Origin of the sequence: Acinetobacter sp. NIPH1876, assembly GCF_022808535.1 — a bacterium.
Classification (GTDB): domain Bacteria; phylum Pseudomonadota; class Gammaproteobacteria; order Pseudomonadales; family Moraxellaceae; genus Acinetobacter; species Acinetobacter higginsii.
This window is the reverse complement of record NZ_JALGBR010000002.1, coordinates 230,687-288,357: the sequence shown is the minus strand read 5'-3', so window position 1 is coordinate 288,357 and position 57,671 is coordinate 230,687. Positions and strand designations below refer to the sequence as shown.

Genomic DNA, 57,671 nt, shown 5'->3' with positions numbered 1-57,671 from the left:
GAAGCTCTTGGATTTGGGGCAAAATTAAATAAAACTGAAGCTTATGAAAATAAAGAACAAGCACAAGAAGCTAGTACTTTTCTGATTCCGAAGATGGATTGTTCGGCAGAAGAGCAAATGGTAAGAATGGCACTTTCTCCCTTGCATGAAGTTAAAGGTTTATCTTTTGATTTGGCGCAAAGACAGTTAGTTGTTTTCCATACCAATGGGATTAATGAAATTACCACAAAACTTGAAGCCCTAGGTTTTGGTGCAAAGCTCGTGGAAACAGTAAAAGCCACTGGGGAATTGCCTGAAACACCAGATCCGACTAAGCAGGCGAAAGTCCTTAAATTATTACTAGCGATTAATGGTGTTCTTTTTTTTATTGAGTTCATAAGTGGAATTATTGCCGCATCGACGGGGCTCATTGCGGACTCTCTTGATATGTTTGCTGATGCGGCCGTTTACGGTATAGCACTTTACGCGGTAGGGAAAGCGGCTAAATACCAATTAAAAGCAGCTCATTTTGCAGGATGGATTCAACTTTTATTAGCTTTGATCGTTATTATTGATGTTGTCAGACGTTTCATGTTCGGTAGTGAACCAGAGTCAGATTTGATGATCATTATTGGCTTCTTAGCACTTATTGCCAATGTGACGTGCTTGTATCTCATTTCTGGGCATAGAGATGGCGGAGCCCATATGAAAGCGAGTTGGATCTTTTCAGCTAATGACGTAATAGTAAATATGGGGGTTATTTTAGCAGGTGTACTTGTTGCATGGACTGGTTCAGCTTACCCAGATTTGATTATTGGTATTCTTGTTTCACTGTTTGTACTGAATGGCGCTCGAAAAATTTTGGCGTTGAAGTAGGGTGCTGACAATGAATTTATTTCAAGTAAAGCAAGACCAGACTGTAAAAATCATTGATCTTAAAAAGGGTGAACAGTATCAAGATAAAAATGATCCTGTTCTGGAGCGTTTAGAACTGCTGGGCTTTAGAGTAGGTGAATCCTTACAAGTGCTTGCGAAAGGGCTTTTTGGTGGTGATCCTGTGTTGGTTCAAATCGAAACCTCACGTTTCGCCTTAAGAAAAAATGAAGCAGAACGAATTTTTGTAGAGATTACCAATGGACACTAAAAATATTGCACTTGTTGGTAATCCTAATTGCGGTAAAACATCACTTTTTAACACCCTCACAGGGACTCGTCAAAAAGTTGCAAATTATGCTGGGGTAACGGTAGAACGGAAAGAGGGATTTTTTAAACTGCCATCTGGTGATACCGTTCGAGTATTGGATTTGCCTGGGACTTATAGTTTAAAACCGAGCAGTTTAGATGAGGAGGTAACTAGAGCAGTATGCTTTGGTGAATTAAAAGGCGAAGTTATACCTGATATTTTTGTATGTGTTGTCGATGCTACGAATCTTCATCTTCATTTAAGTCTTGTACTTGAAGTCAGGGCTTTAAACAGACCAATGTTACTTGTTCTTAACATGATGGATGAGGTTAGAAAGCGTGGGATTTCAATTGATACAACGAAGCTATCTCAGCTTTTAGGTATTCCTGTTGTTGAGTCAGTAGCTGTAAAAACAAAAGGCATTCAGGGGCTATTGACCCAATTGGATCAAAAGAATTTGTTTGTTGCCCCTTATCATTCTGATCTGAGTCACTTTGACCAAATCAAATATATTACAAAACAAGTCATCTTGAAAAATGATAATGGTGATAAACGAACGGCTTTCTTGGACAAAATATTCTTACATCCAGTTTTTGGATTATTAATATTGACCTTTACCATGTTTGTAATGTTTCAGGCTGTCTTTATTTGGGCTCAACCGTTAATTTCCTTTGTTGAGGATTCGATTTCATGGTTTGGTGGGGCGATAGGACCTCTGATTACTCATCCACTTTTAAGAAGTTTGGTCGTTGATGGTGTAATTGCAGGTGCTGGTAGTGTACTCGCGTACATGCCTCAAATTCTGATCTTATTTTTCTTTATTTTAATTTTAGAAGAATCGGGATACTTACCTAGAGCTGCTTTTTTGTTAGATAAGCTGATGTCTAAAGCTGGTTTAAGTGGGCGTTCATTTATTCCACTACTTTCGAGCTTTGCTTGTGCAATTCCCGGAGTCATGGCGACTAGAAGTATTAGCTCTGAAAGAGATCGTTTAGCAACGATTATGATTGCACCTTTAATGACGTGTTCTGCACGACTACCTGTATATGCTTTGCTGATCGCTGCATTCATTCCAAACAAGTTGGTTTATGGTTGGCTCAGTTTACAAGGTCTAGTTCTGTTCGGGCTTTACATGTCAGGAATCGTATCCGCTTTATTGGTTTCTTTATTCCTGAAATTAGTCAGAAAAGATAAAACTGAAAGTATTTTCATTTTTGAATTACCTACATACCGTATTCCAGATGTTCGAAATGTAGCTTTGGGGCTTTATGATAGAGCAACTATATTCTTAAAAAGAGTTGGTGGAATTATTGTCGCACTTTCTATTTTATTATGGTTCTTGGTAACGTTCCCTTTACCACCTGATAATCCAACAATGCCACCAATCAATTATAGTATTGCTGGACAGTTAGGGCATCTAATCCATCCAATATTTGCTCCGATTGGATTTACTTGGGAAATTTGTATTGCTTTGATTCCTGCAATGGCAGCTCGTGAAGTGATTATTGCTGCGTTAGGGGTGATCTATGCAATGTCTGGTGATGAAGATGCAGTTACCCAGACTTTATTATCTCAAATATCTGGTCCGGATGGATGGGGGCTAGCGACAGGTATGTCATTGTTAGTTTGGTTTATCTTTGCCCCGCATTGTTTAGCAACACTAGCGACCATTCGAAGAGAAACAGGGAGTTGGAAACAACCAGTCGTAATGGCTGTATATCTCTTTTCATTGGCTTATTTATTTTCCTTTATAACTTATCAAGTTATAAGTCGGTTTTAATTTAGAAGGCGGTTGTTGATATAAACCAACAACCGCTGTTTAATGAATTAGTTTAATTAATTATAGGATTGTTATTTACAGGATAATCTGTAAAACTAAAAAGGTTAAATTTTGGTCTTGATGTTATGCACTTGTTAAGGACATGCTTATCGCTGTTTTTATCTTTTGCTATCCTAATTGTAGGATCGGCAGCAGCTGCTGCATCTGTACATAGCCCATGTTTAATGTCATCTCAAGATACACAATCCATGCAAATGATGAATTCTGAAGATCATGAAAAAGCAAGTGCTATGCACATGGATTGTATGAAAGCTGAGGTAAAGATTAAGAAGCAATTACATGATCCATCATGTATGTCTAAGCAAGATTGTATTATGTCATTTTCTAAAATTGCATATACATCTACAGCGCTGGATGTTTTGCAGTCGATGATTTTTTTACCTGCGGAACAGTCTACTTTTTCTCCATTAAATCAAAATTTCATCTCATCTGATCTTTCCAATTTATGGAAACCCCCACGCTTTAACTAATTTGATGATTCTTCATCATTCATAGAGTTTTCTATGGGTGTTCTGCACGTGCGCGTGTACATCATTTTAGAGCTAAAAATATGAACTTTAATAAAGGAAAGCTGTCCCTAAAATGGGGTGGATGCTCGATTGCGACGATCTGTTTTTTCTTGAGTTATGGACATGCTTATGCCCAGCCACTGACTTTGGATACAGCATTGAAGCTTGCTGAGCGATATGCGCCTGCTCTAAGAGCTAATAGTGCTCAGATTGAAGGTGCTGAGAATATAGTTTCAGCTTCAGGTATTTTGCCCAATCCTAAACTATTTGTGGGTCTCGATAATTACCCTGTATCAGGTGATGCTGCATGGTCTGTCACACAAGAGGGGATGACGATGCAAAAGATTGGCATCATGCAAGATTTTCCAAATCGTGCCAAAAGATTAGCTGAAGTTGAATTAGCAAAAGCTGAATTGGGTTCAGCAAATGCTCAAACAGAAATTCTGCGAATTGAGTTACGTCAAAAAGTAGCATCGGCATGGCTTAAACGTTTTTATCTTGAGCGTAAACTGGCGTTATATGATGACCTTCTTTCAGAAAATGGATTGCTATCCCAGATTACACAAACACAGGTTGCGTCTGGTCGAACCATGGTTGCTAATACAATTTCCCCTAGGCTGGACAAAACTATTTTGCTTGATCAAAAAGATGATTTGCTTCGAGATATAAATAAGGCAAAACTAGAATTACACCGATTAATCAGTGAGGATTCTAGTGGTACAACTGAAATAGAAAGTTTGCCTACCCAAGAACCTATAATTAATTTTGATACATCACGTTTATATCATCATCTGCATCAACACCCTGAACTAAAAGCATTCCAAGCAGAAAAGCAAACTGTTGAAGCAAAGCTTAAGCAAGCCCAAGCCCTTCAAAAACCAGATTGGGGTATTGAGCTTGCCTATCAGCATCGTGCTCCTGAATTTGGAGATATGATTGGTGTACAACTGACAACAGAACTACCAATATTTTCAAAAAAACGTAGTGGTCCGCTCATTCAGGCAGCATTAGCTGAACAAAATCGGATTACAGCAGATCAGGAGATAAAATACCGCGACCATCTCACCATGTTAGATGAGGGGCTATCGGATTTAAAAGCTCTTGAAAGACAAATCCAACGTACCGTTCAAAGTACACTTCCTTTGGCTAAAGAAAAAGTAACTTTACAGTTAGCAAGTTATCAGGCTGGTAAAGCCAATTTGTCAGATGTCATTGAGACACGACAAGCATTACTAAATCAGCGATTACGTCTCATCGATTTACAACAACAGCAAGCAATTATCAAAGCCCAGCTCTATTTTTCTTTTGTAGAACCCACCTTAAACCATGCTGAGGAGTCAAGATAATGTTAAAAAATAAATTGGCATTTGTAATTGCTGGCTTGATTGTGGGCAGCTTGGGAGTCGGTAGTGGGATTGGATATTGGTATGCGCATCAAAATGATGAAAAGCAAACTGTAAGTGATCAGGCAACTGCTAAAGTGTTGTACTGGTACGATCCAATGAAACCAGAACAGCATTTTGATAAGCCAGGGAAATCCCCTTTTATGGATATGCAGTTAGTCCCTAAGTATGCGGATGAAAGTACTTCTGGAATAACTGAAAGTGCAGGAGTAAAGATTGATCCAGCTCTTCAACAAAATCTAGCCATTCGTTATGCCACAGTCGAACAGGCTGTAATGGGCAATACCTTGTTAACCAATGGCATATTACAAGCGAATGAACGACAGGTAGCAATTCTGCAAACACGAGCAAGTGGTTTTGTTCAGCGTGTTTATGGCCATGCAGTCGGGGATATAGTGACTCAAGGGAGTCCGATTGCTGATATTTCAATCCCTGAGTGGACTGGGGAACAGACTGAGTTTTTGGCAGTACTTAAAATAGGAGACCGTTCTCTTATTCAAGCAAGTCGACAACGCCTACAGCTTCTGGGAATCCCACCAAATGTGATCCATCAAGTCGAACGGACACATCAAGTACAGTCTAATATGACTTTGAGTGCTCCTTTGAGTGGATTCATTGACTCACTAGAAGTTCGTAGTGGAATGGCTTTAGCTATGGGGCAAACACTTGCCACCATTAAAGGCGTGAATCCAATTTGGTTAGAAGCAGCAGTGCCTGAAACGCAAATTGCTGGGATAAAGCGAGGAGATAAAATCGAAGCAACTTTTGCTGCGTACCCTCAAAAAGTGTCTGGCAAAGTCATTGATATTTTACCGACATTAGATACTACAAGCAGAACCATAAAAGTTCGTATTGAGTTACCCAATAGAGAGGGGCAACTCAAGCCCGGAATGTTTGCTTCTGTCAAATTTTCCAACAATCCTCAAAGCAGTTTAGTTGTGCCAGAGCAAGCTGTTATACGTACAGGTACTCGTAATATTATTATTGTCGCACATGAAAAAGGGCGTTTCGAACCTGTTGTTGTACAGTTAGGACAGAGTGACGGAAATAAAATAGCAATTCTACAGGGTTTGAACGCTGGTCAGAAAATCGTGATTTCGGGACAATTCCTAATTGATTCTGAGGCCAATTTACAGGGTGTACTGGATAAGCTGAACACTGGACAATCGATTACATCATCTCAAGTGACTAAGGCATCAATATACCAAGGCATTGGTAAAGTGGAAAAAGTTACAGCTCAAGACATTACCATTTCACATCATGCAATTGCTGAATTGGGGTGGGGGGCTATGACCATGAGCTTTAAACAACCAGTACAACCATTTACCCAAATTCAGCAAGGCGAGCAGGTCAGTTTTCGTTTTACACGTGTTGGGGATGCTTATGTTATTTCTGACATTTCCAAGATGTCTATGACATCTATGCAGAACTAAACGGGAGAACCATTATGATCGCCCGTATTATTCGTTTTTCAATTACAAATCGAGTATTTGTCTTATTAGCTGCTGTAGTTCTTGCCGTTTGGGGAACTTGGGCTGTCAAGAATACTCCGGTTGATGCTTTGCCAGATCTGTCTGATGTACAAGTGATTGTGCGAACTAATTTTCCCGGTCAAGCACCACAAATTGTTGAAAATCAGGTGACTTATCCTTTAACAACGACCATGTTATCAGTACCCGGTGTTAAAGCTGTTCGGGGCTATTCTTTTTTTGGTGATTCGTTTGTTTATGTCATTTTTGATGAACATACTGATCTTTATTGGGCACGTTCTCGTGTATTGGAATATCTCAATCAAATACAAGAAAGAATGCCTGCAAATGCAAAATCTTCATTAGGACCAGATGCTACAGGTGTTGGTTGGATCTACGAATATGCTTTGGTTGATCCAACAGGGCAACATGATCTCTCACAACTGCGAAGCATACAAGATTGGTTTTTGAAGTATGAACTGAAGACAGTACCAAATGTGGCTGAGGTCGCCACAATTGGGGGGATGGTTAAACAATATCAAGTTGTTTTAGACCCAACCAAAATGGCAGCATTCGGTATAACTCAGCGAAGCATAATTGAAGCAATTCAAAAGGCAAATCAGGAAACTGGCGGTTCAGTCCTAGAAATGGCTGAAACTGAATATATGGTGAGAGCTTCAGGTTATTTAAAAACATTAGAAGATTTTCGGCAGATTCCGTTACGTACAAACGATTTAGGTGTTCCAATCACTCTTGGAGATGTTGCAACGATTCAACTCGGTCCTGAAATGCGTCGTGGAATTACTGAACTCAATGGACAAGGGGAAACTGTTGGAGGTGTTGTGATTTTACGTGCTGGTAAAAATGCACGTGAAACCATTACTGCTGTAAAAGAAAAACTTGCTGAATTACAACAAAGTCTACCGAAAGGTGTACAAGTTGTTTCTGTGTATGACCGCAGTCAATTGATTGATCGGGCGGTAGAGAATCTCAGCCATAAATTAATTGAAGAGTTTATTGTAGTGGCTTTGGTTTGTGGGCTATTCCTCTGGCATTTACGTTCAGCAATGGTTGCGATTGTTTCTTTGCCTTTGGGAATCTTGTCAGCCTTTTTATTGATGTATTATCAGGGACTAAATGCCAATATCATGTCATTGGGTGGGATTGCAATCGCGATTGGTGCTATGGTTGATGCATCTGTGGTTATGGTCGAAAATGCACATAAGCATATCGAAGCTTGGCAACATGAACATCCTGATCGAGTTTTAGAAATACAAGAGCGTTGGGACATCATTACACGTTCTGCCAGTGAGGTTGGGCCTGCTTTATTTTTCTGTTTACTCATCATTACTTTATCCTTTATTCCCATTTTTACTTTGCAAGCACAAGAAGGACGATTGTTCTCTCCATTGGCATTTACTAAAACTTATGCCATGGCTGCTGCTGCGGGGCTATCTATTACATTGATTCCAGTTTTGATGGGATACTGGATTCGCGGGAAGTTACCATCTGAACAACGGAATCCATTAAACCGTTTTCTCATCAAAATATACCGTCCTATGTTAGATAAAGTCTTAGCTTATCCAAAGACAACGTTATTAGGTGCGTTACTCATTTTTCTTATCAGTCTTTTTCCTTTAACGCAATTAGGTGGAGAGTTCCTGCCTAATATGGATGAAGGTGATTTACTGTATATGCCTTCAGCTTTACCGGGATTGTCCGCAGCAAAAGCTTCTGAATTACTTCAACAGACTGATCGAATGATTAAAACTGTTCCAGAGGTTGCCACTGTATTTGGTAAAGCTGGGCGAGCAGAGTCGGCTACAGATCCTGCACCTTTAGAAATGTTTGAAACCACGATTCAGTTTAAACCACGATCTGAATGGCGTTCAGGTATGACACCAGATAAGTTGATAAAAGAACTGGATAAAGCTGTTCAAGTACCGGGTTTAACAAATATCTGGGTGCCGCCTATTCGTAACAGAATTGATATGTTGGCGACCGGGGTTAAAAGCCCAATCGGGATCAAGATTTCAGCAAATGATTTGCAAGATATTGATCGGGTAGCACAACAAATTGAACAGGTTGCCAAAAAAGTGCCCGGTGTTAGCTCAGCTTTAGCTGAACGACTCACTGGTGGGCGATATGTTGATATCGATATTAATCGAATGGAAGCTGCACGCTATGGTCTCAATATCACCGATGTACAGCAAATTGTGTCATCAGCAATTGGTGGGGAAAATATTGGTGAAACTGTTGAAGGGTTAGCAAGGTATCCTATTAATGTACGTTATCCGCGAGAAATTCGAGATTCACTTGAGGCATTAAGAAATTTACCAATTCTGACTGAATCAGGTCAGCAAATTGTTTTGAGTAGTGTTGCCAACATTCAAATCACAGATGGTCCTCCGATGTTAAAAAGTGAGAATGCTCGTCCAAGTGGTTGGGTCTATGTTGATGTACAAGGACGTGATTTAGCCTCCGTTGTTCGGGATTTGAAACAGTCTATTGACCAACAAGTGAAACGCTCTGCGGGTATGAGTATTAGTTATTCAGGTCAATTTGAATTTATGGAAAGAGCAAATGCTCGCCTAAAGGTAGTAATACCAATCACTTTGATGATCATTTTTCTATTGCTGTATCTGATTTTTAGACAAGTACAAGATGCTGCTCTGATTATGCTGACTCTACCATTCGCTTTAATTGGTGGTATTTGGGCAATGTATTTCAGTGGTTATAATTTCTCAATTGCCATTGCAGTAGGCTTTATTGCACTTGCCGGTGTTGCCGCAGAGTTTGGAGTGGTCATGTTGTTTTATTTAAAGCAGGCGATAGAACATGCTCAACAAAATTTATCATCTTTAACTGAGCAGCAACTCAATGATGCCCTTCGTACAGGGGCAGTACTACGGGTTCGCCCTAAAGCGATGACTGTAGCTGTCATTCTGGCGGGTTTGATTCCTATCCTTTTAGGAACTGGAACGGGCACTGAATTGATGAGTCGTATTGCTTTACCTATGGTTGGGGGCATGATTTCAGCTCCACTTTTATCAATGTTTGTTATTCCCGCTGCATATCAGCTTTTAATCAAAAGAAAACTATCAAAATCTTGATAGTTTTCTTATTTCGTTCAAAGAGGTTTTATTATGTTTAAATTTATTAAAATTGTCGCTCTTGTTGCCACTGTTACTGCGTTAAGTGCATGTAGTAAAAATGAGGCGTCAGAGCAAAAGAAAGCGGAAGCGCCTATGGAGCAGATGAGTAAAGAATCATCTACAGCAACGACAACTCAAGCAGTTGGAGTGATTACGGCTATTGATACGAAAGAAAATATTTTGACACTCGATCATGAGGCAATTCCTGCGATTAAATGGCCTGCGATGACCATGGGCTTTAAAGTTGCTGATCCTGCATTATTGAATGGGCTTGCAGTAGGGCAAAAAGTTGATTTTGAATTAAAGGCTGAGGGAGAAACATACACAGTCGTAGCTGCTAAGTTAAAAAAATAGGATGATTTAGTAGATAGAATTTTGATAGTAATGAGGTTCTTTTCAAAAGAGCCTTATTCTCTAATAAAAAACAAAACATATGGTATTGCATATATATGGTAATTCGAATATAAAGATATTATAAATTATCAAAAGAGCTCAATTCGATGACAACTTCATCAACTGTGACGATTTATCACAACCCAGCTTGTGGGACATCTCGCAACACTTTGGCTTTGATCCGTAATACAGGGATTGAGCCAACTGTGATTGAATATCTCATTACACCACCTAGTCATGACGAATTAGTTAAATTGATTCAGGATGCAAAATTAACAGTAAGAGAGGCCATTCGCCAGAATGTAGATCCTTATCGGGATTTAGACCTTGATCGTAGTGATTTGAGTGATGAGCAGTTACTTAGTTTTATGCTTGATCATCCAATATTGATTAATCGACCATTTGTTGTTACTGAATTAGGCACTCGCTTAAGCCGTCCTTCTGAAGTTGTCTTAGATATTCTACCATTACCTCAGAAGGGTGCCTTTACGAAAGAGGATGGTGAAAAAGTGATTGATGAAAATGGTCAACGAGTGAATTAAAAATTTTACTTTTTGTATGTGATTATCCGCATATCCAAATAAGTGAATGGGAGTTAAGAATGGACCAAGTTAATTTTTTTAAATGCTTATCAGATGAAACTCGACTAAATATCGTGACTTTAGTCGCTGAGAATAAAGAATTATGTGTTTGTGATTTGACTGAAAAGTTGCAACTGAGTCAGCCAAAGATTTCTAGGCATTTAGCGTTATTGCGTTCTTCTGGTCTCTTACAGGACAGGAGACAAAGCCAATGGGTGTATTACAGCATTAATCCGCAATTACCAATGTGGTGCCATGACGTTCTGAATCTTTTGGTAAGCAGTCAAACCATAGTAAATAAAGATTCCCAAAATATCCAAATAAATAGCTATTGTGAGTAATAGAATATGAAATTTCTTTTTTTGTGTACTGGAAATAGTTGCCGTAGCATCCTCTCAGAAGTCCTTTTTAACAGTCGTGCGCCTGAAGGATGGAAAGCATACAGTGCAGGTAGTAAGCCATCAGGGCAAGTACATCCATTGACTATAGAAACTTTAGAAAATCTTGGTCTCTCAACAGATGGTTTGTGGAGTAAAACCATTGATGACTGCGAACAATATCAACCTGACGTCGTGATTACTGTTTGCGATTCAGCAGCTCAAGAAGCGTGTCCACTTTATTTAGGTGGAGCGATTAAGGCACATTGGGGCTTGGCTGATCCTTCACATTTAGATTTGCCGAAAGAAGAAAAATTAAAAGCATTCCAAGTTACTGTTGATCATATCAACCGCCGCTTAGACGCTTTATTGGCACTAGATACAACTCATATGTCTCGCCCAGATTTGATTGCAGCAATCAATCAAATTTCGCATATTGAATGAGAACATCATGGCTCAACAAAGATTATCTTTTCTAGATCGTAACCTCACTCTATGGATTTTTATCGCCATGGCATTGGGGATTGCGATAGGTGTGTTCTTTCCGCAAGCTTCCGTTACTTTAGACAAAATGAGTGTGGATTCCGTCAATATTCCAATTGCGATTGGTTTGATTCTGATGATGTATCCACCTTTAGCCAAAGTGGACTATGCTACTTTGCCACAAGTGTTTAAAGACAAGAAAACCTTAACTTTGTCTTTGGTGCAGAACTGGGTGATTGCGCCTGTATTAATGTTTGCATTAGCAATTATTTTTTTACATAGCTATCCAGAGTACATGACAGGCTTGATCCTGATCGGTTTGGCTCGCTGTATTGCAATGGTCTTGGTGTGGAATGGTTTAGCCTGTGGTGATAACCAATATGTAGCAGCGTTGGTGGCATTCAATAGTATTTTCCAGATTCTGTTTTTTAGTACCTATGCTTGGCTGTTCCTCACATTCTTGCCACCCTATTTCGGTATTGCAGGGCAAGTGATCAATGTTGATTTCTGGACGATTACCCATGCGGTGTTGGTTTACTTGGGGATTCCATTTCTTCTTGGTTTCTTGACTCGTTTGGTTTTGGTCAAAGCCAAAGGCTTAGATTGGTATCAAAATGTCTTTTTACCCAAGATCAGCCCACTCAGTTTATTGGCACTTCTTTTTACCATCGTGGCAATGTTTAGCCTAAAAGGTGGTGATGTAGTGAGCTTACCATTGGATGTTCTGCGTATCGCAATCCCACTCACGATTTATTTTATTGTGATGTTTTTCATCAGCTTCTTTATGAGTAAATGGATGGGCAATGACTATCCTAAAACCACAGCAATTTCTTTCACGGCTGCTGGTAATAACTTTGAGTTGGCTTTGGCTGTAGCGATTGCAACCTTTGGTTTGGCTTCACCTGTGGCATTTACCACCGTGATTGGTCCTTTAGTTGAAGTACCTGTATTGATCGCTTTAGTGAGTGTGTCTCTATGGCTCAGAAAAAAGTATTTTAAATCGGTGTAATTGTAATGAATCTTCCTAATGTTGATATGGAGCTACTTGAACAGCCAACTTTGGAAAAAGTTCAAGCTAAATCGTTAGATCATGCGCCACGTATTTTGTTGTTATATGGTTCTAACCGTGAGCGTTCGTATAGTCGTTTAGCCGTGATGGAAGCAGGTCGAATCTTGGAACAGTTTGGTGCTGAGGTTAAAATTTTTCATCCGAAAGGGCTACCTTTGCCAGAAGATGCGGATATGGAACACCCAAAAGCAAAAGAACTACATGAGCTTTTGGCATGGTCAGAGGGCATGGTGTGGTGTTCGCCTGAACGTCACGGTTCAATGAGTTCGATCTTTAAGTCACAGATAGATTGGATTCCATTGGCAGGTGGTGCGATTCGTGCCACTCAAGGAAAAACACTGGCACTAATGCAAGTCAGTGGTGGTTCGCAATCTTTCAATAGTGTCAATCAAATGCGTATTTTAGGGCGTTGGATGCGGATGATCACGATTCCGAATCAGTCTTCAATTCCAAAAGCATTTTTAGAGTTTGAAGAAGATGGGCGAATGAAAGCATCATCGTATTACGACCGTATCGTGGATGTGATGGAAGAGCTGTATAAATTCACCTTGCTGACACGGGGGCAAAGTCAGTATTTAACTGATCGTTATTCTGAGCGTAAAGAATCTGCTGAAGAATTATCAAAACGTGTTAATCAGCGAAGTTTGTAGAATGCTGGAGAAAATTAAATGCAAAATCAACATTCTCGTTTAATTATTTTAGGTTCGGGACCTGCGGGTTATAGTGCAGCCGTATATGCAGCTCGTGCCAACCTCAAACCAACATTGATTGCTGGACTACAATTAGGCGGGCAATTAACAACAACGACTGAAGTTGATAATTGGGTTGGCGATGCTGAGGGCTTAACTGGTCCTGTACTCATGGAGCGTATGCAGGCGCATGCAGAACGCTTTGGTACAGAAATGGTCTATGATCACATCAATGAGGTGGATCTCAAAACTCGCCCATTCGTACTCAAAGGTGACATGGGTGAATATACTTGTGATGCACTGATTATTGCAACAGGTGCAACGGCTCAATATCTAGGTCTTGAGTCAGAGGCAGCTTTCATGGGGCAGGGTGTGAGTGCCTGTGCAACCTGTGATGGTTTCTTCTATAAAAACCAAAATGTCATGGTGGTTGGTGGTGGTAACACTGCGGTTGAGGAAGCTTTATATCTGTCAAATATCGCTGCACATGTGACACTGGTACACCGTCGTGACAGTCTGCGTTCTGAAAAGATTTTGCAAGACCATCTTTTTGCCAAAGAAAAAGAGGGCAAAATCAGCATTATTTGGAACCATCAAGTTGATGAGGTTTTAGGTGACAACACAGGTGTAACGGCGGTACGTATTAAATCCACTCAAGATGCAAGTATCCAAGATGTTCAAGTGCAAGGCTTGTTTGTTGCGATTGGACATAAACCCAATACAGGAATGTTTGAAAGTCAATTGAACCTACGTGATGGCTATATCCAAGTCCAAAGTGGAACTACGGGTAATGCAACAGCTACATCTATCGAGGGTGTATTTGCTGCGGGTGATGTGGCAGACAGTATTTATCGTCAAGCGATTACCTCGGCTGGTTCGGGTTGTATGGCAGCATTGGATGCTGAAAAGTATTTAGACAATCAAGAATAATCAATACATTCACTGAAATAAATCAAGCTAACTCCACCTCTCATGGGTGGAGTTAGATTTTCTATATTGTTTTTTTATTTAGCTACTTATAGTGTTACGCCAGCGTTTCTCTATTTCGGATTCGCTTACTTAAAGCGAGTGTGGGATAAGTAAGCAGATCCTTTTTAGTAATTGGTATGCTCATTACAAATTCTTTTGGGAACATCAAATTAGTTGGATGGATGAGCAATTAAAATTCAGATTTATAAGAGATAAAATTCCTTTATCTCTTATTTTTATATTAAGTGTTTTTGTAATTGGGATTGTACTTTTTTGAGCTGTACCACATGGCTTCAGGCTATTTGTGCATGATATATGTTGCCCAATCAGCCATTAAGCCTTTACGTTTTTCTAAATAGCCTCCACGTAAATAAGAAGCTTCAACCTTATCTGGAAGTTTGTGTGCGAGAACATGTTCACACACTTCTCTACGGTAATCTGTTTTGTCTGCCGACCAATCACGGAAAGTAGACCGAAAGCCATGCGTTGTAATGACTCGGTTTTGTTTGGGATCAATATAGCCTAAGCCATTTTCTTTAAGCTTTTGCTCATGCAGTCGTTTGATTAGGGTCGTCAAAGACATATCAGAAAGCATCTCACCACTCCGTGGCGCAGGGAAGATGAAATCTTGAATTAGAGTATGATTTTGAATTGATTCAAGCAAACTTATCGCTTCTTTCGACAAAGGCACATGATGTTCCTTTTCTGCTTTCATACGTTCTTTAGGAATAATCCAGACTTTATTCTTAAAATCAATTTCCTGCCATTTCGCCCCAAAAATCTCACCAGAGCGACAGGCGGTTAAAATTGCAAATTCCAGAGCTTTTGGTGAAATTCCTTTTTTCTGTCTTAAGTGTTGGATAAACTCAGCAACCTGTTCATAGGGCAGGGATGGGTGAGGGCGTGATTCCTGCTTTAAATTACCTAATATAGGTTCAAGATTGCCTTTCCATTCGGCAGGGTTGTCACCCTCAAAATATCCCATTGCTTTGGCATAATCAAAAATGGTTTCTATACGACCACGGATACGTTTGGCTGTTTCGTTTTTCTCAACCCAAATAGGTCTTAAAACTTCAGCAATATCGGCTTTGGTAATGTTACTAATAGTAAGATTGCCCAAAGTTGGGTAAATATAAGTTTCTAGTGTTGATGACCATTGTCCAATATGTTTTTCATTTTTGAGTTCACGGGTTTTATTGGCAATAACAACTTTTGCACATTCCATGAATGTTTTGTTCCGTAGTTGCTGAACATGAAGCTTTGCAAGCTGTTCCTGTTGATGGACAATTGGATCAATACCACTTCGTATTTGTAATTTTAATTCAGTGGCTTTAGCACGAGCTTCAGCTAAAGAAACTTCAGGGTATGGACCAATACCAATATCACGTCGATGAGGTTTTAATTTTCCATCTTTATCCAGATGTTTTCCCACCACCGCACGTAAAATCCAGACACGGGAAGTTCCTTCGACGTTTAAACAAAGACCATCAACACCACCTACGTGATATCGACCAGTCTCTTTAATTTTTGCTACACTAAGCGCAGATAGCTCTTTAGCTTTCTTTGGCATGTTATTGTCTACCCCTCAAATTACCCCTCATAAAATACTGGAAATAGTCGGATTAGACAAGACTGAGTTGGATGGGTGTAATTGTAATTAATTGAAAAATATTAATTTATAATATTGGATTGGACTTCTTAGGATTGGTGTTAGACGGACACCGCTTCCGCCAAATACGAAAAAGCCCTTATGAAAATAAGGGCTTTTTTATTTCTCTGTGTTTTAGATTAATAACTTGGTTGCAATTGCCCACATCATCAGTCCAACAACAACATCTAGAATTCTCCATGAACTGGCCTTTTTAAACCAAGGCAATAAAACTTTTGCGCCATAGCCTAAAGCGAAAAAGAAGATCCATGAAGAAAGTATGGTTCCAGCTGCAAACAAATACAGATGATCTGCAAACTGAACTGAAATCGAACCAACCAGAATCACGGTGTCTAGATAGACATGTGGATTCAGCCAGGTGAAGGCCAAGCACATTCCAATGATTTTAAGCAATGAGTCTTTTTCAATTTCACTGGGGTTGAGTGCAGAGCTATTGTTGATGGCTGAGTAAAAATTTCGAAGTCCATATAAAAATAGAAAAGCAGCACCAAAGTATTTGGCAATGGTAACGATCAAAGGGAAGTCAATCACGATTTTTGAAAAGCCCATGACCCCTAAATAAATCAAGATAGAATCCGAAAGTGCACAGATCAAACAGACCCAAAAAACATGCTGTTGCTTTAAGCCTTGTTTTAGAACAAAAGCATTTTGCGCGCCAATGGCTAAAATTAAAGAAAAGCCAATACCAAGCCCATAGAAAAATGCAGTCATATTTTGGTTCCTCAATCATATAGGGTGGTTTGTGCTGGCTTTGGCTGGAAAACAACGTGCATAAGCTTAGGCAAAGGCAGTTCGTCTAACGCTTAGATCAAGTGTTAGATGCTTTTTTCCATTAAAAATTTACTGTTTGCTATTATCTTTTTTTATTTATAAAAGTCAGTAAAATTAAGATTGTTTTGGTTTGGTTAAATTTTTTTAAGGTATGATCTTGGACACTAAACAAGGTGAAGCATTTTTTGCTGTCGCTGAAAAGGGACATTTTGAATAGACTGCTATGAGGTATTCAGAGTAAAAGCCAATGGGGTATACCTTAGATTTTAGCGATAGCTTTATTTATCTGAGATGGATATGACTGAATAAGTGCTTAGAGGTCGGGTGATGTAACAAAGCTGCTTAATCTTATTGTCCGAATTTCCCCCCTTGTTTTTCAATTATTGCCCTTATTTTTAGAATTGTTTCAGATCAAAATTAAAAACAAGTGACACAGGAAGTGCTCGATGGAATATCCAAGCACATATTTAAAATAATGCAGTGAGTCAGGCATGGACCTCAATCATAATATTCATAATGAAAACAATCTGATGCTCAGCAAAACACGGAAAGTGATTGCACTCGGTTTTGCCACACAAGGCCTTGGCTATGCGACCGTGATGACAGCACTCCCCACAATAAAAGGTCGATTCAGACTTTCAGATGATCAGTTATCTCTAATTATTCTAGGGGTATGCATTGCAGCAGCGCTCGGTTCAATTTTAGCTGATCGTATCGCAGTCAAGCTTGGCTCACGACTTGCTGTTGTGACTGGCTTTATTTTTGAAGCACTAGGAATAGCAATTGCTGCATTTAGTCCAAATGTAATCCTCATGATTGCGAGTTTTTTGCTTTATGGACTTGGATTAGGCTGTTTAGATGCAGCACTGAATATGCAAGCAGTTATCATGGAACAACGGCTTGGTAAAAGTGTATTTGGTGGTTTCTTTGCATGTTATACCGCGGCGGCATTTTTAGGGGCATTGATTATGTCAGCCACCGTTTCAACAGCACTTGGAGCAACGACAGCATTATGCATTGCAGTGGCGATTGCCTTCATCACCTCGCAACTTTCTAAACACTGGTTATTTCAGCAAAAACAATGTTCAGACATACATCTGCAAGATAAGCCAGCGATTCCATATCAACAGCTTCTTACTTTTGGGCTGATTATTTTGATTGTGTTTACTGTCGATTCTGCAATTAGTACATGGAGTTCAATTTATCTCAAAGATGTTTTGGCAAGTTCGGCAACCATTGCTCCTTTAGGGTATGCCGCTTATCAAATTGGAATTCTACTCACACGCTTAAGTCTTGATTATTTACTGCAATTTAAAACAGCGACATGGATTGCTTTGGTCACGCTCCTGATCGGGGCATTCGGATGTGTATTGTCTGGAATCAGCCATTCATTAGTGACCGTTATTTGGGGTTTTGCATTGGCTGGTGTTGCCGTAGGTGCTTTGGTTCCACTTACATATTCTGCTGTAGGTCGTTTGGATGAAAGCCGACGCGATGAAATTATTGCTCGTGTTAATATTTTTAATTATGGCGGCGCAGTAGCGGGTGCGGTCATCGTTGGGCTGCTGGCAACGCCTTTTGGTTATGCGCCGTCCTTTATTGGTTTGGCATTTGCCTTACTCAGTATTATCTATTTAAGAAAAAGACTGGTTTGATCTATATCAATCAGGGCAAAGCTATTTTGTACGGGTCATGATCATCTTTTTTTATTTTTAAAATTTAGTAAGATTAAGGCTGTTTGAATTTTCCTAAATTTTTCTAAGGTTCTTATGCTGGACAATAAACAATGTGAAGCCTTCTTTGCAGTTGCGGAACATGGAAGCTTCGAACAGGCAGGTGCCAAGCTCTGTATTACTGCATCAGCGGTGACATTAAGGGTGCAAGCACTTGAAAAAGAATTAGGCCAGCTACTGCTGATTCGTGGTCGTCCTTGTGTCTTAACACAAGCAGGTCAGCAAATCTTCGAACACATACAGCACATCCGACGTTTAGAACAAAACTTACTTCATGGTTTAACTGGTGGAGGAGAATCACATTTTTTTAAGACTGTGATTGGTTCAAATGAAGACTCTTTAGCGACATGGTTGCTTCCTGCACTAAAGGATGTGTTACTCAAAGAAAAGATTGTGATTGAGCTGAGAACAGATGACCAGTCTCATACCTATTCATTATTAGAAAAGGGGACGGTGAGTGCCTGTATTTCAATTGAAGATCAACCCATGCGCGGTTGCCGTGCGCAATATTTAGGTTTGATGCGTTATCAAATGATGGCGACAGCGCAATTTAGACGGAAATGGTTTGCAGAAGGTGTTCATCGAGAAACTTTACGTGCTGCACCTGCGATTATTTTTAATGAAAAAGACCGTATGCATTTTGATGTTCTGGAAAAAAACTATGGATTGATGAAAGGTACTTATCCTTGTCATTTAATTCCATCATCAGAGTCTTTTGTGACCGCCATTAAATTGGGGTTAGGCTATGGCATGGTGCCCGAGCTGCAACTGAATATTGAAAATAAAGCAGAAGTATTGGTTGGGTTATTGCCTGATATTAGCGTTGATATTCCACTGTATTGGCATCATTGGAATCAACAATCAAAGCCATTACAGCTTTTGACAGAGCATATTGTAAATCACGCTCGATTAATTTTGGCCTAAGATGAGAGAATAACAATAAAAATTATTATATCGTGTATAGAGCAAGATTTTAAATGCATGAGCTAACATTACTTCTAAAACGTTTAATAGGTGAAATTAAACCTAATAAATGTTTAGAAGTAATGTCAAAACTAAAACAAGTCTGAATATTATATTGGACGGAAATGATTAGAAAATTCTAGAGCTTCCAATATATTGTTTAGAAACATGATTTAAGGCGCTTAATATGCTGCTGGCATCTTTCGTAGTTAATGCCTCATTGAGTTCATGCATATAAGCGACAATTTGTGCTTTAACTTTGTCTGCGAAAACTGGCGTGACAGCTTGATCTTCATAAAGTAGGACATAGTTTTTTGCAAAACCATAAATGAGGAATAAAGCGTTGTGTTCAAGCGGGTGCTCAGCAGCGACAATGGCTTGTTCACATTGATGTTTTAATTGTTGGTAGGCATCCGTTCCATTTGGAAGAGTTTGAAACGTTTCAAATATAGATTGGAAATTCATTTGAATTACTCGCTCAAAAAGAAAATCTACAGATGATTGAACTAAAAATCAAGAAAAATTTATTATTTTTGATGATGAATTATTTATGCATTGATTCAGATTATTTTGCTTTAAAGAATTAAATACTTTATTAGAGGTTTTGGTTTGCTCTCTGAATAAAACTTGAATATAACTGTGATATCACAGACTTATTTAATGTTTTTTACATTTCCAATACTAGTCATATACATGCGGTACAAATCAAAAAAGGCCTTAATATGGGAAAATGGTAACAATTATTTGATTTTGATCGGTTTAGGTAATGGTTGTGAAGAATATTTTACTACCCGCGATTTTGGTATTGGGTTTGGTTGGTTGTACTTCGATCACAACGATGTCTCCTGCTCAATTTAACCAACTCAGTACAACACAGATCCCATTTTCAGGAAGTTGGACCGGTGAAGCGGGTGCTGCATCAGTCGCGTTAAGTCTGAACCGTCAAGGCATTGGGATGCTGTGTATGGATGACCGTAAGGAAGTCATGTCTTATCGGGTAAAGTTGGTTGATAACACCCTATACAGTGATAAAGGGGTTAAGTTTAAAGTCAAAGCGTTGAATAACAGCAAGGCCAACATTCACATGAGTCTATTGGGATTAGGGGTTAATTTTGATCTGAATAAAGATGATGCGTTAAAGAATGCCACTGTGGGGTGTAAGCAAGCCCTAAATTAATTTTGTATTGCGATTCTAAACCTTGCCTGTGATTGCAGGCAGTTAAAATTTTCCGCAGATTAAAGAGACCGTTATGTTTTCTCCTTATATTCATGCGTTTGCATTATTTTTCTCATTGCTCAATCCCTTTCTGATGAGTGTTTACATGGTCGGGATGATCCGTAATACCGATGCAAAGGTATTTAGTAAAGCCTTGATACAGGGCAGTTTGATCGCCTTCGGGGTATTTATTCTATTTGCCTGGGGCGGTGAGAATATTTTTAGTCGCTATTTAAATGTTCGTTTCGAATCTTTTCAAATTTTTGGTGGTCTAATTTTCTTGGTGATCGGTTATCGCTATGTGTTCCAAGGGGCTGAAACCATTGGTGAGATGCGGGGGGCGCCTGAGCATTTGGCGGGTACCATCGCGATGCCATTTATGATCGGTCCAGGCACAATTAGTGCGGCGGTAGTGACAGGGGTAAGTGTACCTTTTACTGGGGCAATAGCTGTTATTGCAATTACCTTGATTCTAACCTGTAGTATTTTGATCCTGATGAAGTTTGGTCATGACCATTTACGCTATAAACATGCAAAATATATCGATCGCTATTTTGATATTGTCGGACGTTTATCTGCTTTACTGATCGGTACGATCGCAATTGATATGATTGTAAACGGTATCATTGGGCTGATTCGTTCAGCTAATCTGAGTTGAATTGTATTAAACCCAGATTCCTACATCTCAGGTATTTTCAAACATTCTCTTTCTTTTGAGGATGCATTGAATCAAAAATACTTGGGATGTCATTATTTTGAATTAAACAATAACAAGATCATAAAAAGAATTGATGATGTTTTATCGTTTTGCGCATATGTTTATACCCATGAATAAACGATAATAATCATGTTGTATTCTCTATGAGCTCTTCCCATGTATCAATTAGATCAAGCAAACCAAGCACCTGACGACCAGTCAGAGCTGACAATGACCGTTTTGATGACACCTGATATGGCCAACTTTTCAGGTAATGTTCATGGTGGAACGATTTTAAAGCTACTTGATCAAGTTGCTTATGCTTGTGCAAGCCGATACTCAGGCAGCTATGTTGTGACTTTATCTGTTGATCGTGTTAATTTCAAAGAACCAATTTATGTTGGTGAGCTAGTGACCTTTTTGGCCAGCGTGAATCATGTTGGGCGCACTTCGATGGAAATTGGTATTCGTGTTGAAGCGCAAAATATTCAGAAGCGTACCATCCGCCATACCAATACTTGTTATTTCACTATGGTTGCAGTGGATGAACAGCGTAAGCCAAAAGAAGTACCACAATTAAATCTAGATACAGAATGGAAGCGTTGTCGCTTTGAAGCCGCAGAGCAGCGTAAGGCGACACGTTTACAAGAAGTTCATCAGCCTTCATGCAGCATGTTTAAGAAAACCACTCAATGCTAATTTTTTAATGCAGAGCTTATTCAAAAAATAAAAGATCGAACCGCAGCATGGTTCGATCTTTTTTTACATTTGTAATGAAATAAATTTTAAATCATTATAAATGTGGGTCTAAAGGGTCTGGAGGAACCTTAAGATCTGATTAGTTTGTTGGTGCCGGTGTAGATGCAGGTGCTTCAGTTGCTGTTGCATCAGTTGCAGCTTGACCTTGAGTTTCAGGTTGCTCTTGAGTTGAAACAACAACTTTTTCTTCAGTTTGTTGTTCTACTGGTGCTGCAAATGTAGAAGCTGCAGCAAGAGTAAGTGTAGTCGCAAGAACAGTTTTGATAAATTTCATGTTTGGCATCCTTATTTCATTTAAAATAACAACCGCAATAGGAGGATTCGGTTAATCCCAATCTCTCAATTTCGGCATGAGGTCCATGCTATGTGCCAAACGTATTTGCGGCAATGTTCTTAACAATCTATTACGTCTATCTTAACAATATGAAATATTGAATCGCTTTATGTAGTTGCTATGTAAAACATCATGAAGAAATTAAGGATTAAAATGTATGTAAATATGTTTTTATGGTTAAAAAATAATCTATTGTTTTACGTGTTTTAAACACTAGTCTTCATTTTCTAAAAATTTATTAATTGAATAAACCATTTATATCTTATTTTTAAATAAGATTTTTAGATTTAATATGTGATAAATATCTCTTTATTTTTATTTAATGGCTTTTAAGTCTAATTATAGAGGGAGATCATTCTTTATTTTATTTCATCAATTTTTCGCTTTAAAATGAAATAAATTTTCAATGCGAGTCGATCGTGAAGGTTATTGCTCCCAAAACAGTTCCCACTCATATTATTTCTGGCTTTTTAGGGGCAGGTAAGACCACATTATTGCAGCATTTACTCACTCAAAAGCCTGAGCATGAAGTTTGGGCGATTCTGATGAATGAGTTTGGGCAAATTGGGGTTGACCAACAACTGATAACCCAGCAACAAGGCTATGCGGTGAAAGAGTTGTTGGGGGGCTGCCTGTGTTGTAGTAGTCAATTACCGATGCAGATTGCACTTTCTCGCTTACTCAGTGAAAGCAAACCTGATCGATTATTTATTGAACCAACGGGCTTAGGGCATCCAGCACAATTATTGGAGCAATTGACTGAACCGCATTGGCAAACGAGCTTGGCAATGCGAGCTTTGGTGATAGTTGTAGATGGGAGTCGTCTACATGATCAGGATTGGGTCAAACAGAATTTATATAGCGATCAATTAAAAGCGGCTCAAATTGTGGTGTTGTCGCATATCGACTGTATGACAGCCGCAGATCATCAAGCCTATGCGGCTTTAAAACAAGAATATGAAACCTATGTCCAGTATTGGGTTGAAGCCGAAAATGGGCAGGTGGATATGCAACAATTGGATATTCAGCAGCAACCTGTACAACGTAAGATCCAACCCTTATTAAGATTGCAGCAAACACAAGCTATTGAACAGACGCCAGAAATAAAGCAACTCCCTTATCATTATGTTGAAACGGCTCAGGGTTATACGGTCGCAGGTTGGAAATTGCCGAAACGCTGGCAATTTAATTTTCATGATTTATTAGATGTGTTGTGTGCGCAACAAGACTGGGTACGAATTAAAGGAATTTTTAATACCGATCTAGGTTGGAAAAGTTTTAATTTTAATCCGCAGCAGTTTAACTATAAGTCGGCCGAGGAGAGCATTGATAATCGAATTGAGGTGATTTGTCAGTCAACACGTGACTGGTTGGCTTTTGAAACAGAATTATTGCAGTGCCGTATCGATCCGATTGATGATCAACTTGATCAAATCGCACATGCTTCTCGGTAAAATAGAGTATGCTTAGCGCCAAATTTGAGAACACTGTATTTAAGAGTTTAGTTTATGGCGTTAAAAGCAACGATATATAAGGCAGACCTCAATATTGCCAATATGGATGAGCATATCTATGCCGATTATCAGCTCACACTTGCTCAGCATCCTTCTGAAACCATTGAACGTTTAATGGTTCGTATTCTGGCTTATGCACGGTTTGCCGATGAACGCCTAGAGTTCACCAAAGACTTATTTGAAACAGATGAGCCAGCGTTATGGCAAAAAGATCTGACCGGACTGCTAGAGCAATGGATCGAAGTGGGCTGTCCATCTGAAGATAAAGTGAAAAAGGCCAGTGCACGTTGTAAGAATGTTGCAGTTGTGACTTATGGTTCTCAGTCAGACGATTGGTGGCAGAAAAACACCAAGATTAAAACCTTGAGTAATGTGCAAGTGTGGCAATTGGCCCCACAAACTACGCAGGCACTTGAGAGCTTATGCGAACGTACCATGCAATTGCAGTTGAATATTATGGATGGCGAATGGACTTTGTTAAGTGACAAAGGCCAAGTCGACATCCAGTGGCAACAATTGCAATAATTTTAGTTTGAGTGATGTGGAGAGATAGCAATGAGCGCAGAATTAGAAATCATTGACTTGAAAGTAGGTGAAGGCAAAGAAGCGGTTCGTGGTGCTTTAATCACGACTCATTATACTGGTTGGTTGGAAGATGGAACCAAGTTTGACTCGTCTTTAGATCGTGGCAACTACTTTGAAACCGTGATTGGTACCGGTCGTGTGATTAAAGGTTGGGATCAGGGCATTATGGGCATGCGTGTGGGGGGAAAGCGTAAGCTGATTGTGCCTGCACATTTGGCCTATGGCTCACGTAAAATGGGCAAGATCATTCCAGCCAATGCCAATCTGACTTTCGAAATTGAACTGTTCGACGTAAAAACACGCGACGAATAACCAGTTTTGATTGAGTAAATCGAAGCGGTTTGGTTTATTTTTAGACTAAATCGCTTTAAAATCATAAAGATAAAATAATATTGATAATTGTATAATAAGATTTTGATTTTAAAAACATTTCTTTCATCTGAATTTTATTACAGCCCAAGAAAAATATATTGATTCTGTATACAGTCCTGTATATCTTTGAGTTAAAAGAGCAATTTTTCGATGTCCCTTATTGTTAAAGCATCAATCTGTATTTTCAGGGTGTGAAATGTTGTGCTTCAGGTGATTCTAAGTTGATGGGGGTAAGTCAGCTATAGTTCATCGATGATAAAAAATGTCGCAAAAAGTAATGATAAGAATTTGAGTGAGTAGAGGTCGATATGAATGATTATTTGGATATCACTGCATCAGAACTATTAAGAGAGTTAGATCATTTTTTTCTGATTGATACCCATGATGGCGCCCAGACTGGTTTTTGGGTGAATGAAAAAGCGCTAACGGACAAACACTACTGGATGGATGGGGATTATAAGGTTGAAATCCTCAGATCTTTACAGCCTTCGCATCAGTATGCGCCGCATGACTATAAAATCACGCGTTTGGCAGTCGGCGAAAATGATAGCAATGTGGTGTTATTGGACTATGATGGGGTGCACAAAAAAATTCAGACTTTCCGCCGTGGTGAATGGGTGAACCGTCTGAATAAATATTTTTATCAAAAAGAGCGCCACTATTTACAGCAACTTGCAGATCATCCTAACTTTCAATTAATACAATATTAATCTCGTATAAGGATGCTTAAATGCCCCTAATTCAAATCTTGAAATAGGGGTTGGTGTGCTTACCAAAAAATATTCAATTAAAATGTGATTGATTTCATAAAAAATACATTTAAGTTTATTTTCAGCTTTTAAAATTATAAATACAATCCGTACTTCCAGCTGACCATCAAAAACATCTTATTTGTCCATAAAATTGTAAGATGATGCAGGCATGATCTGCGATCAGCGAATTTCTAATCTTGAGACGATATCTCTATGACAACACGTTTAGTGTCCCCAACTTTAAAAACTGTTTTAGGTCTTGTGTTTGGGGTGGTTGCCTGCACCACAACTTTTGCGGCAAATCCAAAAATTGATGCAACCACATTGACGGTCATTGGGTATCATGAAATCACAGAACGTAAAGATGCCTTGATTCCAAGTTATGCTGTGACAGCCAAACAATTTGGTGAACATATTGATTGGCTAAAAAAGAATGGCTATCACTTTATTAATGTCGACCAATTGATCAAAGCACACCAAGGCAAATATAAATTACCAACGAAACCTATTTTGCTGACGGTGGATGATGGCTATCAGTCGTTTTATCAAAATGCCTATCCGATTATTCGCGCAAAAAAAATTCCAGTGGTGTTGGCTGTGGTCGGATCTTGGCTAGAACCTAAAGCAGACCAGAAAGTTGATTTTGGTGGTGAGCTGATTGAGCGCAATAAAATCTTGAGTTGGGATGAGTTGAAGGAAATGCAGAACAGTGGTTTGGTTGAAATCGCCAGCCACAGTTACCATTTACATCAAGGCATTAATGGCAATCCGCAGGGTAATCTGGAACCTGCTGCGATTACGCGTATTTATGACCCTAAAACCAAGAGCTATGAAAGTGATGCAGCTTATCAAGCCCGTGTTTATCAAGATTTAAAAAAGAACAATGAGCTATTAAAATCACATGGTTTACGTTCACCGCGTGTAATGGTCTGGCCGTATGGTCGCTATAATATGCAGTTGGTACAAACCTCTAAACAGTTGGGGATGCCGATTACCATTACCTTGGATGATGGGGCAGATCATGCCAAGCAATCACTTCAAAATATGAGTCGTATTTTGATTCAGGGCAATATGTCGACCAGTGCTTTGGCACAAGAGATTAAGAATCGTGAATTGAATTTGAATGATAACAATCGACCGCAAAAAATTATGCATGTCGATTTAGATTACATTTATGACCCAGATACCAAGCAGCAAGAACGTAATCTCGATCATTTGATTGACCGTATTAATGGCATGGGCGTAAATACGGTGTATTTACAGGCCTTTTCTGATCCAGATGCCAACGGTTCTGCCGATATGGTGTATTTCCCAAATCGTCATATTCCAATGCGTGCAGACTTATTTAACCGCGTCGCTTGGCAAATCCAGACCCGTACACCAGTTCAGCGTTTATACGCATGGATGCCACTCTTGGCGTGGGAACTACCTAAGACTGATCCAGTGTCGAAAGATTTAGTGGAAACCCAACAAGCCAAAGCAGGCGAACATTTGAATATGGGCTATATTCGTCTCAGTCCATTTTCACCACAAGCGCGCCAAACCATTAAAGAAATTTATCAGGATTTGGCTAAATCAACGCCGTTCGATGGCTTGTTGTTCCATGATGACGTGACTTTGTCAGATTATGAAGATGCCAGTCCTGATGCGTTGGCGGCGTATGCCAAACAAGGCTTACCAACTGACCTTGCTAAAATTCGTGATAACGATGCCGATTTGCAAAAATGGACGGCTTATAAAACCAATTATTTAGATGATTTTGCAATGGAGTTGGCAGGAGAGGTTCGTCAGTATCAACCATTCCTAGTGACTGCTCGTAATCTTTATGCGCAGGTGGCTTTAAATGCTTATGCAGAAAACTGGTATGCACAATCTTTAGAGCAATCACTGAATCGTTATGATTTCACTGCGATTATGGCAATGCCTTATATGGAGCAATCGGACAATCCAGCTAAGTTCTATTCAGATATCATGAATCGCGTGAAGCAGTATCCAAACGGTATTAAAAAGACCGTGATGGAGTTACAGGCGGTAAACTGGCGCAATGACCAAAAAGTGCCGTCTGAAGAAATGGCTGCGACGATTAAGTCCTTATATGAACAAGGTGCAATGCATGTGGCCTATTATCCAGATGATCCGATCAAAGGACATCCAGATGTTGAAACAATGCGTAAGGCTTTTGGTCTAAAATCATCTCAATTAGTACCATAGTCGAGTAATGTAGATGAGTTGGATTGCTTTATTGTGGTCATATGCCATTAAGTTTGTTTTTTACTATCCATTATTTATGTCGTATTTATGGATGGTGGGGGCACTCATTTTCTATTGGAGAGAGCGTCAAGATCCTCCCTATCAGCAACCTGCGGCTTTAGCTGAATATCCTAAAGTTGCGGTCTTAGTGCCGTGCTTTAATGAAGGGGACAATGCTGAAGAAACCATTAGCCATGCGCTTAAGCTGGATTACCCTAACTTTGAAGTGATTGCGATTAATGATGGTAGTTCTGACAATACAGGTGAAGTGCTAGATCGATTGGCGACACAGTATGAAAAATTACGTGTGGTACATCTGGCACAAAACCAAGGCAAGGCAATGGGGCTACAAGCGGGTAGCTTGATGACCGATGCAGAATTCCTGATCGGGATTGATGGTGATGCTCTGCTTGATCCCCATGCTGCCAAATGGATGATGCGTCATTTCTTGGAAGATCCAACCGTGGCAGCGGTAACTGGAAATCCGCGTATTCGGACACGTTCAACCTTGCTTGGGCGCATTCAGGTTGGTGAGTTCTCTTCGATTGTCGGTATGATCAAGCGTGCACAACGAACCTTTGGTCGTCTATTTACCGTATCGGGCGTGATTACCGCTTTTCGTAAAAGTGCAGTACATCAAGTGGATTATTGGTCACCGAACATGTTGACTGAAGACATCGACATCACTTGGAAATTACAGCGTGCAGGTTGGGATGTGCGCTTTGAGCCAAATGCCTTGGTGTGGATCCTGATGCCAGAAACCTTAAATGGTTTATGGAAGCAGCGTCTACGTTGGGCGATGGGTGGCGCACAGGTCTTGGTTAAAAATATTGATGTGTTTTTAAAGCCTAAGCTTAATTTTTTATGGCCTTTGATGTTTGAACTGTGTTTGACACTTGTTTGGTCATATTTGATGCTTATTATGGCGATCATCTGGTTATTGCATTTTATCTTTGCAATTCCAGCACTGGCGGTGGTGAGCTCGCCATTTTTACCTTACGGTAGTGGAATTTTATTGGGGGCGACCTGTTTAATTCAGTTTGCTTTAAGCAAATGGATGGATAGTCGTTATGAACCAAACCTTGGGAAAAATTATTATTGGATGATTTGGTACCCGTTTGTGTTTTGGTTGATCACAATTACTGCTACAATCGTCGCCTTTCCAAAGGTACTGTTGCGTAATGATGAGAAGCGTGCCCGTTGGATTAGCCCAGATCGTGGAATTCGTTGAATCCTAAAAGATTCATTTTGCTGAGTAAAAAGCAATGAAAGCAGACAGCTTGATTATTGATGTACGTCGCCAACTCCCATGGCATAAACGCTACTTCTCGACCACTACCACCGCAATGATGTGGGCAGGGTGGTTATTGTTATGGCGTCCATTTATTTTGGTGTGGGTGTTGGTTGAATTACAAAAGACCCATATCGCACAGCGTTTAATGTCCGCATTTGGTGATGGCATTGAGCATGGTGTAACGGCATTGTTTATGTGTGCGGTTGCATTATTGCTTTGGAGTTTGTTACCTGCAAAACGTGTGCATAAAAAGCATGCAGTTGAAAAGACACTCCCTGATTATGCGCGTTATTTCGAATTAGCTGAGCAAGAAATTCAAGCTGGACGTCAGCAGAAGGTGAGTATCGTTCATCATGATGAGAATGGTAAGATTGTTCGCGTAGAATAAGACTTATTGTTCTAAATTAAGAATATCAAATGCCTTAATTAAAAAATTAAGGCATTTTTTATGATCAGATCATAAATTTCAGACATAAAAAAACCAGCTTATGCTGGATTTTTATTTGCACCATCTTTCACTAGTTGGAAGATGGTGCCCGAGGCCAGACTCGAACTGGCACGCTTTGTGGGCGGGGGATTTTAAATCCCCTGTGTCTACCGATTTCACCACTCGGGCATGTGCGCAATAATAGAGGACACTTTAAAACTTGGCAAGAGCAAAACTTGCTATTTGCTTTCTTTTCAATCAATTCATGTGCTTATCTGATGAAAATTAAGCACTGTCATATAACTTTCATGATTCTTTCATCAAACTGAGATCAAAGCTTCATTTAAGCCGATTAATTTAAATCATTTATTTATAGTGATAAAAGTTAAGGTAGCTATCCAAATGACAGCAAAAATTTCACGACGGGAACTTATTCAAAAAAGTCTATTCGGTTTCGGGGCGTTGTCTTTATCTGCGGGTTTTACGGGGTGTAACGACAGTTCAGATCAAGAGACAGCAACATTACAAGTGAGTTTTGAACACGGGGTTGCCAGTGGCGATCCTTTACAGGATCGCGTGATCTTATGGACGCGCTTGACGCCAAGCGAGAGTAGTGCACGTCTGCAAGTGACGTGGGAAATTGCTTTAGATCAGCAATTCAAACAAATCATTAAAACCGATAAAGTCACCACAACGGCTTCACAAGATTTTACGGTGAAGGTAGATGCAACAGGTTTAAAACCAGATCAAAGCTATTTCTACCGTTTTATCTTCGGAGATAAAGTTTCACCTGTGGGTCAAACCAAGACTTTGCCAAGCAGTGCGACAAAAGTCAGTTTTGCAGTATGTTCATGTTCAAACTATCCAGCAGGTTATTTCTATGTATATCGTGAAATGGCCAAGCAAAATGTCGATGTGGTGATCCATTTAGGTGACTATATTTATGAATATGGCGCGGATGGTTATGCAGCAGAAGATGCAGCTAAATTAGGTCGTACGCTTGCTGCAGACAATAATAAAGAAATTATTAAGTTGGATGATTATCGCAAGCGTTATGCGTTGTATCGTAAAGATAAAGACTTGCAGGCCTTGCACCATCGTCATCCATTTATTGTGATTTGGGACGACCATGAGTTAGCTAATGATGCATGGCGAGAAGGGGCTGAAAATCACCAGCCGAATGAAGGTCCATTCCTTGATCGTAAATTGGCAGCTCTACAGGCCTATTTTGAATGGATGCCAATTCGCCCTGTCGATGATCAACACACCAAGATTTATCGCCAGTTCGATTTTGGCAATCTGGTTCAATTGACGATGTTGGATACGCGTATTATTGCGCGTGATCAACAGTTGGATTATGCCAACTATATGACAGCGAATGGTTTGGATATTGCAAAATTCCAAGCAGATTTGACCAATCCAGCACGTACTCTAATGGGCTATACCCAACGTGATTGGCTGATTGGAAAACTGCAACAGTCGACAGCAAACTGGAATGTACTTGGTCAGCAAATTCTGATGACGAAAATGTTGGTCCCAGCAGAGTTGCTACTTGCTTTAGCTGAAATTACCGCAGGGAATCCGAGTGCAGATACTTTAAATAAGATGAATGTACAAATTACCGAGTTGGTGACTTTAAAAATTCGCTTGCAGAAAGGTGATCCTAGTTTAACAGCACAAGAAAAAGCGCGTGTTCTGACGGTTGCACCTTATAACTTAGATGCATGGGATGGTTATTTTGCTGAGCGTGAGATTGTGTATGCTGCCTTGGCGCAATTAAAGAAAAAAGTCGTGGTACTGGCAGGGGATACGCATAACGCTTGGTCGTCAAACTTATACAGTAAAGATGGTGCATTCGTTGGGGTGGAGTTAGCAACCAGTTCTGTATCTTCACCGGGCTTAGAAAAATATTTAAATATTCCATTGGCACAATTGCAACAGTTTGAATTTGCATTCACAACCTTGATTGATGAGTTGAATTACTGCAATTTAAATCAGAGAGGGTATTTGACCGTGCAATTTGATGCTGCGCAGGTTCAATCGCAGTGGATTTATGTCGATTCGATCAAAAAGCCTGAATATGTGATTGATAAAACCCGTGGTTATCAATTGAGCTTGGATAAAAACCTATTGCCAGTAAAAACAGGACAGCAAGTGGCTTAAGTTTCAAACGTGGGGGAAGCCAAGTCAATGAACTTGGCTTTTTTATGATCTGTCCTTAAATTTTAGACATAAAAAAACCAGCTTACGCTGGATTTTTATTTGCACCATATTTCATTAGCTGAAAGATGGTGCCCGAGGCCAGACTCGAACTGGCACGCTTTGTGGGCGGGGGATTTTAAATCCCCTGTGTCTACCGATTTCACCACTCGGGCTTTACCAATGGAGGCGGAGGTCGGAATCGAACCGGCGTACACGGAGTTGCAGTCCGCTGCATGACCACTCTGCCACCCCGCCATCTCTTGGTGATGCACATATTAGCAATCTTTAAAAAAAAAACAATAGTGTTTATTGCGAATATGCACATAAAAACAACATCTAAAAGAATATTGCTCAAATTATCATGTATTATTTACGCAATTGATTCATACCCACTTTGGAGATGCGCTGTGGCATTGGTTTTAGACGGTCGTGCATTAGCAAAACAAATTGAAACGGATTTGTTGGTACGTGTAGAAGCATTAAAAGCAAAATCGGGGCGTACCCCAATCTTGGCAACTATTTTGGTTGGTGATGATGGTGCATCTGCAACGTATGTGCGTATGAAAGGGAATGCTTGCCATCGTGTTGGCATGGACTCATTGAAAGTTGAGCTTCCAAAAGAAACCACAACTGAACAATTATTGGCTGAAATTGAAAAATTAAATGCCAATCCAGATGTACATGGCATCTTGTTGCAACATCCAGTGCCTGAACAAATTGATGAAAGAGCATGTTTCGATGCGATTTCATTGGCAAAAGATGTGGATGGCGTGACGTGTTTAGGTTTTGGTCGTATGGCAATGGGTGAGGCTGCATATGGTTCAGCAACTCCAGCTGGCATCATGACCATTTTGCAAGAAAACAAAATTGAAATCGCAGGTAAACATGCGGTTGTTGTGGGCCGTTCTGCTATTTTGGGTAAACCAATGGCGATGATGTTATTACAAGCCAATGCAACTGTGACGATTTGCCATTCACGCACTCAAAACTTGCCAGAATTGGTTAAACAAGCAGATATTATTGTCGGTGCAGTCGGTAAAGCTGAATTGATTCAAAAAGACTGGATCAAACAGGGTGCCGTTGTAGTTGATGCAGGTTTCCATCCACGTGATGGCGGTGGTGTTGGTGATATCCAATTAGTTGGTATCGAAGAAATTGCGTCTGCTTATACCCCAGTTCCAGGCGGTGTGGGGCCGATGACGATCACGACTTTGATTCGTCAAACTGTAGAAGCTGCTGAAAAAGCATTAGCGTAAAGATTATTGATAACCCCTCGCGAAGAGGGGTTTTTTTAGAATTAAACAAATATGAGTTGTACATTTCAATTTGCCAAAGCGCCTGAACATTTGTTGCAGGCCTTGCATCAGGTGATTCCCAATACAGATTTGTTGGCACAACAATTACCTGAAACGCCGATTTCACTCTGGTTAATTCCCCCAGTATTTCCGACCGACCGTTTAGATGATGAAGTGATTCGACGGATTTGGAATGAAACGCCGTACTGGATTTTTTGTTGGGCATCTGGTCTGGCAATGGCACAATGGCTGTTGGCAGAGCCACATCATGTTAAAGATAAGGTGGTGCTGGACTTTGGTGCAGGTTCAGGTGTGGTTGCGATTGCGGCAAAAATGGCTGGTGCTAAACGTGTGATTTGTTGTGATATTGATCCCGTGAGTCTGGCATCATGTCGTGAAAATGCGTTGCTAAATGATGTTGAACTTGAGTATCTGGACGATTTGTATCAGTCCGAGCAAGTCGATGTGCTACTGGCAGCAGATGTGCTATACGACCAATCCAATCGTTTCTTTTTGGATGAGTTCTTAAAGTTCGCACCTGAAGTCTGGGTTGCCGATAGTCGAGTCAAAAACTTTAGTCATCCTCAATATCTAAAAATTGACGAACGTAGTGCAAGTACTTGGCCAGATTTGGATGAAGCTAAAGAGTTTAGAAACGTCAGTTTTTATCGTACCAAATAAATATTCCTTGTTAAAAAAGAACAATAGTGTTGAGGTTATCAAATCTCAACACAATCGCCTCACCACGCATGCTAAAACATTGAAATGAAATAAACAGATGGCCTGTGGGCTGTTATATAGCAGAATGTTTAAAAAAGGAACGTGTATGAGTATTCAGCAGATTGATGATGGGAAACATGGTGCATTTAAGCTGTTCGAAGGTGAGGTGCTTGCGGGTGAGATGGCATACACTTGGGCAGGAGATAGCATGCTCATTATTGACCATACCGATGTAAGTGATCAATTTCGTGGGCAGGGTGTAGGACATAAGTTGTTAAAGGAGTTGATCGCCTTTGTACGTGAACGTCAGGTGAAAGTCATTCCTTTATGCCCATTTGCAAAATCGGTGTTTGATAAAGATCTTTCGATTCATGACGTATTGAAAGGATAGGTTGAGTTGGATGTATTCTCAATGATGGAATACATCCATTTTTATTGATCAAGTCATAAAATTAAGAACAGGTATAGCGAACCACTTTGAGTGTGCTTGGACGTGTTTCAAGTGCCTGACGGGTTGCATAGCCTTCGCTATTATTCAAATCTGGCGAATTAGATAAGCCAAATGTTGCGCGGCTATTACCAATTTTTACGCCATATTGCTCTTGTTGGGTTGGATTGACGATTTCATTGACACTCAATACTGCAAGTTTATAGGTTTTATCTGCACCTAAAATTTGCTTGCAGGCATGTTGTAATTTTTTCTCATCTAGATCGCTATTGCTACGTGCCGCAAGGGTATAGGCAACAGTCGCGGAAGTGGCCGTTTTATTTTCAATTTGATAACCCGTTGTGCCATTGTATTGATGTGGACTACTTTGACAGGCTGCAAGAACAAGAGCACCGCTCATAATTAACAATAAATTGGTTTTTTTCATATCAATGATCCTGTTATTTCTGGTTTTAGTATCGCATAAAATAAGTTTTTTATTGTGAGGAATCTTTAAAACACAGGCTATTCATCGTTTTTTAGCTTCAAATATAAAGAAAGAATTTTCGTTTTCGAACAATTTTGCATATAATCTGCCAAGTTTTTTATTTAATACAGAAGTCATTGCTTTTTTGTAGTATTTGAGCCCGTTTTTTAACGGGCATTTAATTTATTGCACTATACATAAGCAAGTCTGGATAGGTATGTCATGATCTCTACAGATAGTCAAAAGAAATACGTGGTTGCATTTGACCAAGGTACAACCAGTTCACGTGCGATCGTATTGGATCACGATGCGAATGTCATCAGTATTGCTCAGCGTGAATTTACGCAAATTTACCCACAACCAGGTTGGGTTGAGCATGATCCAATGGAAATCTGGGCAACGCAAAGTGCGGTATGGGTTGAAGCTTTAGCGCAAGCAAGTATTTCTAGCGAGCAAATTGCAGCGATTGGGATCACCAATCAGCGTGAAACCACTGTCATTTGGGATAAGCAGACCGGCAAACCTATTTACAATGCAATTGTATGGCAAAGCCGTCAAAGCAATGAAATTTGTAATCAACTGCGTCAAGATGGTTGGCAGGATTACGTTCATAAAGTGACTGGTTTGGTCCTTGATCCGTATTTCTCTGCGACTAAAATTAAGTGGATTCTTGATCGTGTTGAAGGCAGTCGTGAACGTGCAGAACGTGGCGAGCTTTTATTTGGTACCATCGATACATGGTTGCTTTGGAAATTGACCAATGGCCAAGTGCATGTGACTGACTATACCAATGCATCTCGCACCATGTTATTCAACATCGAAACGCTTGAATGGGACGATAAACTGCTTGAAGCGTTAAATATTCCTAAAGCGATGTTGCCCGAAGTTCGTGGTTCTTCTGAAGTCTACGGTTATACACATACCATTAGTGGTCAAGAAATTGGGATTCCAATTGCAGGTATTGCAGGGGATCAACAAGCTGCATTGTTTGGACAAATGTGTGTTGAAGCGGGTCAGGCAAAAAATACTTATGGTACAGGTTGCTTCTTGCTCATGAATACGGGCAAACGCATTGTACAATCTAATCATGGTTTATTAACGACAATTGCATGTGGTCCGCGTGGTGAAGTGAACTATGCACTGGAAGGTGCGGTGTTCAATGGTGGTTCATGTGTGCAATGGTTGCGTGACGAACTTAAGGCGATCAATGATTCGCATGATTCCGAATACTATGCAACCAAAGTAAAAGACAGTAACGGTGTCTATGTGGTGCCCGCATTTACAGGTTTAGGTGCGCCATATTGGGATCCAACAGCACGAGGTGCAATCTTGGGTATCACTCGCGGTGTAAGTATCGAACATATTATTCGCGCCACATTGGAGTCGATTGCTTACCAAACGCGTGATGTCTTGGATGCCATGCAGCAAGATTCAGGTGAGAAATTGCGTACCTTGCGTGTTGATGGTGGTGTAACTGCCAATAACTTCTTGATGCAATTCCAAGCCGATATCATGGGGACTTCAGTAGAACGTCCTGCGATGAAAGAAACAACGGGTATGGGTGCAGCATTCTTGGCTGGTTTAGCTGTCGGTTTCTGGTCGGATTTAAACGAATTGAAGAGTAGAATGACCATCGAAAATACCTTTGTGCCAGAGTGCAGTCAGGATGTGACTGAGAAACTCTATAAAGGTTGGTTAAAAGCTGTCGGACGCACTCGTGATTGGGCGGAAGATTAAGCTAAAATAGACCGTTTAGTATGACTTAAAACAACATAGGATGGATGAGCATGAGCTTGATACTACGCCAACAAAAAACCCTCGAACTAGTGAGAGAGCGTGGCTATATCAGTATTGAAGAACTTGCTCAACATTTTGATGTCACCCCGCAAACCATCCGTCGTGATATTAATCAATTGGCGGATGAGGGCTTGCTGAGACGTTATCACGGTGGTGCAGCGCATGATTCAAGTGTGGAAAACACTGAATATACGATGCGTGTTGGTCATATGTTGGAACAAAAAAGAACGATTGCAGCCGCTGTGGCTGCTGCTGTTCCTGATTATGCCTCTTTATTTATTAATATTGGGACCACAACCGAAGCCATTGCCCACGCATTGTTGAACCATACGGGTTTACGGATTATTACCAATAACCTCAATGTTGCCAAAATTCTAAGTACCAAAGAAGACTTTGAGGTGTTGATTGCCAGTGGGCGTGTGCGTCCAGATGGTGGCGTGATTGGTCAGGCGACTGCGGATTTCTTTAAGCAGTTTAAGGCAGACTATGCACTGGTAGGCATCAGTGGTATCGAAGAAGACGGGACTTTACTGGATTTTGACTTCCAAGAAGTGTGCGTATCTCAAGAGATTGTTTCGAGTGCCCGACAAGTGTTTCTTGCTGCGGATAGCAGTAAGTTTGGTCGTAATGCGATGATCCGTTTAGGTTCACTTAAGCAAGTTGATTGTATTTTTACCGATCAACAGCCGAATGATGAGTTTATGAAAACCATTCGAGATTTAGATGTTGGCTTGATCGTTGCCCAGTAAATCTTCATTTTCGAAAAATTGTTACTTTTCTTGAGTTGAGATTATTTGGCTCAAGAATATTTAAATAAGAATAATGCTGTAACCATGAGCAGTCTTTGTATTGCCAGAAGATCCACTTTTTAATCGATTCATTTTCAATTTTGACCATTTATCTAAAAATGTCTATAAATTGGCATTTTTTTGACGTTTTTTTATTGTTTGTTTTCATTTTACATGTTTAAATGTTCGTTATTGAACAATAATGAAAATTTGCGGTGGCTTATGCAAACTTCTCCTCAGTCAAACGACAAAATTTATGACCTTGCTGTCATTGGTGGTGGTATCAACGGTGTTGGTATTGCAGCAGATGCTTCAGGTCGTGGTCTATCAGTATTTCTCTGTGAAAAAGATGATTTGGCCAGCCATACCTCTTCTGCAAGCAGTAAATTGATCCATGGTGGTTTACGTTACCTTGAACACAAAGAGTTTCGCTTGGTACGCGAAGCGCTGGCTGAACGTGAAGTATTGTTGGCAAAAGCACCACACATTATCCGTCCAATGCGTTTTATCATGCCGCATCGTCCACACTTACGCCCAGCGTGGTTGATTCGTACAGGTTTATTCTTTTACGATCACTTGGGTAAACGTGAAAAGTTATTGGGTTCGAATAACGTTTATTTTAAAGAAGACAGCCCTTTAAATGCTGCAATTACTCGTGGTTTTGAATATTCAGACTGTGCAGTTGATGATTCTCGTTTGGTGGTGTTGAACGCCATGCATGCCCGAGAAAAAGGTGCGGACATTGTCACACGTACACGTTGTTTATCAGCACAACGTGAAGGGCAATACTGGATTGTTGATTTGGAAAATGAAAAAGGTCAATTCCAGATTAAGGCAAAGGCTTTAGTGAATGCGGCTGGCCCTTGGGTGGCACAATTTATTAAGCAAGATTTGCAGCTTAAATCGCCGTATGGTATTCGTTTGATTCAAGGCAGTCATATCATTGTGCCGAAGCTGTATGAAGGCGATAAAGCCTTTATCATGCAGAATGATGACCGTCGTATTGTGTTCGCAATCCCGTACTTAGACCAATACACCATGATTGGAACTACGGATCGTGAATATCAAGGTGATCCTGCACAAGTAAAAATCACCCAAGAAGAAATTGATTACTTGATTGAAGTCAGTAATGCACACTTCAAAAATCAGTTAACCCAAGCCGATATTATTTCGACTTTTGCTGGTGTACGTCCATTGTGTGATGATGAATCAGACAATCCATCTGCAATTACCCGTGATTATACTTTGGCTTTATCGCAAGAAGCAGAAGATCAGGCACCTTTACTTTCGGTCTTTGGTGGTAAGTTAACCACGTATCGTAAGTTAGCAGAATCTGCAATGCAGCAGCTCAAAGCATTTTTCCCAGAAATGAAAGGCAGTTGGACAGCAACTGAGGCTTTGCCGGGTGGTGAAAATATGGCATCAGCTGAACAGTTGGCGAAAGAGATTCGTGCACAAATCACTGATGCATCTGAGTCTTTGGCAAAACGTTGGGCATCTGCTTATGGTTCACGTATTTGGAATATCTTGGGTGAGGCAACTTCGGTTGAGCAGTTAGGTCAACATTTTGGTCAAGGTTTGTATGCGAAAGAAGTGGATTATTTATGCCGCTTTGAGTGGGTAACGACCAGCCAAGATATTCTGTGGAGACGTTCAAAGCTTGGTCTCAATTTTGCACCAAGTGAAATAGAAAACTTAGATGTATATTTAGCAAATAAACCAAATAGCACGGTTGCTGCTTAAAAGTTCTCAATAAAAAAGCCCCTTTGAATAAGGGGCTTTTTTATTGGTCTTCATTAGTATTTGAAGCGGAATGCAATGGTGTAATTTGCAGGTGCTCCGTAGAAGGCTTGTCCATCGGTAAAGCTGTTTAAATATTTTTTATCCGTTACGTTATTGGCGTTGGCCTGAATACTGAGATTTGGACTAATGTCATAACTTGCCATCAAATTCAGCAAGGCATAATCACTTTGTTTAAGATAAGTGTTATAGCTTGGGTCAAAACGGGTGATTTTACTTTGCCATTTTAGACCTGCACCAACTTTCAGTTTTGGTAGCTGAGCGGGGGAATAAGTCGTCAATAGATTAAAGCTTTGTGTTGGATTGTAGGTTCTTGCAGCACCGCCATTTTTTAGATCTTGCAGGCTAAACTGGGTATAGCCGAGTGAAACATTGACCTGATCTGTTAATTGGCCTGCCAAACCCACTTCTACGCCTTGTGAACGTAAATCACTGATAGCTGAAGTACGGTTAAGTGGATGGCTATCTGTTGGGCGTAGCGGGTAATTACTTTCTTCGGTTCTAAACACAGCCAGTGTTCCAGTCAGTTTGTTATCTAGCCATGAGCTTTTAAACCCAACTTCATAGCTTTTCCCCTCAATTGGATCCGCAACTTTTCCTGTTTTTTCATCGACTGCAGTTTGTGGTCGGAAAATCGAGGTATAGCTCATATAACCCGTATATTCAGGGGTGAAGTTGTAGGTGATACCTGCATATGGGGAAACTTTGCTTTCATCATAAACCATGGGCGCATCGTAACTTATACCTTCGCTTTTGGCTTTTACATAGTTTGCCCCTAAGGTAACTTTTAGATCATCGTTAAGGTGAAGGCGTGTTGCTGCATAAACCGATTGGTTACGTTGTGTATAGTCTGCAGTCTGAGAAAAATCAGACCAAGTGACATTGTTAGGGGTCCAACTTGCCCAATCTGTTGTGTAAGGAACATTATCGGTATAGTTAATATTACTGTCGTGTAAAGTACCATTTTTTGCATGATCATTCTGATGGCTGTTTGAGAAGGAATAGCCGATGATTGCTTCGTGCTCTTGATTGAACAGGTCAAATTTGCCTTGTAGATTTAAATCGGCCGTATGTAGTTTATTATTTTCTAAAAAGCCGCTTGGTGTTAGGGAAATACCAGAGCCATCAGCATTTGGATAGCCATAGTAGTAGAGCAGTTGGCTTTTACGATTCTTCTCATTGTAGTTGTAGCTTAGATTGGCAGACCAAGTTTCTGATAATTTTTGTTTTAACTCAAAAAATGCATTACGCGAAGTATTGTCCCAATAGGTCCAATCTGGATTAGGATTATACGAACGATCATAGCTGATTTGTTTACCCGTAGAATCCATCAACGGTAACGCACCCCAGTTATTGGCATTGGGTTTATTTTTTTCTTGGCTGGCACCAATGGTCAGTAAGGTATTGTCTCCAAGATCAGCTTCTAAAATTCCTGCAATACCATTTTTCTCAGAACTATAGCGGTCTAGGTTTGAATCGCCTGTTTGTTGAAAACCAGAAACACGGCCGCGAACAGCACCATTTGGTGATAGGCTACCAGAGGCATCTGCCTCATAACGTTGTGTATCCCATGAGCCATAGCTTAAGCCAGCATTGGCTTGAAACTCTTTGGTGGGGCGTTTACGGATATAGTTAATGGTTGCGCTTGGATCACCAAAAGCATTGGTCAGTGCATCTGCACCTTTAATGACTTCAATGCGATCATAGAAATAGCTATCTGGATTGGTGTCATTATAATTCCATTCACCAGAAGGGAAGCCCACGCCATCAACGAGAATGTTTGAGATTTCAAAACCTCGTGCCATATACACCGAGCGTTCAGTTTCAAGTGAATTAACGGTCACACCGGGAGTATTGTTCAGCACATCTCGAGAACTGGTGAGGCCAAAATCTTCGATTTGTTGTCGTGTCACTACATTGATGGTCTGAGGGATCTCTTTGGCTTCAATATCGAGTTTGGTGGCACTTGAACTACTTTTAATGGTATATGCTTTGGTTTTTTCACTGGCATCGCTATCTTGCGAGGCTTGAACTTTGATGGTTGGGAGTTGTTGTGATCCTTCCTCAAGTGCATGGCTATATGAGCTGATACTGACTAATGTGGAGATTGCTAAAAAAAGGGGAGTGCGTTTGAACAGCGTGGAAGAACTCATGTCTACAACCATGTAAATGAGAAATATTATTATTACAATTATTGTTAATATTCGTTAACTTTGCAATTTATTTCGTCCAAAGCTTAATGGGAATACCTAGCGTGGGGTGGAGGATTGATAGGAATTTTCGAAAATTGGACATTAAAAAAGGCCGCCGTAGCGACCTGTGATCAGTTATGTCCAGTCAAATGTAAATAGGACACGTCGAGTTTCGGGTTGGTAAAACATCAAGATATTGTCGGCACCATGATTGCAATACTCCCAACCGGATGCGGAGGCAATAAAATAATAGCGTCGTTGCTGTTGGTCAAAGATGTGTACAAAACAATGGTCATCTTGTTCCATATTTTCCAATTTAAGTTGTTCTTCAATCGGGTAGCACCAGTTGCCATATTCAGCATCACCACCCAGTTGATTGAGTAAAATGGTGGGTTTGTCATTTTGATAATTGACATCAGATGTGCTAATCACTCTTTTTTGTTCTAAGAAGCGTTGTTTAACCTGTCTAAAGTCTTCATGCATTTCTTGACTGTGAGTCAAAACCTCAGCGTATGAAGGATGATTTTTATTTTCTAAAATAAAATAGTGTTGTTCAGCCAGCCAATGATATTGAGACTGCCCATCCAACTGTAAAATAAACCAATTTTCATGCGCAAATTCGTTATAAAACTCAGCAGTTTCTGAGCCGATGTAGCATTCATAAGGCTCAATTGGATTGACTAAATGAATCCAACCTTGCCATTTAGGATTGATCTGGGTAAGGTCAATCGAAATGAGGGGGAGTAAATGCTTTGCGAGAAAAGAGTCTTTGGCTGCAAAAACAGTGTCTGAGTCTGGGAGTAATTTTAAAAAATCTTGTGCAATTGTAATGTCTTGTTGCATAACTTTTCCTGTTTAAATCGATAAAATATGGATCTCTTTATATTTTTTAACTGACTTTTGCTGGCACATTAAAGTCTTAATCTATTCATTTTCGATGGATGAAAATTACTTTTGAGGCTGTTAGTTTATTATAGTTTTGCAATGTAAGATGACAAAAAAGGCCGCCGAAGCGACCTTTTTATGTCAATTATGATTAAGCAGATTTAACAGCTGCTAATAATTCATTTTGACGATCTTTAAGTGCTTGAGGTAAGCGAGCACCAAGTTTAGTGAATAACTCAGTGTGGCTTTCAAGTTCTTTGATCCATTGATCTTTGTCTTGAGCTGTAACAGTGTTGAATTGCTCTTTAGAGAAATCAATACCATTCCAGTTCAACTGTTCGTAAGTTGGAACATAACCGATTGGTGTTTCAGTCGCTTCAGCGCGGCCTTCACAACGATCAATGATCCATTCAAGAACACGCATGTTTTGACCGAAACCAGGCCATACGAAGTTGCCTTCAGCATCACGACGGAACCAGTTTACGTTGAAGATTTTTGGTAGTTTATTACCAGCAGCTTCAGCTTTTGCACCAACTTCTTGACCAAGTTGTAACCAGTGACCGAAGTAATCAGCCATGTTATAACCCGCAAATGGAAGCATTGCGAATGGGTCACGACGAACGATACCTTGTTGACCAACCGCTGCCGCAGTTGTTTCAGAGCCCATCGTTGCTGCTTTATAAACGCCATCAACCCAGTCAAATGCTTCAGAAACTAAAGGCACTGTGTCTGCACGACGACCACCGAAGATGAATGCAGAGATTGGTACGCCTGCTGGATTTTCCCAGTCAGCGTCAATCGAAGGGCATTGACCCGCAGAAACAGTAAAACGTGAGTTTGGATGTGCTGCTTTTTCGCCTTCAACGTATGGTTGGCCTTTCCAAGTGATTAAGTCAGCTGGAACTTCTTTAGTAAGACCTTCCCACCATACTTCGCCATCTTTGGTTACGGCAACGTTGGTGTAAATCACATCTTTATGCATCGTTGCGATACAGTTCGGGTTAGTTTTGGTATTTGTACCAGGCGCAACACCGAAGAAACCTGCTTCTGGATTGATTGCATATAAACGACCATCTTCACCTGGTTTAATCCAAGCAATATCATCACCTACAGTTTCAATCTTCCAGCCTTCGTAACCTGCTGGTGGAATTAACATCGCAAAGTTTGTTTTACCACATGCAGAAGGGAATGCCGCTGCGATGTAGTGTTTTTCACCTTGTGGGTTAGTTACACCTAGAATTAGCATGTGTTCAGCTAACCAGCCTTGCTCACGACCCATTGCAGAAGCAATACGTAATGCTAGGCATTTTTTACCAAGCAATGCATTACCGCCGTAGCCAGAACCATAAGACCAGATTTCACGCGTTTCTGGATAGTGAACGATATATTTTTCGTTGTTACATGGCCAAGCAACATCTTTTTGACCATCTTTTAATGGTGCAGCAACAGTGTGTACGCATGGGATAAACTCACCATCTGTACCTAACACGTCATAAACTGCTTTACCCATACGTGCCATTTTAGTCATGCTGACTGCAACGTAAGGTGAATCTGTTAACTCGATACCGATGTGAGCAATGTGGCTTCCTAAAGGACCCATCGAGAAGGGAACCACATACATGGTACGGCCTTCCATTGCACCGTCAAATAATCCATTTAATTTTTCGCGCATTTCTGCAGGAGCAACCCAGTTGTTTGTTGCGCCAGCATCTTCTTCATTTTGCGAGCAGATATAAGTACGGTCTTCAACACGAGCAACGTCAGAAGGATCAGAATTTGCAAGATAAGAACCAGGATGTTTTTCTTGGTTAAGTTTTTGCATGGTGCCGTTAGCGATCATCAAGTCCATGAGACGTTGATATTCTTCTTCGCTACCGTCACACCATTCGATTTTTGCTGGTTTGGTCAATTTTGCAATTTCTTCCACCCATGCAATCAGCTTAGGGTGACGAACGAATTCTGGTGCGTTCACTTGGGTCATGGTGATGCCTTTTTAAAGTGTGTACGACGTACAAATTCTATCCACTGGATGGCAGTGAGACAGATGAAGTAAAAAAAGTGGCTGTATTAAAGCATAAAATCATAAAAAATATAAGACTAAAGAATAGGTAGGTGTGTAAGGTGAGAAATGTTGGTTTATTATTATAATATTGTTTTTTAATAATTTTATTATTCTATGTTTTATTATTTTGTTTTTTTATATGTAATATTTTTTTTATAAATTTCTTTGTTAATCAATATTTTAATTTATTTTTAATTTTTTGAGAATTGTTATTGATTATATGAATAATGTTCATTCAAAATTTACATAAACTTGCTTTTATTTGTTGATTTTGTAAACAAAAATAGGCTTATCAAAAGCCCTAAGGTTGATGCGAATGAGTCGAAATTTACAGCCTTTATCTATTATTTATAATCAAAAATCAGGTTTCCATGCTGCGCAGCAAGATGATGAATATGAGCGCCTTATGACATATTGGACACAATATGGGTTTGAAATTCAGGTTTTTGAATTAAATCAGCAGGTTAATTTTGATGACATGATGAGAACTGTTTTGGCTAGGCATCAACAGACTGAATTACGTGGCGTTGTGGTTGCGGCTGGGGGAGATGGAACTTTAAATGCGGTTGCAAAACAGTTAATCCATACGGATATTCCGATGGGGATCATACCGCTGGGTACGTTTAATTATGTTGCACGGGCGTTGAATATCCCGATTGATGTTGCGCAAGCGGCAGAAGTGATTGCAACGGGTAGGATACAAGCAGTGCACGTTGCTTCAATCAATGATCAAATTTATCTCAATAATGCGAGTTTAGGGTTGTATCCTTTATTTATAAAAAAGCGTGAACTATACAATCAGCGACTTGGACGTTTTCCGCTAAATGCCTATACATCGGGTTTGGATGTATTACTGCGTGAACATAAATCCTTAAAACTTGCGGTGACCATTGATGAACAGCGCTATCCTGTTGCAACCCCTTTAGTTTTTTTGGGTAATAATCAACTGCAACTGAGTGATATGAAATTAAGAATTGCAGAATGTGCTGCTAATGGAAAGTTAGCAGGGGTTGTTGTTGCCAAAAGTGATCGTTTCAGCTTAATGAAAATGTTATGGAAATTGGTTCAGGGTAAAATTGATCAAGCTTCTGATGTGTATTCATTTTGTGCCGAACATATACTGGTCAATTGTAAAAAGCCAAAATTAACGGTGGCAATAGATGGAGAGCTTATGGTGATGGACACCCCATTAAAATTTTCAGTGAAAAAATCTGCGTTAAAAGTGATGGTTCCGAATGTTATTACACCTGTCTGATCTACATTTTGGAACGGAACGTGAAGGTTGCATTCAAGCAATCAAGCAATTTTGCCAACAACATCGTCCTGAAGCTGTGATCGTGAGTGGTGATCTGACACAACGCGCGCGCTTTAAGCAGTTTTATGCATGTCGACAATTTCTAGATGCGCTCGATCTTCCTTATCTGGTGGTACCAGGCAATCACGATATTCCGCTTTATCATGTATGGAACCGTTTCTTTTCTCCTTTTGTTCGTTATCAAGCATTCTTTGGTCGTTTGGAAACAACACTGGAAACGGAGCATTTTTATATTGTTGGGATGAACAGTATTCGTCGGCGATATCATACAAGAGGGCATATTTCTCTTGAGCAAATTCATGAGGCTTATGAGCAATTAAAAAAAGCGCCATCTAATAAAATCAAACTGGTGGTTTTTCATCAACCCTTTTATACCTTTCCGAATGAGCATGGTGATAAAGATTGTCCTGTGCTAGGGAAAATTGCTTTAGAGCGCTGGGGAGAAACTGGGTTGTTTGGTTTATTGCACGGACATTTACATAAAGTAGCTGTACATGATTTAAATCAAATATTTCAATTGGGATTTGATCATCCAATCTTTGATATTCATGCCGGAACAGCGACTTCAAATCGATTACGCTTTGGATTAACCAATAGTTTTAATGTAATTTCGGATGATGGCAAGATTGAACATTATTGGTTTGATGAGAGCTTGGGTAACTTTCACACATTGAAATAAACCAGTTATAAAGATTCTTGTGTGCTTAAGTAGATGATGGTTATAGGTTATATAAATTTAGCTTTACTTGTTTTGTTCGGCGATAATTGAAATGTGCTTAATGGCTGAAACTTTTATTAATATTTTATTAATCAATGGGTTGGTTTGTATTTTAAAATAAAAAACACAATTTATAATTGAGCTTATTCTTTCTTAAAAAATATAAATTCCTTTGAAAACTGCTGAGTTTTTCTTTCTAAATTTTAGTTTGTAATATGTTGTAACTGCCTAAGTTTTGCTAAGATTTGCTTTTTAATAATATATGCAAATCGCAAATAAAATATTGAACATTTTTGCGATTTCAGTAGGCAGTTAGGGATCAAAATGAAACGTGTATTTTTACTAGATAAAAATAATCATAAAGCAGCTGCCACATCTGAGATCGGAATAGCAGGACAAACAAAACCAATCCCTTTAAATCAAGCTTTGCTTGCAAAATCTGGGGTTAACGTTGATCAAATCGCTTCAATTACACGTATTGGTAATGATGCAATTGTGCATCTAGTTGATGGTACAAAAGTTATTCTAGAAGGATTCTTTGTACAGGATACTTTGCAGCTTCCGTTACAGGATGGAGAAAGTTTATGGGCTGCAATTGTCGACACTAAAGTTGAAGAGCAACCGATTTCCGATTATTTAGTCTTAGATGGTGTTCCACCCGATGTTTTGGCTTCAGACAGCTCAGTTGTTCGTCCCATATCTGAGATCCCGAATGCGATTGCAACAGATCGTTCAGTTGAGACTAGCCATGCAATTGCAACGACAGCTTCTAGCACAGTAGGGAGCATCCCGACTTGGGCATGGATTACTGGAAGTGTGGCAGGTGTCGGTGCAATCGCTGCTGCGAGTGGTGACGGTAATGGCAGTAAAAAAAATGATCCAGCCCCTGATACCACAGCACCTGTTTCACCTCAAGGTAACTTCACTGAGCAACAGGATGGAAAAACCATAACTGGACAAGCTGAAATTGGCAGTACGGTTATTGTGAAAGATGTAACTGGTAAAGCGTTGGCGGAAACGATAGTGGGAGCTGATGGTAAATTTAGTCTGACTTTGGTTCATGCTTTGACCAATGGTGAACAGCTTTATGTGACTGCTAAAGATCAAGCTGGCAATGAAAGTACGGCTACTCGGATCACAGCACCTGATACAACCGCACCTGTTTCACCTCAGGGCAGTTTTACTGTACAACAGGATGGAAAAAACATAACTGGTCAAGCTGAAATTGGCAGTGCGGTTATTGTGAAAGATGTGACTGGTAAAGCGTTGGCGGAAACGATAGTGGGAGCTGATGGTAAATTTAGTCTGACTTTAGCTCATGCTTTGACCAATGGTGAACAGCTTTATGTGACTGCTAAAGATCAAGTTGGCAATGAAAGTATAGCTACTCTGATCACAGCACCTGATACAACCGCACCTGTTGCAGGGCATCTGGCTTTTACTCATTTTGTTGATAGTGGTTATTCGGATACGGACTATATTACGCAAAATAATACGTTTGATCTGCGCTTAATAGGACAAGAGCAAGGAACAGTAGTTAACTACCAAGTGTCTAAAAATGGTAGTGAGTGGACTGAGACCGTTGTCACACAAAAAGATTTGTCAGATGGGGTTTATCAATTTAAAGCCATTGTGAAGGATCAGGCGGGGAATAGCAGTGAAGTGTTGTCTCAGCGTGTGACTGTTGATAAAACTCCACCGCAGACAGGTATTTTATCCTTTACTGATTTTACCGATACAGGTGTTTCAGCAACAGATTACATTACCAACGATCAGGCCTTTAATTTGAGCCTTGAAGGACAAGAGCAAGGAACAGTAGTTACCTACCACGTGTCTAAAAATGGCGGTGAGTGGACTGAGGCCGTTGTCGCACAAAAAGATTTGTCAGATGGAGTCTATCAATTTAAAGCTATTGTGACGGATCAAGCGGGGAATAGCAGTGAAGTATTGTCTCCTATCGTGACGATAGATACGATCGCACCAGCTGCAGGTACTTTAAAAATAGTTAATTTAAATGACACTGGGAGTTCACCTTTTGATCGAATTACACAAGATAATAGCTTTGATTTACAGGCATTAAATCCAATTGTAATTAATAAAGAAGCCACGCTTAATAATCGCTATGAAGTTTCTAAAGATGGTGGGAAAACCTGGGCAGAAACGACTGTTAAACAAGTTAATTTAGCTGATGGTACTTATTTATTTAAGGTTGTTGGAACAGACATTGCGGGGAATATTGTAGAAACTGCAATTGAAAAAGTTGTCGTGGATACAGTAGCTCCAGAAGTTGCGACCAAGCTTAAGCTTGTAGAGGGAGGATCGGGTTCAATCTTAACAGGCACCGCAGAACCTGATGCCACAATCCAAGTGTATGATCAAAATAATAGTTTGGTTTATCCATGGAACACGACAGTTAATTCTGATGGCACATTTGCTGTAGATTTTAGTCAATATTATTTAAAAGAGCAGACTTTAACGGTAACAGTGACTGACCGCGCGGGGAATGTCAGCGAAAAGGTAACCATTGTTGCACCTTTAGATAATATTAAGCCTGACCCCATTCAATCGATTGAGTTTAATGAGGATGGGCGTCGTTTTACTGCAATAGCAGAAGCCAATAGCATAGTTAGAATCTATGATGTAAATCATAACGAAATTGGGCGTGGTTATGCCGATAGTGAAGGTAAAGTTTCAGGTCAATTAAATTATGTTTATTTAAAGGGGCAACAATTAAGTTTTATTGTTTTTGATCGGGCAGACAACCAGAGTGAAGCCGTTACTGCTTATGCACTAAATGATAATACACCACCAGAGGCAGCGACAAATCTTCTTCTGGCTGAAAGTCATAATGGATCGATTCTAACGGGTATGGCAGAAGCAAATGCCACGATCTTGATCTATGATGAAAATAGTCAGTTAGTTTATTCATGGAATAATACGGTTAATGCGGATGGAACATTTGCTGTTGGTTTTAGTCAATATTATTTAAAAGGCCAAATATTAACTGTAACTGTGATTGACCGTGCAGGAAATGTCAGTGAAAAAACCAGCATCGTTGCACCTTTAGATAATACTAATCCTAGTCCCATTCAATCCGTTGAGTTTGATCAGGATGGACGTCGTTTTACGGCAATAGCAGAAGCCAATAGTACAATTAAAATTTATGATGCAAATCACAATGAAGTTGGAGGTGGTTCTGCGGGGAGTGATGGTAAAGTTTCAGGTTGGTTTGATAATGTCTATTTAAAAGGACAACAATTAAGTTTTATTGTTTTTGATCGAGCTGGAAATCAAAGTGAAACTCTTTCACTTGAAGCCATAAACGACTCAACTCCACCAGATGCGGCTAAGAGTCTTAAATTAACGGAGGGCAGCGATAGCTCGATTTTAACTGGTATCGCTGAACCTAATAGCATCATTCAAGTTTATGATCAGAATAATAATTTAGTCAGTAGATGGAGCAGTACGGCATATAGTGATGGCACATTTACTGTTTATTTGAATCAATTTTATTTAAACGCGCAGACGTTAACGGTTACAGTCACTGATCGTGCAGGCAATGTGAGTGAAACAGTAACGATTGTTGCACCATTGGATGAAGTGGCACCTCTCGCTGCTGAAAATATCACCATAAATGAAGCAGGATGGATTTCTGGTCTGGCTGAACCAAATGCAAGAGTTGATATTATTGATCAATATGGAAATTTGATCACAACGACTGTGGCCTACAATGGCTCTTTTTCTCACTGGATCAACTATAGTCAATATCAAACACAAACCTTAAGTTTTGTGGTGAGAGATTCTGCAGGGAATCGCAGTGATGTTGTACAAAAAGTTTTGCCTGTATTACTCAATACCCCGCAAGCCGTGACAGATTTATTGCTTGATGCGGAAGGACATAATTTATCTGGTCAGGCAGTTGCTGGCCAGCAAATTATTGTGAGTAATGCAGTTGGCGAGCGTGTGGGTAGTAATTGGTGGAATTTTGTTGTTAATGAAGATGGTACATTTAATGTGCAGCTTAATAGCTACTATTTACAAGGACAGACATTGTATGTCCGCGCCTTAGATCCAACGAACAATCTATATGGTCCAATCACTGAAGTTATTGCACCTTTGGATAATATTGCGCCACTGCTCAGTGAGGTGGTTATTACTGAAAATGGGGATGGAATTAGTGGACAATCTGAACCAAAAGCTACAATCAAAGTCATTGATGCTGATGGTGATGTCCGTGCAGAGTTCAACACAGATGAAACGGGGCATTTCAATTTAAGTATTTATCCACCAGTTTTACGCGGTGAGCAGTTATTTATTACTGCAACGGATTTAGCAAAAAATGTCAGCACGCCAGTTCACATTATTTTTAATGCCGATAGTAATGCGCCCAGCCCAGCTGAAAATATCGTTATGTCTGACAATGGTTTCTTTATATCAGGAGATGCTGTACCCGATAGCTACTTAAAAGTTGTAAATGCTCAAGGTTTTCTTGTTGGTGATATCGTTGTCGATAAATGGGGACATTTTAATATTGAATTAAATCGTTCTCAAGCGACGGGTGAGGTACTACGGGTTGTTGTAGAACAAAATGGCTATCAAAGTAACTATACCGAAGTTATTACGCCAGTCGATATTGTCGCACCAGCTGCGGCAACGCAATTTGCAGTCAATCAATCTGGTTATCTCATCGGTCATGCAGAACCTAAGACCTTAGTTGAAATAACTTATAATTTTGATGGTCAGCCGTCTTATACCAATACAGTTATTGTGAAAAAGGAGGGAATATTTGAAGTCTATATGAATAATAAAGCAACCTCATTGGCTGTGACTGTAATTGATAGTGCGGGAAACCAAAGTGCTACGGTAATAATTAAACCAACAGAGATTCCCCAGATTAAGGTAGATCAATTTAGAGGAGATCAGACCGATAATATTTATCAAGTAGATCATGGTTCTGATTTTATCCAAGAATATCGTATTGAGCATTATGAAAATTATAAAGAAGTGTGGGTAGATGATAGCCATTATGTATCTCAGTGGTTTGATGGATATTATGAAAAGCAATGGATAGAAGGCCATTATGAACCAGTTTTAATAGAAGGCCATTATGAGGAAATTTGGTTTGACAATGGGGAATGGCGCTACCGTGATTACTATAGTGATCAGGACGGTAAGCGTTACTATACTGATGATGGTTCATATGATGCTTATGTAAATCAGTATTTTGACTCCGAATTAGGATTATGGCAGGACGGTTATGCCCTTAATGGACCTGAGATTGAGCAAGAGTGGGTCAGTAATCTGTATTCTGAGCAGATTTGGTTTGGTGATTCTTACAAAGATCAGTGGGTTGAAGGTCATTATGAAAATGTTTGGATTGAAAGGCATGAGGAGTATTCGTGGGTTGAAAGTGGTTATTGGGAAAATCAACTAATCGAATCTGGTTACCGAGATGTAGACTTTGGTGGGCATGATAAAGTTTTGAGTTCTGTAAGTTATAGTCTGATGGGGAATTATGACTGGATAAATGATCCAGAAAGTATAGAAAGACATTTAGAAAGTGGGCGTTATATTGAAGATCTTGAGTTGGTTGGTAGTGCAAATATCAATGCCACAGGTAATGGATTGGATAATGTGATTACAGGGAACGCTGGGAACAATATTTTGGATGGTCGTGGTGGTCACGATACCTATATTGGAGGTGCTGGTTCGGATACTGTGATTTATAACATATTGAACTATAGTGATGAACTTGTTGATCGCTGGCAAGATTTTCATGTTGGTAACGTTTGGGCAGATTTACAAGCAGATAAGATCGATATCAGTCAATTATTGATGGATTACACTGGGGATGGTTCGACTGCATCTCTGGAAAAATTCATTCATGTCAAGCAAGAGGGTGAGAATACCATCGTGAGTATAGATCGAGATGGTGAAGCCTCTGTTGAGAGCGGTGTTCAGTTAGTGCTACTCAACAATGTCAACACAACATTGAGTGAATTATTGGGTAACCACCAAATTATTATTTAAACATCTTTTTATGAAAATCTAAGAGCTGTCAATGACAGCTCTTTTTCTTGGCTGTAGACAATTTGTTCAATCAAAATCAGTTTGAAGAAAAAATACTAAAAAAGTCGAGTTTTTTTTAATTCGCCCCTTGAAGCTATTTTTTTTAACCCCACAAAAGTGGCATATCAAAATTTTATGTATTGCCATGAATTGGCGATACGAATTAATCAAAAAGACTAAGTCTGATGGAGTTAACTATGAGCAACATTCGTCCATTACATGATCGTGTTGTGATTCGTCGCGTAGAAGAAGAAACTAAAACGGCTGGTGGTATTTTACTTCCAGGCTCTGCTGCTGAAAAACCATCTCAAGGTGAAGTAATTGCAGTAGGTAATGGTCAAATCACTGACAATGGCGTTCGTGCTTTAGACGTTAAAGTTGGCGATAAAGTATTGTTCGGTACTTATGCAGGTACAACAGTAAAAGTAAGCGGTGAAGAGCTCTTGATCATGAAAGAGTCAGATATCTTAGCTGTACTTGAAGGCTAATCGATACATAACTCACAAATTAATCAGATACAGTAATTTAAAAAGATTCGGAGTTTCACATGTCAGCTAAAGACGTAAAATTTGGTGATTCAGCTCGCTCAAAAATGATTGCAGGCGTAAACGTACTTGCAGATGCAGTAAAAGTAACTTTAGGTCCTAAAGGCCGTAACGTTGTGATTGACCGTTCTTTCGGTGCACCGCACATCACTAAAGATGGTGTAACAGTTGCGAAAGAAATTTCATTAAAAGACAAGTTTGAAAACATGGGTGCTCAACTTGTTCGCGAAGTTTCTTCTAAAACAAATGACATCGCGGGTGACGGTACGACAACGGCAACTGTACTTGCTCAAGCAATCTTAAATGAAGGGATCAAATCTGTAACTGCAGGTATGAACCCAATGGATTTAAAACGTGGTATCGACATCGCAGTGAAAACTGTCGTTGAAAATATCCGTACCAATGCAAAACCTGCAGATGATTTCAAAGCAATTGAACAAGTAGGTTCAATCTCTGCGAACTCTGATACCACTGTAGGTAAACTTATCGCTCAAGCGATGGAAAAAGTAGGTAAAGAAGGTGTTATCACTGTAGAAGAAGGTTCTGGCTTTGAAGACGCATTAGACGTTGTAGAAGGTATGCAGTTTGACCGTGGTTATATCTCTCCATACTTCGCGAACAAGCAAGATACCTTAACTGCTGAACTTGAAAATCCGTTCATCCTTCTTGTTGATAAAAAAATCGGCAATATCCGTGAATTGATCGCTGTATTAGAAGCTGTTGCTAAAACGGGTAAACCACTTCTTATCATCGCTGAAGATGTTGAAGGCGAAGCACTTGCAACACTTGTTGTAAACAACATGCGCGGTATTATCAAAGTATGTGCGGTTAAAGCCCCTGGTTTTGGTGACCGTCGTAAAGCAATGCTTCAAGACATCGCGATCTTGACTGGCGCAACTGTCATTTCTGAAGAAGTAGGCATGTCTTTAGAGCAAGCTTCTCTTCAAGATTTAGGTACTGCACACAAAATCACTGTTTCTAAAGAAAACACTGTGATTGTTGATGGTGCTGGTAATGCTGCACAAATCGCTGAACGTGTTCAACAGATCCGTGCGCAAATCGAAGAATCTACTTCTGAATACGACAAAGAAAAACTTCAAGAACGCGTTGCTAAATTAGCTGGCGGTGTTGCAGTCATCAAAATTGGTGCGGCAACTGAAGTTGAAATGAAAGAGAAAAAAGATCGTGTTGACGATGCACTTCACGCAACTCGTGCAGCAGTAGAAGAAGGTGTTGTTGCAGGTGGTGGTGTTGCACTGGTACGTGCTGTAAACGTATTAGATGGCTTAAAAGGCGCGAACGAAGATCAAACTGCAGGTATCAACATTTTACGTCGTGCGATTGAAGCGCCACTTCGTCAAATCGTTTCAAACGCAGGTGATGAGCCTTCAGTTGTGATCAATGCAGTTAAAGCGGGTGAAGGTAACTTTGGTTATAACGCTGCAACTGGTGAATATGGCGATATGTTAGAGATGGGTATTCTTGACCCTGCTAAAGTAACGCGTTCAGCACTTGAACATGCAGCTTCTGTTGCTGGTTTGATGTTGACAACTGAATGTATGATTACTGATATCCCAGAAGATAAACCAGCTGGTCCAGATATGGGCGGTATGGGTGGTATGGGCGGCATGATGTAATTCATCTACGTCTAGATCAAAAAAATCCCTGCATATGCAGGGATTTTTTTATTTAAACATTAAAAATTATAATAGTTGATAGTTTGTGACATTCTTCATTTGGTGTATGGATTTAAGATTAATTTAATATATTATAATAAGAGCTAAATTAAAGTAAGTATATGCATAATAACTATAATATTTTTTGATCTTTTAAATAGATTTATAGTTGATTAAAAACTGTGTTTTCGAAAATGACTTTTTAGGTAGGAAATTTCATGATTAATTTTAATAAAGTAGGAGATTTTGAGTTATATCCAGTCATTGAAGTCAAAGATTTATATAAATATAAAATGAATTATTTTAAGTTAGTAGAAGAATTGAATTTATTAAAGAAAGAAAATGAAGCACTTAAGCTCTATATTGTAAAAATCGTTAATCAAGATTTTATTGCTGATTAGTATCAATTAATGCATTAATTAAATCATAGACCAATTGTTTTTGCTTTGGCGAGAGTTGTGCAAATTTCTCAGGTAAGTCTTGTTGTACAAGTTGTATACCAGAATGAACCATTTCTGGATGCTGAATTTCTTGTGTTGCATTACCAAAACGCAGCCATTGACTGGATACTTCTAACCACGCTGCTAGAAGCTGGAGTTTATCTTGGCTAGGAATGGCAAGACCTAATAACCAATTATTTGCAGTCTGAACACTAATAGATTTGCCACTATACCGTAGATTAAATTCTCGAGCTAGCCAAGTGGGACTCGTTTTAGCCCATGAGTGTTTTAGGAGAGCTTCTTTTAGTCGCTGAGTAAAAGCCGATTTTTCATTTATTTCTTGCATAAAAATTTATAAGCCTTGTCACTGATCCAAAAAATATCATTTAGAACCAAAAAATTATAAACCTTATTTTGTTTCTATGCTTAATAACCAGATCGATTTTATTGGGCTTTTTGTAGTATGTAAAAAAAGAGAAAGGAAGAAAAAAATATTATATCAAATTTTGATTGATAAAATTATAAAGTAAAACTGGAATTCTTCATTGAGGGAATCCTAATTAATAAATTATTTCAAAAATATTATAAGAAGTTGTTTTTAAATAGGAAATCTCAAAAAATTAAAATGGAGAGATGAAAATGAGTTCACACTTAAAAAAAACGTCAATTGCATTGGCTGTCGCCGCTGTATCTGGAATGACATTAGCTGCACCAGTGCAATTAACTGAGACAAAAACAGATACGGTATTAAATAATGATTATCAACAAACTGTAGGTATAGAGGACTCCAATCCCCAAACAGGACGTTATACTTCTGAAAAAGATATTATTATGGAAGGAACGAAACAGGTTGGAGCGCTTGTTAGCCAAACTTCACCTGTTGTAAATGGCCCAGAAACACAGGTTGGTGGTATTAATTATCGTAATTACACCTATCAGGAAATCCGTAAGGGGCTTTTAGAATCTCGTGATAATAAAAATACAACGTTAACCGTGGATGGAACAACAACCAACTTAACGAGTTGGAATAATACATTGGCAACAGGAAATATCACTCGAACCGCGAATACGAGAGTTCAACTTGATAAAACAGTTAATCCTGCTACTGAAATTGAGGTAACTTCTGAACGTTTAGATGATACGGGATTTACATTTGCTGCAGATGATGTGAACAGCGTGATCGGGGCACATACGGAAAGTAATGCAGGCGTACTTGAAGATGTAACATACGCAGCAACAGATGAACGTATAAGTTCTAATAAGTATTCAACTACAAGCTCTAATTTAACAACAGAAGCAAAACTAGGAGCGGATGGGAAGCCTATTTCTGGGCAAACGATTCGTGTTGGTACAGTCGAATCTCAATTCAGTCAAAATAATGTCGATTATCAATCTACATCAGATTCAGCAACAGGTGTGGTCACTAGTAAAAATACAGATGGCATGTTGTCTAGTGGTGAGCAAAGTTGGTCAGATCATACGGTTTCTACTGATTATCAGCATCAAAATAATGATCCAACAAAAGATGTTGTTGCTTTTAATCTAAGTGCGGATAAAAAGTCAGTTATAGAGTCTACAGTTGATACCAATAAATCAACTTTCAATTCTAAAACCATTGATTATGATGATGTAAATGTAGTTGGTCTTGATTATACCAATGAATTTAAGGTATCAGTTGATAATTCAAAAGAAAGTGTATTGGATGGTTTTATTGGGCTTGATAAAAGTTCATCTGAATGGAGTGAAACACAATTTAATCAGGCCGCTTTAGGAACAAGTAATGCATTAGATTATATAGTTAGTAATAAACTTTCTACGGAAAGTAAAACTCGTGATTTCTTGGTAAATAAAAATAATGAGATTGTATTGGCTGATAACAAGCCAATAATAAATACGGAAACTGTCGAAAAAATGACAGGTGAATCTTATGAATCTGTTTATCAGCCAACGCGTTATGTATCTGGAGATAAGAAAGGGCAGCCAGTTGAAATTCAGACAGGCAGAGATCCCGCTAGAAGTACTAACATTGCTGAGTCTGTTGTTAAAGGTACGACAACCAAAGTTGTTACGCACAAACAAGATAATGATTTTCAAGAGCACTGGAATACAACATGGGAAGATTCAGCGAAATATGCGCGTAATCATCAAGAAAATATTGAAGTAGATCGTGATCTTACTGCTGCCGCTGCAATTGATAATAAATTCATAAGCAAAATTACAGGTGTCTCTGTTGTTAAAGCAGCAGAAGAAGAAGACTTTAAAATCGGCACTGTTGCAGTAGATGTTAGTGGTAATAAATTTACTGCAGAAGATGTTCATAGCTGGAAAGATGCAGACGGTAAAGATCATTATTATGTTGTGATTGGACAAGATGCAGATGGTCATGACATTCGCAGTCAAGTTACTTTTAAAACAGGTAAGCCTCCGAAGAAAACTTTACTGCATCACGTGAGCTAAATGTTATTCATGCAGATCAGACAGGATTTAAATACACAGAGAACAACCAAGCCAATACTGTTACAAATAAAACAGAAATGGGGCTGATTGCAGCGAATGATGTAAAACAAGCATCTAAATCTGAATATACTGAATCACTTTCTGCAGCTGGAAAAGATACAGTCAGTATTACGCGTGGTACTGAAACAGTAAATCGAACCGACTATAGTGTTAAGGGTACTGTTTATGGCTCTGAAACGATAACTACTGGTGATGGAACAAAAACTACAATTGCAAAAAAGGAAACGAATGAACTTGATAAGTTCGGTACCTTTGATTCGTCTACATTGAGTCGTACAGAAACAAAAGTTGCAGCAGATCA

49 protein-coding genes, 3 tRNA genes and 1 pseudogene (2 of these 53 running past the window's edge) are annotated in these 57,671 nt (G+C 39.6%); 41 read left to right on the top strand and 12 right to left on the bottom strand.

Annotated features, from left to right (window positions below):
• From MN869_RS03610 to MN869_RS20465, 15 genes are all read left to right on the top strand, one after another.
• Positions 1-855, top strand: partial view of a cation diffusion facilitator family transporter gene (locus tag MN869_RS03610; protein WP_004699717.1) — the 3' portion only. The gene continues 426 nt to the left of window position 1, outside the view; only the last 855 of its 1,281 coding nucleotides appear in the window; its start codon lies beyond the left edge, outside the window; its stop codon occupies positions 853-855.
• 10 nt (positions 856-865) lie between these two features.
• A complete protein-coding gene (locus MN869_RS03605) occupies positions 866-1,123 on the top strand; it encodes a FeoA family protein (RefSeq protein WP_004699719.1) in 258 nt (85 codons plus the stop codon).
• On the top strand, positions 1,113-2,942 hold the full coding sequence (locus MN869_RS03600; RefSeq protein ID WP_004699721.1) for a ferrous iron transporter B: 1,830 nt from the start codon (positions 1,113-1,115) through the stop codon (positions 2,940-2,942). The genes MN869_RS03605 and MN869_RS03600 overlap by 11 nt, the downstream gene beginning before the upstream one ends.
• A 125-nt stretch (positions 2,943-3,067) precedes the next feature.
• Positions 3,068-3,472 (top strand): hypothetical protein, encoded by a 405-nt coding sequence (locus MN869_RS03595; RefSeq protein ID WP_004699723.1) that lies wholly within the window; start codon positions 3,068-3,070, stop codon positions 3,470-3,472.
• Between the two features lie 80 nt (positions 3,473-3,552).
• On the top strand, positions 3,553-4,857 hold the full coding sequence (locus tag MN869_RS03590; RefSeq protein ID WP_004699724.1) for a TolC family protein: 1,305 nt from the start codon (positions 3,553-3,555) through the stop codon (positions 4,855-4,857).
• On the top strand, positions 4,857-6,347 hold the full coding sequence (locus tag MN869_RS03585) for an efflux RND transporter periplasmic adaptor subunit (protein WP_004699726.1): 1,491 nt from the start codon (positions 4,857-4,859) through the stop codon (positions 6,345-6,347). The genes MN869_RS03590 and MN869_RS03585 overlap by 1 nt, the downstream gene beginning before the upstream one ends.
• A 14-nt stretch (positions 6,348-6,361) precedes the next feature.
• Positions 6,362-9,496, top strand: coding sequence for an efflux RND transporter permease subunit (locus tag MN869_RS03580; RefSeq protein ID WP_243306879.1), 3,135 nt, complete (start codon positions 6,362-6,364; stop codon positions 9,494-9,496).
• A gap of 33 nt (positions 9,497-9,529) precedes the next feature.
• The gene (locus MN869_RS03575) at positions 9,530-9,892 is read left to right on the top strand and encodes a copper-binding protein (RefSeq protein ID WP_004699729.1); all 363 of its coding nucleotides are present in this window, start codon (positions 9,530-9,532) and stop codon (positions 9,890-9,892) included.
• 146 nt (positions 9,893-10,038) lie between these two features.
• The gene (arsC, locus tag MN869_RS03570) at positions 10,039-10,473 is read left to right on the top strand and encodes an arsenate reductase (glutaredoxin) (protein ID WP_004699732.1); all 435 of its coding nucleotides are present in this window, start codon (positions 10,039-10,041) and stop codon (positions 10,471-10,473) included.
• A 59-nt stretch (positions 10,474-10,532) separates the two neighbouring features.
• A complete protein-coding gene (locus MN869_RS03565; protein ID WP_004699734.1) occupies positions 10,533-10,853 on the top strand; it encodes a metalloregulator ArsR/SmtB family transcription factor in 321 nt (106 codons plus the stop codon).
• 6 nt (positions 10,854-10,859) lie between these two features.
• Complete coding sequence (locus MN869_RS03560) at positions 10,860-11,333, top strand: arsenate reductase ArsC (RefSeq protein WP_004699737.1); 474 nt, start codon at positions 10,860-10,862, stop codon at positions 11,331-11,333.
• A 7-nt stretch (positions 11,334-11,340) separates the two neighbouring features.
• On the top strand, positions 11,341-12,381 hold the full coding sequence (gene arsB, locus MN869_RS03555) for an ACR3 family arsenite efflux transporter (RefSeq protein ID WP_004699740.1): 1,041 nt from the start codon (positions 11,341-11,343) through the stop codon (positions 12,379-12,381).
• Positions 12,382-12,386: 5 nt separating this feature from the next.
• The gene (gene arsH / locus MN869_RS03550; protein ID WP_004699742.1) at positions 12,387-13,091 is read left to right on the top strand and encodes an arsenical resistance protein ArsH; all 705 of its coding nucleotides are present in this window, start codon (positions 12,387-12,389) and stop codon (positions 13,089-13,091) included.
• A gap of 18 nt (positions 13,092-13,109) precedes the next feature.
• On the top strand, positions 13,110-14,060 hold the full coding sequence (gene trxB / locus MN869_RS03545; RefSeq protein ID WP_004699744.1) for a thioredoxin-disulfide reductase: 951 nt from the start codon (positions 13,110-13,112) through the stop codon (positions 14,058-14,060).
• Between the two features lie 145 nt (positions 14,061-14,205).
• Positions 14,206-14,376, top strand: coding sequence for a hypothetical protein (locus MN869_RS20465; RefSeq protein ID WP_323807942.1), 171 nt, complete (start codon positions 14,206-14,208; stop codon positions 14,374-14,376).
• 21 nt (positions 14,377-14,397) lie between these two features.
• Here MN869_RS20465 and MN869_RS03540 read toward each other — a convergent pair whose 3' ends face one another.
• Positions 14,398-15,669, bottom strand: a complete 1,272-nt coding sequence (locus tag MN869_RS03540) for a tyrosine-type recombinase/integrase (RefSeq protein ID WP_004699746.1) — start codon at positions 15,667-15,669, stop codon at positions 14,398-14,400.
• Between the two features lie 213 nt (positions 15,670-15,882).
• Positions 15,883-16,479: a LysE/ArgO family amino acid transporter gene (locus MN869_RS03535; protein WP_033134298.1), complete on the bottom strand. Its 597-nt coding sequence runs from the start codon at positions 16,477-16,479 to the stop codon at positions 15,883-15,885.
• 551 nt (positions 16,480-17,030) lie between these two features.
• On the opposite strand from MN869_RS03535, the gene MN869_RS03530 reads away from it, so the two are divergent.
• Both MN869_RS03530 and MN869_RS03525 read left to right on the top strand, forming a co-directional pair.
• Positions 17,031-18,194 (top strand): MFS transporter, encoded by a 1,164-nt coding sequence (locus MN869_RS03530; RefSeq protein WP_033134297.1) that lies wholly within the window; start codon positions 17,031-17,033, stop codon positions 18,192-18,194.
• Positions 18,195-18,308: 114 nt separating this feature from the next.
• Positions 18,309-19,196, top strand: a complete 888-nt coding sequence (locus tag MN869_RS03525; protein ID WP_033134296.1) for an ArgP/LysG family DNA-binding transcriptional regulator — start codon at positions 18,309-18,311, stop codon at positions 19,194-19,196.
• Positions 19,197-19,364: 168 nt separating this feature from the next.
• Here the strand turns inward: MN869_RS03525 and MN869_RS03520 are convergent, their stop codons facing one another.
• Positions 19,365-19,700, bottom strand: a complete 336-nt coding sequence (locus MN869_RS03520) for a hypothetical protein (RefSeq protein WP_033134295.1) — start codon at positions 19,698-19,700, stop codon at positions 19,365-19,367.
• Positions 19,701-20,001: 301 nt separating this feature from the next.
• Here MN869_RS03520 and MN869_RS03515 point away from each other — a divergent pair, with 301 nt between their 5' ends.
• The 3 genes from MN869_RS03515 to MN869_RS03505 all read left to right on the top strand — a co-directional run bounded on the left by MN869_RS03515 (position 20,002) and on the right by MN869_RS03505 (position 21,847).
• Entirely contained in the window at positions 20,002-20,412 is a 411-nt protein-coding gene (locus tag MN869_RS03515) for a J517_1871 family lipoprotein (protein ID WP_033134294.1), read from the top strand.
• A gap of 73 nt (positions 20,413-20,485) precedes the next feature.
• On the top strand, positions 20,486-21,109 hold the full coding sequence (locus tag MN869_RS03510) for a MarC family protein (protein WP_004801510.1): 624 nt from the start codon (positions 20,486-20,488) through the stop codon (positions 21,107-21,109).
• Between the two features lie 216 nt (positions 21,110-21,325).
• Complete coding sequence (locus MN869_RS03505; RefSeq protein ID WP_004801507.1) at positions 21,326-21,847, top strand: acyl-CoA thioesterase; 522 nt, start codon at positions 21,326-21,328, stop codon at positions 21,845-21,847.
• 139 nt (positions 21,848-21,986) lie between these two features.
• On the opposite strand, the gene MN869_RS03500 is transcribed toward MN869_RS03505, so the two are convergent.
• Positions 21,987-22,181 carry a hypothetical protein gene (locus MN869_RS03500; protein ID WP_004801506.1) on the bottom strand — a complete coding sequence of 65 codons (195 nt, stop codon included), beginning with the start codon at positions 22,179-22,181 and terminating at the stop codon, positions 21,987-21,989.
• A gap of 479 nt (positions 22,182-22,660) precedes the next feature.
• Here MN869_RS03500 and MN869_RS03495 point away from each other — a divergent pair, with 479 nt between their 5' ends.
• The 7 genes from MN869_RS03495 to pgaD all read left to right on the top strand — a co-directional run bounded on the left by MN869_RS03495 (position 22,661) and on the right by pgaD (position 29,396).
• The gene (locus MN869_RS03495) at positions 22,661-23,695 is read left to right on the top strand and encodes a GTP-binding protein (protein ID WP_005322830.1); all 1,035 of its coding nucleotides are present in this window, start codon (positions 22,661-22,663) and stop codon (positions 23,693-23,695) included.
• A gap of 54 nt (positions 23,696-23,749) precedes the next feature.
• A complete protein-coding gene (locus tag MN869_RS03490) occupies positions 23,750-24,280 on the top strand; it encodes a YaeQ family protein (protein ID WP_033134293.1) in 531 nt (176 codons plus the stop codon).
• 30 nt (positions 24,281-24,310) lie between these two features.
• Positions 24,311-24,652, top strand: coding sequence for an FKBP-type peptidyl-prolyl cis-trans isomerase (locus MN869_RS03485; protein WP_004652009.1), 342 nt, complete (start codon positions 24,311-24,313; stop codon positions 24,650-24,652).
• A 368-nt stretch (positions 24,653-25,020) separates the two neighbouring features.
• Entirely contained in the window at positions 25,021-25,422 is a 402-nt protein-coding gene (locus tag MN869_RS03480; RefSeq protein ID WP_004801498.1) for a hypothetical protein, read from the top strand.
• A 255-nt stretch (positions 25,423-25,677) separates the two neighbouring features.
• Positions 25,678-27,675 carry a poly-beta-1,6-N-acetyl-D-glucosamine N-deacetylase PgaB gene (gene pgaB, locus MN869_RS03475; protein ID WP_033134292.1) on the top strand — a complete coding sequence of 666 codons (1,998 nt, stop codon included), beginning with the start codon at positions 25,678-25,680 and terminating at the stop codon, positions 27,673-27,675.
• A gap of 13 nt (positions 27,676-27,688) precedes the next feature.
• Entirely contained in the window at positions 27,689-28,945 is a 1,257-nt protein-coding gene (gene pgaC, locus MN869_RS03470) for a poly-beta-1,6-N-acetyl-D-glucosamine synthase (RefSeq protein ID WP_004801493.1), read from the top strand.
• A gap of 34 nt (positions 28,946-28,979) precedes the next feature.
• Positions 28,980-29,396: a poly-beta-1,6-N-acetyl-D-glucosamine biosynthesis protein PgaD gene (gene pgaD / locus MN869_RS03465; RefSeq protein WP_004801491.1), complete on the top strand. Its 417-nt coding sequence runs from the start codon at positions 28,980-28,982 to the stop codon at positions 29,394-29,396.
• A gap of 142 nt (positions 29,397-29,538) precedes the next feature.
• On the opposite strand, the gene MN869_RS03460 is transcribed toward pgaD, so the two are convergent.
• Positions 29,539-29,624: transfer RNA gene (locus MN869_RS03460), tRNA-Leu, on the bottom strand.
• A gap of 213 nt (positions 29,625-29,837) precedes the next feature.
• Here MN869_RS03460 and MN869_RS03455 point away from each other — a divergent pair.
• The gene (locus MN869_RS03455) at positions 29,838-31,598 is read left to right on the top strand and encodes an alkaline phosphatase D family protein (protein ID WP_033134291.1); all 1,761 of its coding nucleotides are present in this window, start codon (positions 29,838-29,840) and stop codon (positions 31,596-31,598) included.
• A 126-nt stretch (positions 31,599-31,724) separates the two neighbouring features.
• Here the strand turns inward: MN869_RS03455 and MN869_RS03450 are convergent.
• Both MN869_RS03450 and MN869_RS03445 read right to left on the bottom strand, forming a co-directional pair.
• Positions 31,725-31,810: transfer RNA gene (locus tag MN869_RS03450), tRNA-Leu, on the bottom strand.
• Positions 31,811-31,818: 8 nt separating this feature from the next.
• Positions 31,819-31,892, bottom strand: a tRNA-Cys gene (locus MN869_RS03445).
• 152 nt (positions 31,893-32,044) lie between these two features.
• On the opposite strand from MN869_RS03445, the gene folD reads away from it, so the two are divergent.
• The 3 genes from folD to MN869_RS03430 all read left to right on the top strand — a co-directional run bounded on the left by folD (position 32,045) and on the right by MN869_RS03430 (position 34,043).
• Positions 32,045-32,893 carry a bifunctional methylenetetrahydrofolate dehydrogenase/methenyltetrahydrofolate cyclohydrolase FolD gene (folD, locus tag MN869_RS03440; RefSeq protein WP_033134290.1) on the top strand — a complete coding sequence of 283 codons (849 nt, stop codon included), beginning with the start codon at positions 32,045-32,047 and terminating at the stop codon, positions 32,891-32,893.
• 51 nt (positions 32,894-32,944) lie between these two features.
• Complete coding sequence (locus MN869_RS03435) at positions 32,945-33,613, top strand: 50S ribosomal protein L11 methyltransferase (RefSeq protein ID WP_004801487.1); 669 nt, start codon at positions 32,945-32,947, stop codon at positions 33,611-33,613.
• Between the two features lie 145 nt (positions 33,614-33,758).
• Complete coding sequence (locus tag MN869_RS03430) at positions 33,759-34,043, top strand: GNAT family N-acetyltransferase (protein WP_005322836.1); 285 nt, start codon at positions 33,759-33,761, stop codon at positions 34,041-34,043.
• Between the two features lie 61 nt (positions 34,044-34,104).
• Here the strand turns inward: MN869_RS03430 and MN869_RS03425 are convergent, their stop codons facing one another.
• Complete coding sequence (locus MN869_RS03425) at positions 34,105-34,527, bottom strand: hypothetical protein (protein ID WP_004801483.1); 423 nt, start codon at positions 34,525-34,527, stop codon at positions 34,105-34,107.
• Positions 34,528-34,788: 261 nt separating this feature from the next.
• Between MN869_RS03425 and glpK the strand changes: the two genes are divergently transcribed.
• The 3 genes from glpK (at position 34,789) to glpD (ending at position 38,894) form a co-directional block, all read left to right on the top strand.
• Positions 34,789-36,303, top strand: a complete 1,515-nt coding sequence (glpK, locus tag MN869_RS03420; protein WP_005202079.1) for a glycerol kinase GlpK — start codon at positions 34,789-34,791, stop codon at positions 36,301-36,303.
• 50 nt (positions 36,304-36,353) lie between these two features.
• Positions 36,354-37,112, top strand: coding sequence for a DeoR family transcriptional regulator (locus MN869_RS03415; protein WP_004652022.1), 759 nt, complete (start codon positions 36,354-36,356; stop codon positions 37,110-37,112).
• Positions 37,113-37,373: 261 nt separating this feature from the next.
• The gene (gene glpD / locus MN869_RS03410; RefSeq protein WP_033134289.1) at positions 37,374-38,894 is read left to right on the top strand and encodes a glycerol-3-phosphate dehydrogenase; all 1,521 of its coding nucleotides are present in this window, start codon (positions 37,374-37,376) and stop codon (positions 38,892-38,894) included.
• Positions 38,895-38,947: 53 nt separating this feature from the next.
• On the opposite strand, the gene MN869_RS03405 is transcribed toward glpD, so the two are convergent.
• From MN869_RS03405 to MN869_RS03395, 3 genes are all read right to left on the bottom strand, one after another.
• On the bottom strand, positions 38,948-41,116 hold the full coding sequence (locus tag MN869_RS03405; protein ID WP_033134288.1) for a TonB-dependent siderophore receptor: 2,169 nt from the start codon (positions 41,114-41,116) through the stop codon (positions 38,948-38,950).
• A gap of 162 nt (positions 41,117-41,278) precedes the next feature.
• Positions 41,279-41,986, bottom strand: coding sequence for a hypothetical protein (locus MN869_RS03400; RefSeq protein WP_033134287.1), 708 nt, complete (start codon positions 41,984-41,986; stop codon positions 41,279-41,281).
• Positions 41,987-42,179: 193 nt separating this feature from the next.
• Positions 42,180-44,009, bottom strand: a complete 1,830-nt coding sequence (locus tag MN869_RS03395; protein WP_004801473.1) for a phosphoenolpyruvate carboxykinase (GTP) — start codon at positions 44,007-44,009, stop codon at positions 42,180-42,182.
• Positions 44,010-44,406: 397 nt separating this feature from the next.
• Between MN869_RS03395 and MN869_RS03390 the strand changes: the two genes are divergently transcribed.
• The 6 genes from MN869_RS03390 to MN869_RS03365 all read left to right on the top strand — a co-directional run bounded on the left by MN869_RS03390 (position 44,407) and on the right by MN869_RS03365 (position 54,814).
• Positions 44,407-45,345, top strand: coding sequence for a diacylglycerol kinase family protein (locus MN869_RS03390; protein ID WP_033134286.1), 939 nt, complete (start codon positions 44,407-44,409; stop codon positions 45,343-45,345).
• A complete protein-coding gene (locus MN869_RS03385; RefSeq protein WP_033134285.1) occupies positions 45,326-46,084 on the top strand; it encodes a metallophosphoesterase in 759 nt (252 codons plus the stop codon). Before MN869_RS03390 ends, MN869_RS03385 begins: the two co-directional genes overlap by 20 nt.
• Before the next feature lie 363 nt (positions 46,085-46,447).
• On the top strand, positions 46,448-52,153 hold the full coding sequence (locus MN869_RS03380) for an Ig-like domain-containing protein (RefSeq protein ID WP_033134284.1): 5,706 nt from the start codon (positions 46,448-46,450) through the stop codon (positions 52,151-52,153).
• A 236-nt stretch (positions 52,154-52,389) separates the two neighbouring features.
• A complete protein-coding gene (locus tag MN869_RS03375; protein ID WP_004652030.1) occupies positions 52,390-52,680 on the top strand; it encodes a co-chaperone GroES in 291 nt (96 codons plus the stop codon).
• Positions 52,681-52,739: 59 nt separating this feature from the next.
• A complete protein-coding gene (groL, locus tag MN869_RS03370; protein WP_005184228.1) occupies positions 52,740-54,374 on the top strand; it encodes a chaperonin GroEL in 1,635 nt (544 codons plus the stop codon).
• Between the two features lie 257 nt (positions 54,375-54,631).
• Positions 54,632-54,814 carry a hypothetical protein gene (locus tag MN869_RS03365; RefSeq protein ID WP_033134860.1) on the top strand — a complete coding sequence of 61 codons (183 nt, stop codon included), beginning with the start codon at positions 54,632-54,634 and terminating at the stop codon, positions 54,812-54,814.
• On the opposite strand, the gene MN869_RS03360 is transcribed toward MN869_RS03365, so the two are convergent.
• Positions 54,801-55,199 carry a hypothetical protein gene (locus MN869_RS03360; RefSeq protein WP_241345342.1) on the bottom strand — a complete coding sequence of 133 codons (399 nt, stop codon included), beginning with the start codon at positions 55,197-55,199 and terminating at the stop codon, positions 54,801-54,803. The genes MN869_RS03365 and MN869_RS03360 overlap by 14 nt on opposite strands.
• Positions 55,200-55,492: 293 nt before the next feature.
• On the opposite strand from MN869_RS03360, the pseudogene MN869_RS03355 reads away from it, so the two are divergent.
• A pseudogene (locus MN869_RS03355) lies at positions 55,493-57,671 on the top strand (YadA C-terminal domain-containing protein); it runs 493 nt beyond the window's last position.

Coding starts and splice junctions, on each gene's coding strand:
- MN869_RS03540 (WP_004699746.1), bottom strand. CDS start 15,669: ATGCCAAAGAAAGCTAAAGAGCTATCTGCGCTTAGTGTAGCAAAAATT.
- MN869_RS03435 (WP_004801487.1), top strand. CDS start 32,945: ATGAGTTGTACATTTCAATTTGCCAAAGCGCCTGAACATTTGTTGCAG.
- MN869_RS03430 (WP_005322836.1), top strand. CDS start 33,759: ATGAGTATTCAGCAGATTGATGATGGGAAACATGGTGCATTTAAGCTG.
- MN869_RS03390 (WP_033134286.1), top strand. CDS start 44,407: ATGAGTCGAAATTTACAGCCTTTATCTATTATTTATAATCAAAAATCA.
- MN869_RS03520 (WP_033134295.1), bottom strand. CDS start 19,700: ATGAATTTCCAATCTATATTTGAAACGTTTCAAACTCTTCCAAATGGA.
- MN869_RS03360 (WP_241345342.1), bottom strand. CDS start 55,199: ATGCAAGAAATAAATGAAAAATCGGCTTTTACTCAGCGACTAAAAGAA.
- MN869_RS03515 (WP_033134294.1), top strand. CDS start 20,002: ATGGTTGTGAAGAATATTTTACTACCCGCGATTTTGGTATTGGGTTTG.
- MN869_RS03580 (WP_243306879.1), top strand. CDS start 6,362: ATGATCGCCCGTATTATTCGTTTTTCAATTACAAATCGAGTATTTGTC.
- MN869_RS03400 (WP_033134287.1), bottom strand. CDS start 41,986: ATGCAACAAGACATTACAATTGCACAAGATTTTTTAAAATTACTCCCA.
- MN869_RS03600 (WP_004699721.1), top strand. CDS start 1,113: ATGGACACTAAAAATATTGCACTTGTTGGTAATCCTAATTGCGGTAAA.
- pgaD (WP_004801491.1), top strand. CDS start 28,980: ATGAAAGCAGACAGCTTGATTATTGATGTACGTCGCCAACTCCCATGG.
- arsH (WP_004699742.1), top strand. CDS start 12,387: ATGAATCTTCCTAATGTTGATATGGAGCTACTTGAACAGCCAACTTTG.
- MN869_RS03595 (WP_004699723.1), top strand. CDS start 3,068: ATGCACTTGTTAAGGACATGCTTATCGCTGTTTTTATCTTTTGCTATC.
- MN869_RS03380 (WP_033134284.1), top strand. CDS start 46,448: ATGAAACGTGTATTTTTACTAGATAAAAATAATCATAAAGCAGCTGCC.
- MN869_RS03385 (WP_033134285.1), top strand. CDS start 45,326: ATGTTATTACACCTGTCTGATCTACATTTTGGAACGGAACGTGAAGGT.
- MN869_RS03415 (WP_004652022.1), top strand. CDS start 36,354: ATGAGCTTGATACTACGCCAACAAAAAACCCTCGAACTAGTGAGAGAG.
- MN869_RS03485 (WP_004652009.1), top strand. CDS start 24,311: ATGAGCGCAGAATTAGAAATCATTGACTTGAAAGTAGGTGAAGGCAAA.
- MN869_RS03605 (WP_004699719.1), top strand. CDS start 866: ATGAATTTATTTCAAGTAAAGCAAGACCAGACTGTAAAAATCATTGAT.
- MN869_RS03525 (WP_033134296.1), top strand. CDS start 18,309: ATGCTGGACAATAAACAATGTGAAGCCTTCTTTGCAGTTGCGGAACAT.
- MN869_RS03365 (WP_033134860.1), top strand. CDS start 54,632: ATGATTAATTTTAATAAAGTAGGAGATTTTGAGTTATATCCAGTCATT.
- glpD (WP_033134289.1), top strand. CDS start 37,374: ATGCAAACTTCTCCTCAGTCAAACGACAAAATTTATGACCTTGCTGTC.
- MN869_RS03395 (WP_004801473.1), bottom strand. CDS start 44,009: ATGACCCAAGTGAACGCACCAGAATTCGTTCGTCACCCTAAGCTGATT.
- MN869_RS03510 (WP_004801510.1), top strand. CDS start 20,486: ATGTTTTCTCCTTATATTCATGCGTTTGCATTATTTTTCTCATTGCTC.
- glpK (WP_005202079.1), top strand. CDS start 34,789: ATGATCTCTACAGATAGTCAAAAGAAATACGTGGTTGCATTTGACCAA.
- MN869_RS03590 (WP_004699724.1), top strand. CDS start 3,553: ATGAACTTTAATAAAGGAAAGCTGTCCCTAAAATGGGGTGGATGCTCG.
- MN869_RS03425 (WP_004801483.1), bottom strand. CDS start 34,527: ATGAAAAAAACCAATTTATTGTTAATTATGAGCGGTGCTCTTGTTCTT.
- MN869_RS03505 (WP_004801507.1), top strand. CDS start 21,326: ATGTATCAATTAGATCAAGCAAACCAAGCACCTGACGACCAGTCAGAG.
- MN869_RS03560 (WP_004699737.1), top strand. CDS start 10,860: ATGAAATTTCTTTTTTTGTGTACTGGAAATAGTTGCCGTAGCATCCTC.
- MN869_RS03490 (WP_033134293.1), top strand. CDS start 23,750: ATGGCGTTAAAAGCAACGATATATAAGGCAGACCTCAATATTGCCAAT.
- groL (WP_005184228.1), top strand. CDS start 52,740: ATGTCAGCTAAAGACGTAAAATTTGGTGATTCAGCTCGCTCAAAAATG.
- MN869_RS03575 (WP_004699729.1), top strand. CDS start 9,530: ATGTTTAAATTTATTAAAATTGTCGCTCTTGTTGCCACTGTTACTGCG.
- MN869_RS03500 (WP_004801506.1), bottom strand. CDS start 22,181: ATGAAATTTATCAAAACTGTTCTTGCGACTACACTTACTCTTGCTGCA.
- MN869_RS03480 (WP_004801498.1), top strand. CDS start 25,021: ATGAATGATTATTTGGATATCACTGCATCAGAACTATTAAGAGAGTTA.
- pgaC (WP_004801493.1), top strand. CDS start 27,689: ATGAGTTGGATTGCTTTATTGTGGTCATATGCCATTAAGTTTGTTTTT.
- arsC (WP_004699732.1), top strand. CDS start 10,039: ATGACAACTTCATCAACTGTGACGATTTATCACAACCCAGCTTGTGGG.
- MN869_RS03405 (WP_033134288.1), bottom strand. CDS start 41,116: ATGGTTGTAGACATGAGTTCTTCCACGCTGTTCAAACGCACTCCCCTT.
- MN869_RS03530 (WP_033134297.1), top strand. CDS start 17,031: ATGGACCTCAATCATAATATTCATAATGAAAACAATCTGATGCTCAGC.
- MN869_RS03375 (WP_004652030.1), top strand. CDS start 52,390: ATGAGCAACATTCGTCCATTACATGATCGTGTTGTGATTCGTCGCGTA.
- MN869_RS03585 (WP_004699726.1), top strand. CDS start 4,857: ATGTTAAAAAATAAATTGGCATTTGTAATTGCTGGCTTGATTGTGGGC.
- trxB (WP_004699744.1), top strand. CDS start 13,110: ATGCAAAATCAACATTCTCGTTTAATTATTTTAGGTTCGGGACCTGCG.
- pgaB (WP_033134292.1), top strand. CDS start 25,678: ATGACAACACGTTTAGTGTCCCCAACTTTAAAAACTGTTTTAGGTCTT.
- MN869_RS03455 (WP_033134291.1), top strand. CDS start 29,838: ATGACAGCAAAAATTTCACGACGGGAACTTATTCAAAAAAGTCTATTC.
- MN869_RS03535 (WP_033134298.1), bottom strand. CDS start 16,479: ATGACTGCATTTTTCTATGGGCTTGGTATTGGCTTTTCTTTAATTTTA.
- MN869_RS03565 (WP_004699734.1), top strand. CDS start 10,533: ATGGACCAAGTTAATTTTTTTAAATGCTTATCAGATGAAACTCGACTA.
- arsB (WP_004699740.1), top strand. CDS start 11,341: ATGGCTCAACAAAGATTATCTTTTCTAGATCGTAACCTCACTCTATGG.